The 56,045-nt window shown below is 51.6% G+C and carries 50 protein-coding genes and 1 pseudogene (1 of these 51 only partly in view); 15 read left to right on the top strand and 36 right to left on the bottom strand.

The window, feature by feature from the left end:
* Window positions 1-117: 117 nt before the first annotated feature.
* The 8 genes and pseudogenes from C4F37_RS21795 to C4F37_RS21760 form a co-directional block, all read right to left on the bottom strand.
* Window positions 118-444: pseudogene (locus tag C4F37_RS21795) on the bottom strand (hypothetical protein); the annotation flags it as partial.
* Window positions 441-731, bottom strand: coding sequence for a DUF4752 family protein (locus C4F37_RS21790; protein ID WP_001018057.1), 291 nt, complete (start codon window positions 729-731; stop codon window positions 441-443). The gene C4F37_RS21790 and the pseudogene C4F37_RS21795, both read right to left, overlap by 4 nt.
* Window positions 728-1,291, bottom strand: coding sequence for a hypothetical protein (locus C4F37_RS21785; RefSeq protein ID WP_032153869.1), 564 nt, complete (start codon window positions 1,289-1,291; stop codon window positions 728-730). Before C4F37_RS21785 ends, C4F37_RS21790 begins: the two co-directional genes overlap by 4 nt.
* Window positions 1,292-1,352: 61 nt before the next feature.
* Window positions 1,353-1,697: a DUF1064 domain-containing protein gene (locus C4F37_RS21780; protein ID WP_032153870.1), complete on the bottom strand. Its 345-nt coding sequence runs from the start codon at window positions 1,695-1,697 to the stop codon at window positions 1,353-1,355.
* A gap of 117 nt (window positions 1,698-1,814) precedes the next feature.
* Window positions 1,815-2,591, bottom strand: coding sequence for a replication protein P (locus tag C4F37_RS21775; protein ID WP_000843279.1), 777 nt, complete (start codon window positions 2,589-2,591; stop codon window positions 1,815-1,817).
* A complete protein-coding gene (locus C4F37_RS21770; protein WP_000168729.1) occupies window positions 2,563-3,393 on the bottom strand; it encodes a DnaT-like ssDNA-binding domain-containing protein in 831 nt (276 codons plus the stop codon). The genes C4F37_RS21775 and C4F37_RS21770 overlap by 29 nt, the downstream gene beginning before the upstream one ends.
* A complete protein-coding gene (locus C4F37_RS27945) occupies window positions 3,374-3,586 on the bottom strand; it encodes a hypothetical protein (protein ID WP_000706991.1) in 213 nt (70 codons plus the stop codon). Before C4F37_RS27945 ends, C4F37_RS21770 begins: the two co-directional genes overlap by 20 nt.
* Before the next feature lie 148 nt (window positions 3,587-3,734).
* Window positions 3,735-3,965, bottom strand: a complete 231-nt coding sequence (locus C4F37_RS21760; RefSeq protein ID WP_001282459.1) for a hypothetical protein — start codon at window positions 3,963-3,965, stop codon at window positions 3,735-3,737.
* Window positions 3,966-4,119: 154 nt separating this feature from the next.
* On the opposite strand from C4F37_RS21760, the gene C4F37_RS21755 reads away from it, so the two are divergent.
* The 9 genes from C4F37_RS21755 (at window position 4,120) to C4F37_RS21720 (ending at window position 8,609) form a co-directional block, all read left to right on the top strand.
* A complete protein-coding gene (locus C4F37_RS21755; protein ID WP_000836290.1) occupies window positions 4,120-4,704 on the top strand; it encodes a helix-turn-helix domain-containing protein in 585 nt (194 codons plus the stop codon).
* A 153-nt stretch (window positions 4,705-4,857) separates the two neighbouring features.
* A complete protein-coding gene (locus tag C4F37_RS27585; protein ID WP_001198620.1) occupies window positions 4,858-5,010 on the top strand; it encodes a hypothetical protein in 153 nt (50 codons plus the stop codon).
* 2 nt (window positions 5,011-5,012) lie between these two features.
* Complete coding sequence (locus C4F37_RS21750) at window positions 5,013-5,312, top strand: hypothetical protein (RefSeq protein WP_001102251.1); 300 nt, start codon at window positions 5,013-5,015, stop codon at window positions 5,310-5,312.
* A complete protein-coding gene (locus C4F37_RS21745) occupies window positions 5,309-6,130 on the top strand; it encodes a PD-(D/E)XK nuclease-like domain-containing protein (RefSeq protein ID WP_032153871.1) in 822 nt (273 codons plus the stop codon). Before C4F37_RS21750 ends, C4F37_RS21745 begins: the two co-directional genes overlap by 4 nt.
* A complete protein-coding gene (locus C4F37_RS21740; protein ID WP_001617197.1) occupies window positions 6,127-7,068 on the top strand; it encodes a RecT family recombinase in 942 nt (313 codons plus the stop codon). Before C4F37_RS21745 ends, C4F37_RS21740 begins: the two co-directional genes overlap by 4 nt.
* Window positions 7,069-7,117: 49 nt before the next feature.
* Entirely contained in the window at window positions 7,118-7,366 is a 249-nt protein-coding gene (locus tag C4F37_RS21735; RefSeq protein ID WP_000675390.1) for a helix-turn-helix transcriptional regulator, read from the top strand.
* 157 nt (window positions 7,367-7,523) lie between these two features.
* Window positions 7,524-7,775 (top strand): PerC family transcriptional regulator, encoded by a 252-nt coding sequence (locus C4F37_RS21730; RefSeq protein ID WP_001550170.1) that lies wholly within the window; start codon window positions 7,524-7,526, stop codon window positions 7,773-7,775.
* Window positions 7,768-8,418 carry an MT-A70 family methyltransferase gene (locus C4F37_RS21725; RefSeq protein WP_001617199.1) on the top strand — a complete coding sequence of 217 codons (651 nt, stop codon included), beginning with the start codon at window positions 7,768-7,770 and terminating at the stop codon, window positions 8,416-8,418. Before C4F37_RS21730 ends, C4F37_RS21725 begins: the two co-directional genes overlap by 8 nt.
* The gene (locus C4F37_RS21720) at window positions 8,415-8,609 is read left to right on the top strand and encodes a DUF1382 family protein (protein WP_001617200.1); all 195 of its coding nucleotides are present in this window, start codon (window positions 8,415-8,417) and stop codon (window positions 8,607-8,609) included. Before C4F37_RS21725 ends, C4F37_RS21720 begins: the two co-directional genes overlap by 4 nt.
* Before the next feature lie 3 nt (window positions 8,610-8,612).
* On the opposite strand, the gene C4F37_RS21715 is transcribed toward C4F37_RS21720, so the two are convergent.
* The 3 genes from C4F37_RS21715 to guaB all read right to left on the bottom strand — a co-directional run bounded on the left by C4F37_RS21715 (window position 8,613) and on the right by guaB (window position 13,168).
* Entirely contained in the window at window positions 8,613-9,863 is a 1,251-nt protein-coding gene (locus tag C4F37_RS21715) for a tyrosine-type recombinase/integrase (protein ID WP_001617201.1), read from the bottom strand.
* A 192-nt stretch (window positions 9,864-10,055) separates the two neighbouring features.
* Complete coding sequence (gene guaA / locus C4F37_RS21710; protein WP_000138282.1) at window positions 10,056-11,633, bottom strand: glutamine-hydrolyzing GMP synthase; 1,578 nt, start codon at window positions 11,631-11,633, stop codon at window positions 10,056-10,058.
* Window positions 11,634-11,701: 68 nt separating this feature from the next.
* Window positions 11,702-13,168, bottom strand: coding sequence for an IMP dehydrogenase (gene guaB / locus C4F37_RS21705; RefSeq protein ID WP_001296289.1), 1,467 nt, complete (start codon window positions 13,166-13,168; stop codon window positions 11,702-11,704).
* Window positions 13,169-13,329: 161 nt separating this feature from the next.
* Between guaB and xseA the strand changes: the two genes are divergently transcribed.
* A complete protein-coding gene (xseA, locus tag C4F37_RS21700; protein ID WP_001539338.1) occupies window positions 13,330-14,706 on the top strand; it encodes an exodeoxyribonuclease VII large subunit in 1,377 nt (458 codons plus the stop codon).
* A gap of 68 nt (window positions 14,707-14,774) precedes the next feature.
* Here xseA and C4F37_RS21695 read toward each other — a convergent pair whose 3' ends face one another.
* The 14 genes from C4F37_RS21695 to yfhM all read right to left on the bottom strand — a co-directional run bounded on the left by C4F37_RS21695 (window position 14,775) and on the right by yfhM (window position 43,041).
* On the bottom strand, window positions 14,775-22,826 hold the full coding sequence (locus C4F37_RS21695) for an adhesion domain-containing protein (RefSeq protein WP_001539340.1): 8,052 nt from the start codon (window positions 22,824-22,826) through the stop codon (window positions 14,775-14,777).
* A gap of 120 nt (window positions 22,827-22,946) precedes the next feature.
* A complete protein-coding gene (locus tag C4F37_RS21690; protein ID WP_106106716.1) occupies window positions 22,947-23,924 on the bottom strand; it encodes a SinI family autotransporter-associated protein in 978 nt (325 codons plus the stop codon).
* 54 nt (window positions 23,925-23,978) lie between these two features.
* Entirely contained in the window at window positions 23,979-26,156 is a 2,178-nt protein-coding gene (gene sinH / locus C4F37_RS21685; RefSeq protein ID WP_001539342.1) for an intimin-like inverse autotransporter SinH, read from the bottom strand.
* Between the two features lie 209 nt (window positions 26,157-26,365).
* A complete protein-coding gene (locus C4F37_RS21680) occupies window positions 26,366-26,581 on the bottom strand; it encodes a zinc ribbon domain-containing protein (protein WP_001196898.1) in 216 nt (71 codons plus the stop codon).
* Window positions 26,582-26,643: 62 nt separating this feature from the next.
* Window positions 26,644-28,116 (bottom strand): ribosome biogenesis GTPase Der, encoded by a 1,473-nt coding sequence (gene der, locus C4F37_RS21675; protein ID WP_001296291.1) that lies wholly within the window; start codon window positions 28,114-28,116, stop codon window positions 26,644-26,646.
* A gap of 117 nt (window positions 28,117-28,233) precedes the next feature.
* Entirely contained in the window at window positions 28,234-29,412 is a 1,179-nt protein-coding gene (gene bamB / locus C4F37_RS21670; protein WP_001177034.1) for an outer membrane protein assembly factor BamB, read from the bottom strand.
* 10 nt (window positions 29,413-29,422) lie between these two features.
* Window positions 29,423-30,043: an ancillary SecYEG translocon subunit YfgM gene (yfgM, locus tag C4F37_RS21665; protein WP_000409203.1), complete on the bottom strand. Its 621-nt coding sequence runs from the start codon at window positions 30,041-30,043 to the stop codon at window positions 29,423-29,425.
* A 17-nt stretch (window positions 30,044-30,060) separates the two neighbouring features.
* On the bottom strand, window positions 30,061-31,335 hold the full coding sequence (gene hisS, locus C4F37_RS21660; RefSeq protein ID WP_001539343.1) for a histidine--tRNA ligase: 1,275 nt from the start codon (window positions 31,333-31,335) through the stop codon (window positions 30,061-30,063).
* A gap of 110 nt (window positions 31,336-31,445) precedes the next feature.
* A complete protein-coding gene (gene ispG / locus C4F37_RS21655; RefSeq protein ID WP_000551807.1) occupies window positions 31,446-32,564 on the bottom strand; it encodes a flavodoxin-dependent (E)-4-hydroxy-3-methylbut-2-enyl-diphosphate synthase in 1,119 nt (372 codons plus the stop codon).
* A 26-nt stretch (window positions 32,565-32,590) separates the two neighbouring features.
* Window positions 32,591-33,598, bottom strand: a complete 1,008-nt coding sequence (gene rodZ / locus C4F37_RS21650; RefSeq protein WP_001090835.1) for a cytoskeleton protein RodZ — start codon at window positions 33,596-33,598, stop codon at window positions 32,591-32,593.
* 284 nt (window positions 33,599-33,882) lie between these two features.
* Entirely contained in the window at window positions 33,883-35,037 is a 1,155-nt protein-coding gene (locus tag C4F37_RS21640; RefSeq protein ID WP_000003317.1) for a bifunctional tRNA (adenosine(37)-C2)-methyltransferase TrmG/ribosomal RNA large subunit methyltransferase RlmN, read from the bottom strand.
* Window positions 35,038-35,186: 149 nt separating this feature from the next.
* Window positions 35,187-35,618, bottom strand: coding sequence for a nucleoside-diphosphate kinase (ndk, locus tag C4F37_RS21635; protein ID WP_000963841.1), 432 nt, complete (start codon window positions 35,616-35,618; stop codon window positions 35,187-35,189).
* Between the two features lie 148 nt (window positions 35,619-35,766).
* Complete coding sequence (pbpC, locus tag C4F37_RS21630) at window positions 35,767-38,079, bottom strand: peptidoglycan glycosyltransferase PbpC (protein WP_001137640.1); 2,313 nt, start codon at window positions 38,077-38,079, stop codon at window positions 35,767-35,769.
* Window positions 38,080-43,041 carry an alpha2-macroglobulin gene (yfhM, locus tag C4F37_RS21625; RefSeq protein ID WP_001539346.1) on the bottom strand — a complete coding sequence of 1,654 codons (4,962 nt, stop codon included), beginning with the start codon at window positions 43,039-43,041 and terminating at the stop codon, window positions 38,080-38,082. It lies immediately after the preceding gene.
* A gap of 206 nt (window positions 43,042-43,247) precedes the next feature.
* Between yfhM and sseA the strand changes: the two genes are divergently transcribed.
* Together sseA and timP are read left to right on the top strand one after the other, a co-directional pair.
* Window positions 43,248-44,093, top strand: coding sequence for a 3-mercaptopyruvate sulfurtransferase (gene sseA, locus C4F37_RS21620; protein WP_000108634.1), 846 nt, complete (start codon window positions 43,248-43,250; stop codon window positions 44,091-44,093).
* A gap of 335 nt (window positions 44,094-44,428) precedes the next feature.
* Window positions 44,429-44,554, top strand: a complete 126-nt coding sequence (gene timP, locus C4F37_RS28170; protein WP_001363539.1) for a small toxic inner membrane protein TimP — start codon at window positions 44,429-44,431, stop codon at window positions 44,552-44,554.
* A 31-nt stretch (window positions 44,555-44,585) separates the two neighbouring features.
* Here the strand turns inward: timP and sseB are convergent, their stop codons facing one another.
* The 11 genes from sseB to trmJ form a co-directional block, all read right to left on the bottom strand.
* The gene (sseB, locus tag C4F37_RS21615; RefSeq protein WP_001337650.1) at window positions 44,586-45,362 is read right to left on the bottom strand and encodes an enhanced serine sensitivity protein SseB; all 777 of its coding nucleotides are present in this window, start codon (window positions 45,360-45,362) and stop codon (window positions 44,586-44,588) included.
* 142 nt (window positions 45,363-45,504) lie between these two features.
* On the bottom strand, window positions 45,505-46,788 hold the full coding sequence (gene pepB, locus C4F37_RS21610) for an aminopeptidase PepB (RefSeq protein WP_001539348.1): 1,284 nt from the start codon (window positions 46,786-46,788) through the stop codon (window positions 45,505-45,507).
* A 58-nt stretch (window positions 46,789-46,846) separates the two neighbouring features.
* Window positions 46,847-47,047: a Fe-S cluster assembly protein IscX gene (iscX, locus tag C4F37_RS21605; protein WP_000523612.1), complete on the bottom strand. Its 201-nt coding sequence runs from the start codon at window positions 47,045-47,047 to the stop codon at window positions 46,847-46,849.
* Between the two features lie 11 nt (window positions 47,048-47,058).
* Window positions 47,059-47,394, bottom strand: coding sequence for an ISC system 2Fe-2S type ferredoxin (gene fdx / locus C4F37_RS21600; RefSeq protein ID WP_001124471.1), 336 nt, complete (start codon window positions 47,392-47,394; stop codon window positions 47,059-47,061).
* 1 nt (window position 47,395) lies between these two features.
* On the bottom strand, window positions 47,396-49,246 hold the full coding sequence (gene hscA / locus C4F37_RS21595) for a Fe-S protein assembly chaperone HscA (RefSeq protein ID WP_001196608.1): 1,851 nt from the start codon (window positions 49,244-49,246) through the stop codon (window positions 47,396-47,398).
* Window positions 49,247-49,262: 16 nt separating this feature from the next.
* Window positions 49,263-49,778, bottom strand: a complete 516-nt coding sequence (hscB, locus tag C4F37_RS21590; RefSeq protein ID WP_000384413.1) for a co-chaperone HscB — start codon at window positions 49,776-49,778, stop codon at window positions 49,263-49,265.
* Window positions 49,779-49,873: 95 nt separating this feature from the next.
* Window positions 49,874-50,197 (bottom strand): iron-sulfur cluster assembly protein IscA, encoded by a 324-nt coding sequence (iscA, locus tag C4F37_RS21585; RefSeq protein ID WP_000028953.1) that lies wholly within the window; start codon window positions 50,195-50,197, stop codon window positions 49,874-49,876.
* 16 nt (window positions 50,198-50,213) lie between these two features.
* The gene (iscU, locus tag C4F37_RS21580) at window positions 50,214-50,600 is read right to left on the bottom strand and encodes a Fe-S cluster assembly scaffold IscU (RefSeq protein WP_000331707.1); all 387 of its coding nucleotides are present in this window, start codon (window positions 50,598-50,600) and stop codon (window positions 50,214-50,216) included.
* A 27-nt stretch (window positions 50,601-50,627) separates the two neighbouring features.
* Window positions 50,628-51,842 (bottom strand): cysteine desulfurase, encoded by a 1,215-nt coding sequence (gene iscS, locus C4F37_RS21575; RefSeq protein ID WP_001295373.1) that lies wholly within the window; start codon window positions 51,840-51,842, stop codon window positions 50,628-50,630.
* A 111-nt stretch (window positions 51,843-51,953) separates the two neighbouring features.
* On the bottom strand, window positions 51,954-52,442 hold the full coding sequence (iscR, locus tag C4F37_RS21570; RefSeq protein ID WP_001241357.1) for a Fe-S cluster assembly transcriptional regulator IscR: 489 nt from the start codon (window positions 52,440-52,442) through the stop codon (window positions 51,954-51,956).
* A 270-nt stretch (window positions 52,443-52,712) separates the two neighbouring features.
* The gene (gene trmJ, locus C4F37_RS21565; RefSeq protein WP_000940019.1) at window positions 52,713-53,453 is read right to left on the bottom strand and encodes a tRNA (cytosine(32)/uridine(32)-2'-O)-methyltransferase TrmJ; all 741 of its coding nucleotides are present in this window, start codon (window positions 53,451-53,453) and stop codon (window positions 52,713-52,715) included.
* 118 nt (window positions 53,454-53,571) lie between these two features.
* Here trmJ and suhB point away from each other — a divergent pair, with 118 nt between their 5' ends.
* The 3 genes from suhB to csiE all read left to right on the top strand — a co-directional run.
* A complete protein-coding gene (gene suhB, locus C4F37_RS21560) occupies window positions 53,572-54,375 on the top strand; it encodes an inositol-1-monophosphatase (RefSeq protein WP_000553451.1) in 804 nt (267 codons plus the stop codon).
* Window positions 54,376-54,519: 144 nt separating this feature from the next.
* Complete coding sequence (locus C4F37_RS21555) at window positions 54,520-55,374, top strand: alpha/beta hydrolase (RefSeq protein ID WP_001539354.1); 855 nt, start codon at window positions 54,520-54,522, stop codon at window positions 55,372-55,374.
* Between the two features lie 190 nt (window positions 55,375-55,564).
* Window positions 55,565-56,045, top strand: the start of a protein-coding gene (csiE, locus tag C4F37_RS21550) for a stationary phase inducible protein CsiE (protein ID WP_001539357.1). The gene runs 800 nt beyond the window's last position; 481 of the gene's 1,281 nt are visible here — the first part of the coding sequence; the start codon lies at window positions 55,565-55,567; its stop codon lies beyond the right edge, outside the window.

Below are 56,045 nucleotides of genomic sequence, written 5' to 3'. Positions count from 1 at the left end.
GCTTTCGCGTTACGCTCAATCTAAATTAACTTTTCTATATTTTTCCGCCTTTCCTGTTCCTCCTGGCGCAATAGCCTTACATCATCTGCCAGTCTGGTTTCTCTTTTCGCCACAGAGAGCATCCAGTTCAATCGACAATTTTTCCAACTGCTCTTGATGCTTCTTGTATTCCTGATATGCGTGCCAAGACTGACCTTTGCGCACACTATCAGTGATATCAGTAATCTGTTCTGGTGTTAGCGTGGTCAGTGGCTGTGATGGGAAAATAAGCACTTTCCCGGAATCCCAATCAAAACCAGCGTGAATTGACTGAACCTCAACTGAAGGTGTTGAACCAATGCTGCCAGGCGAATGAACAACGATTGTTACATCCATATCGCGACGATGGCTGTGGTTGTTGGACAAAATACGATTCACCAACTCAGAAAATTTGGAAAATTTCATGCTGATTCCCCTTTCTCTGCTCTCTCCTGTCGGAACATCACTATCATCAGGTCGCCTTTTGTCGCTATCCTGGCTGTTGTACCTGGTTCAATGCGGCTAAGCTCAAATGCGTCATAGAACGCTTCTAATGCCTTCTGGCGTAGTTCCTGTTTGCGCCGTTTTTTCCACTGTTTTAGGAAAATGGAACCCAGCCATCGCCATGTACGGGACATGATGTAAAGCCAACCGAGAAGTGCCAGACCGGTATTTAGGAGCGTATCGATCGTTATTGTCGTGTCGATATTCACTGGCTGCTTCCTTTGCGAATCTGTTCCGCCCATTCTTCAAGGGATTTCTCCGCATATTCACCAGACAGGCCATCAATCGGATGCGCTTCATTAGCCAACTCTTCTTTCGCTGACAAAATCATGCGTGTAACGTCGAAAACTTCACGCAAAGACTTATTGATAAATCCGTGATTGAACGCAGCAGCAAGACGGCTGGCGGTATAGTTAATCCCCTCGTTGCGTGCCTCCGCACGTATTTCAGCCAGGAAAGCATCGGTGGCTGACATATTTCCTGTTGCCTTCATGGCCTTCAAAATAACCAGAACGTCATCTTGCCCAACCAACTCGGAGATAATCTCAGTGTTGTCGCCAACAACCTCACAGAATGCCTGAACAGCTTTACGAGCAAGTGCATTCTCCGCCGCCAGCGCATTAGCACGCACCAGTTGCACTTCCAGTTGCGTTGCCAAATCGCTGATCAGCTTTGCCACACTGCGCATATCAACGGCACCACATTCTGCTTTCAGTTCCGAAGCCATCTCATGCCCGGCGGCAACTAACCCTTTGATATTACTTTCCATCTTTACCCTCGCTTATCCACATAACTTATTGATTACATTGATAACTAAAAAGATCGTCGATTCAGAACTCTTCGATTTTCCATCCGCCACCTGCTTTCTTTGGCTTAACAGTTACCCCGATGATTCGGAACGGATATTGATCTGCGGCGACTTTGGTTTTCACCCTGGCGTCGTCGGTCCAGAAACCTTTCACTTCGTGCAGTTCCATCTCTCCGGTGGCGAGCATCACAGCGAAATCTGGCGTATAGAACGTGTTATCAGCTAACCGCAGCTTGATACCCTCGAATCGATACCAGGCGATTTCCCCTGCACGTTTACGCAGCTCAAGGTGCTGGCAATACACAGATTCTGTTTTGTTCATCTGGCCTGTTTTGAGTCGACCAAGAGCCTGTATCTGTTTTCTCATGATTTACCCCTGAGGTAATTAAAAACCACATAAGACACGAAATCAATAGAGTTTAGAATATTTTATTACCCAACAGGTAATTATCAAGACGTAAAAAAATGCGCTATCGCGCTGGTATTACTTGATAAATCCTGCCGCCTTTCCCCGCCTGTATTCCTCCATCAGCCACTGCGCCGGTGTTATTCCCCCCAGGGTGGCGGCGTTAGGCATACACCCGAAACTTCGCCCTGGTGGATGGTAAACGTCTCTCCCTGTGTCCGGAGGTGTACTCATGGGTTCTGGCTTTGCCTGTATGCTGATCACCGGATCGGGTATCTGCTGTCCGGAAGCCACCTTTTTCGCCCAATCATCGAGCAGCCTGCGCGCGTGTTTCTCAACCTCAATCTCGCTAAGCTGGCGCTGATACATTGCACGGCGGGTATCACATACGACCCAGTACATAACCGGATGTCGCCACGGGAATCTTTCGGGACCACCAGGATATAAACTTTTTTCCTTGCTGTACCGGTGAAACTCCGCCATCACATCGTCAATGGTGACGCCAAGAACCATCTTGCTGTCTTTGCACCACTTGATGAATTGCCCAGGCGACGGCCAGAACGGAGATTCACTGGCGCGGGCGTGGCGCATACCAGCGTTAACCTGTTCCATTGTTGTGATCCCATTCTCCAGAAACGCAAGCATCCATTGCTTACGGAATTCATTAAGTTTGTTCTGCTCCCTTATGGTCGAAACGCTTGCAGGAAATGCAGCCTGTAACTGGACAAATAGTTCATTGAAAATTCTAGCAACCTGCTCCTTTTTGCCATTGCTGTCACGCCGCTCTTCATGCACAGCAACACCATGCTCACGTAAGCGATCGTACTCATTGAGAAGTTCTGGAGTTGATTTCATCCCACACCCCTTCTATCCAGTCAGTGTTATTCCAGTCAAGCTCATCGCTTTTCCCGGCGTTTTTTGATTTTCCCCTGATATGATTTACGTGCCTGGCGAATTTTTGTTCCCACTGAACCTGCGTGAACACTTTGCCCTCAGCCATCCAGTAATCCCGGAATGCAGCAAGTTCAGCAGGTGTAAATTCCGGTTCCGGCAGGGCCGTTCCCCACAGCGCAGCACGCCGTCGAAAATCCGGCGACGGATGCCAGCCATCGGTCATCGGAAATTTCCCGATGGGTTCACTCAGGCCATCCAGAAATTCAGGTTCAGCCACCTGCAACGGCATACCGTTCGCTTCACTGGTCGGAGCACCCTCGCGCACGTGCGCTATGTGTGGGGTTTTATATATATCTTCCTCTTCCTCTTCCTCTGGTAACTCCTTTTGTAACGCTGTTGGCGTTACTTTTTGCGTTACTCGTTTTCGATGCTCTGCCACTCTTCTATTCGTAAGTGCACGTTTTTTCGATGATTCTCCATTATGTCGCTCAAAGTTTGGAAGAATTAGTTTGCCGTCATGATAAGCAAGCCATCCGACGCTAATGAGGGCGTCAGCAAATCCTGTAATAAAAGCGAGTCTATCAAGTACTCCTTTTGTAACGCTGCCAGCGTTACCGTCTATTGTTTGCTGGTCAGCCCATGCCCATATACGAACCAGCTTTCCAAGAACAGCATCTGGATCAATACCCAGAATTTCTGCTATCTGAAAAATTTCAGGTTTATCAGGAGTGATAACTTCAACCTTAATCCAGCTGCTTGCCATAGGTTTCCCCTCTTGCACTCTTTAGTGCACAAGCAAATTCATTACGATGGCGGTTGGCGCTATTCATTGCACATTCAACACATGTTCCGTTCAGAACATACCTTTCAGAGAGATGGCCGTGACGGCACCGCTTTCCTGTGAAATAGCGATTTAACCCGGCTTTTGCGGCCTCCATTCTGGTTACTATCTTCAATTTTTCCGCCCCTTTTTGTTATTGATATTGGCTATTTTGCACAATTGGAAAATTTGATCAACCAGATTTGGTTTTTTATTACCTTTGAGGTACGAATAGATATGAAAAGACCGCCGGGTGGCGGTCTACAGAGGGTTGTAGCTGGATATCATGAGTAGAAGAAGTATGCCAGTTCTGCTTTTGAGCGCAGCCATTGTCTTGTTTTACAGGCTTTAAAAAGCCCATTCATCAATACTTTACCTGGCATTTTGCGCTTACCTGTTAAGTGAGTCTGGATATAGTGACTCGTCGTTCCGGCTTCCTGTGCGAAGGCTTCACGCTCATCCGGAGTAAGTGCAAGCCAGTGCTTTTTGAAATCGAAATGTCCGTTATCGCTCATAGCTATTGCCTGATATTTATTTCAGATAATAAATATTCACCCATAAGGTAACAAAAATCAAGGATAGTTACCCATGAGGTGCATTTACCTGTTGGGTAATATTGCTTTAAATTGAATCATCTACTGATTCATATATGAGGCGATTTTCCAGAAAATGAAAAGTATCCAGGACGTCCGCAGGCAAAATCTCAACGACTTGATCGACCGTGAATTCAATGGTGTTCAGACGCGGATGGCAGAAAAACTTGGAACTCAGGCAAATCTGGTAAACCGCTGGGCTCTTGGCAAGAAGGTTATCGGCGACCAGGTTGCGCGAAAAATTGAAGCTGCCGCCAATAAACCACGTAACTGGCTTGATATCGATCGCTCGCTTTCTCAGGAAGGTTTTCAGCCTGTCGGCCCAAGCGACATTGGTCAGCTGGCGGCTCACAACCTGGAACGCTGGATGAGCGAAAGCCGCGACCTTTCAACTCAGGGAAAACTTCACCGCGCATCCGGCGTCGCCCAGGTGACAATCAGCCGCCTGTTAAACAATGAGGTCAGTGTTTCCATTTCCACCCTGGAGAATGTTGCATCAGCATTCGGGCGTCACGGCTATGAATTACTGATTCACCCGCACGACCCTGCGACCATCAACTATGACCGCTCGCGCTACGCATTGTTACCCGAAACCGAGAAAGCAAAGATCGAAAGTTACATTGAATTTGTCATCAACCAGAACGAAAAAAACAAACAATAAAATCATATTTTTCAGTAAGTAAGCCGCCTTCTGGCGGCTTTTTTATTGCCTATACTATTACCTAATGGGTAATTTTTTTAACTCATATCTATTGACATCAAACCAAATACGCATAATTATTACCTCAACGGTAACAGACCGAGGTAACAAGTTATGCAGTGGAAAATCATCAACGGTTGGTACTGCGTTACTGCATGCGGATTCATGAGCTGGAAGTTCCGCACCTTACAGGAAGGCATTAAGTGGGCTTTCGTCAGCAAAGAAGCTCGCGATGTGGCCAACGATAACGAGATATGGGAGGGCTGATAATGAACGTTAATCAGCAGAAAAATCTTCAAAAAATCATGCTGGCATTCGACAAGGACTACCGCCTGTCAGAACAGCTATATGACCGACAAGTTGAACTGATCGAGAGCATCCGGCTTCATCAACTGGCCTCAACTTTCGACGCTGTAACAGGTAAAGGCGTTCGCCAGGAAGTACTGGAGGCCGCTAAAGACAGTCCAGAGTTCGAAGAACTGATGGATTCCTACCGGCGAGAGGCAATGGCAATTATCGCCCGCTGGGATCTGGCTGATCAGCTTGATGGGCAGAGGGACGCGGCATGAAACCGGGAATTTATTTCGACATCAGCAACGAAGACTACCACGCCGGTGACGGCGTGAGTAAGTCGCAACTGGACATGGTTGCCAAGAATCCGGCGCTTCTTAAATGGGTTCAGGCAGCACCAGAAGACGAAGAGAAAAAGTCTGCACTGGATATGGGAACCGCATTGCACTGTCTGCTTCTGGAGCCTGGAGAGTTCGACAAACGCTTCATTGTTTCACCGAAATTCGAACGTCGGACGAAACAAGGTAAAGCTGACGAAGAGGCATTTCTTCGTGATATTGCGGATATGGGGATTTCGGTACTTGATGCAGAGCAGTGGCGGAAACTGGAGCTGATGCGTGATAGCGCAATGGCTCACCCGGCGGCACGCTGGATGTTGGAAGCACCTGGTTACTGCGAAGCATCAATGTACTGGAACGATGAAGAGACGGGGGAGTTGTGCCGAATTCGTCCAGACAAATGGCTGAACGAGCACAACGTGATCGTCGACGTGAAAAAGGTTGCAGATATGGACCGTTTTGCACGCCACATCGAGGAATTCCGCTACCACGTGCAGGACGCAATGTACCGCGAAGGCGCAATGAGGGTTACTGGTCAGCCGCATGGTTTTTTCTTTCTTGCCGTGAGCGAAAGCATTGATTGTGGTCGGTATCCGGTACGCGTGTTCGAGCTGGATGCGCAGGATGTCGATGCCGGGCACGCTCTGTTCCGCCGGGATCTGAATACCTATCACGAATGCCGCATCAATGATGAATGGGGCGGTGTGGAAATCATTAAACGCCCTGAGTGGGCACGCAAACAGGATATGTACATATGAGCAACGACATCGCAAACATCAACGCACCAGTAGACACAGCAATCGCTGGAACTGCTGCAACTATTTTCAGCCCAGACGGCTTGAACCAACTGATGAAATTCGCCGAGGTAATGGCGCAAAGCCGCGTAACGGTACCGGCGCACCTCGCCGGGAAACCAGCTGATTGCATGGCCGTGGCAATGCAGGCTGCGCAGTGGGGAATGAACCCGTTTGCCGTGGCTCAGAAAACCCATGTTGTGAACGGCACGCTAGGTTATGAAGCCCAATTAGTAAACGCAGTTATCTCAACGATGTCGCCAACAAAAGATCGCATCAACTACGAGTGGTTCGGGCCGTGGGAACGCGTGATCGGTAAGTTTGTTGAGAAAACATCCAAAAACGGCAATCCATATATCGCACCAGGCTGGACTCTAAAAGACGAAGAAGGCTGCGGTGTTCGCGTATGGGCAACCATGAAGGGCGAGGATCAACCTCGAGTGCTTGAGTTAATGCTGTCTCAAGCACAGGTAAGAAACTCCACACTTTGGGCCAGTGATCCGAAACAACAACTCGCATACCTTGCGACAAAACGCTGGTCTCGCTTGCACTGTCCTGACGTAATCATGGGCGTCTACACCCCTGACGAATTACAGGAAACGGCACCGCGCGTTGAGCGAGACATTACTCCGCAAACGACCACTGCTGCGGGAATGAACAGTCTGATCAACGCTAAACCAGTGAAAAAGCCTGATGAGCAAACGCGTAAAGCGGATAGCCGTGATCCAGAAGAAATGCTGATGGCCTTTACCAGCGCAGCGATGAATTACAGCACTGTCTCCGAACTGGATAAGGCTTACAAATACATTGAACAGAAACTTTCAGATGATGACGAACTGCTGGCAAAAGCCACCGACGTTTACAGCGTTCGTCGGGAAGAATTAAACGAAACATCTATGTAACCACCACCGCGGCGCCACGCGCGCCGCACTGCAACCAAGAGAGGTATTTATGAAAGGTGCATTAGGTAAGAAGGAACTCCTGGCGGTGGTGCCACTGTCATGGAGCACTATCGACCGTATGGAGCGCGCAGGGGAATTTCCTAAACGCTGGTATATCACTGACAAACGCTGCGCATGGAACCGTGACGAAGTTGAGCGTTGGCTTGATGAACGTCAGGCAGCAAGCCCGGCAGAGTTCCAGGGTAAAAAGCCTCCTGTTCAGCAACGTGTATATCGTCCTGTGAGCAACGCTGCATGAGTGCGCTGCTAAGGCACTGGAGCAAATGGTCAGGATGGTACTTATTCCTGGCCTCTGTTTCAGCATGGCTTTATCTGCTGGCATTAATTTTCAGAGAGGGTTGGATTAAGTGAGAAAGTTAAGCCGACTTGAAAAATATCACATGAACAAGGTTTCAATGCGCCGTCCTTCAAAGGTTATCGCCGTTACTCCTGCGGCGATAGAGTTCGAAAAACGCGCGATTGAAAGAGAGAAAAAAGGGCAGTTCCGCATTGCCGCCCACCTTTGGCTTCAGTGTATGGATGTTGCTTCTGGTGATGTTGAGCGTGCAAGGATCGCGGTTCGCAGGGACCAATGTATCACAAAAGGTAACGGCCTTCGCCGTGGAGACTATAGCGGTATAGGATGTTGCGGGGTGGTTTATGACTAAGAAATACACGCTAATCTATGCAGATCCACCATGGGTATACCGGGACAAAGCCGCAGATGGTAATCGCGGTGCCGGTTTTAAATATCCAGTTATGAGTGTGCTGGATATCTGCCGCCTTCCTGTGTGGGATTTGGCCGCTGAAAACTGTCTGTTGGCCATGTGGTGGGTGCCAACACAACCACTCGAAGCACTAAAAGTTGTTGAAGCCTGGGGATTTCGTCTTATGACCATGAAGGGCTTCACGTGGATAAAATGTGGTAGTCGACAACCAGATAAACTGGTTATGGGTATGGGACACATGACTCGCGCCAATAGTGAAGATTGCCTGTTTGCGGTAAAGGGAAAACTACCTCCGCGCATTAATGCAGGGATCGTTCAGTCATTTACCGCACCGCGGCTTGAGCACTCAAGAAAACCAGATGTCGTTCGTGAAAAACTTGTGCAATTGTTAGGCGATGTTTCTCGCATTGAACTGTTCGCCCGCCAGTCGTCTCATGGCTTCGATGTTTGGGGTAATCAGTGCGAAGACTCGGCAGTGCAACTACACCCTGGATACGCGTTGGATATTGGCGGATTAACAAATGCATTCAGCAATTCTCCGCTGTCACCAACAGACAACCAGGGGCGGGAGCGTGCTGCATGAACATGGCATCACCAGCAGATTTAAGAAAATGCCTTGAAACTGCAAACATGCTTGCACACAGCGGGATCAGGTTTGTTCCAATTCCCGCTGTCACTGATGCTGAATTTGCAACACTGTCAGCAATATTCGAAAACAAAATTGAATCACTGGCAGCAGAAGCAGAGATGGAAGAAAATCAGCAGAACTATTAAACGTTATTCCCCCGCCATCCACTTCTCAAACTTCGACGGGGAGAACGGAATCAGATCCGTATGCTCCCCGTTAATCCAGGAATCAATCATATCGGCCCACTGCTGCAACATGTAGGCGCGCTGTCTGGCGTATTCCGCTTTGTTATATACGGCGCGCACACCTTTCTGCTCATGTGCCAGAGCCTTTTCAATCCAGTCTGAAGGATAACCAGCCTCATGCAACAACGTACTGGCTGTACGGCGCATATCGTGTACGGTGAAGCCCTGAATATGCTCACCATCTTCATTTATTATTTTCACCGTTCTGTCGATCAGAGAGTTCAGCGCGGCATTAGATAATGGCTTCCGGAAATTGTAACGACCAGGAACCAGATATTCACTTCCACCAGCGCACATCTGCAACCCAACCAATATATCCTGTGCCTGTTTAGGCAGGTAAATAACGTGCGCCCGGCTTCCCTTCATGCGGTCTGAAGGAATTGTCCATGTCCATTTTTTAAAATCTATTTCATCCCACGTTGCATTGGTGAATTCGCCTTTACGAACCATAGTGATAAGCACCAGCTTTAAAGCCATTTTCATAGTGCCCATAGCACCAATGGCATCCAGCGTGCGGAAGAACAGACCAATTTCTTCTGGTGTCAGTGTTCGCTCTCGTGGTTTAAATATGGCGATAGACGAAGGTTTAATGTCAGCCGCAGGATTAAACAAACCATGACCACGGTCATTGGCATGACGGTATACGCTGCTGATGATCTCCCTGGCCTGCACTGCTGTTGCCCGGCCGCCGCGTTCGACAATCCGGTCACACAAATCACGAACCATCGATGTGGTAATTTCAGTCATCATTTTGTTGCCAAGAACCGGAAGTATGTCACGGTCGATCACCACCTGCTTCATTGCGCGGGTACTGTCAGCTAGGATGACATGTTTCATATAACTGTCGGTATGTACCGCAAACGTCTCGGCACCACGAATCTTTTTGATACCGTCACGTTTAGCCGCAGCCGGTGACTGGCCTGCTTTAAGCAGCTTCTTTGCAGCAATCAGTTCTTCTCGCGCTTCTGCCAGGCTGATACCGTCACGCCCATACTGCCCGATTACCAGTGTTTCGCGGCGACCGTTGATACGGTAGTCATAGCGAAACGAGACCGTGCCTGACGTAAGCACAGCTACATACAGCCCGTCACGATCGGAGACCTTGTACAGTTTGTCCTGCGGCTTGAGGTTTTTTAATTTTGTATCGGTAAGCACAATTCACCCGTATAGAAACCATTTTCATGACGGTATGAGAGTATACCTTTAAGGTAATACCGTCACCTGTACCGCCGAAAAATATGGTGTAGAGTGAATAGAAATGAATACATAAAAACAAAAACCCTCTGTAAAAACAGAGGGTTGAGTTAGTATCTGAATAGGAATGACTTGCTATGAGTTAGCTGTTAATCATTCCCACTCAATAGTCGCTGGTGGCTTGCCGCTGATGTCATACACCACGCGGGAAATACCATTCACTTCATTGATAATGCGGTTGGAAACGCGACCGAGGAAATCGTACGGCAGATGTGCCCAGTGTGCGGTCATAAAGTCGATGGTTTCGACAGCACGCAGAGAGACAACCCAGTCATACTTACGACCATCGCCCATTACGCCAACGGAACGTACTGGCAGGAAGACGGTGAACGCCTGGCTGACTTTGTCGTACAGGTCCGCTTTACGCAGTTCTTCAATGAAGATGGCGTCAGCACGGCGCAGCAGGTCACAATACTCTTTCTTCACTTCTCCCAGAACACGAACGCCAAGGCCTGGTCCCGGGAACGGGTGACGGTACAACATGTCATACGGTAGGCCCAGCTCCAGACCAATCTTACGCACTTCGTCTTTGAACAGCTCTTTCAGCGGTTCAACCAGGCCCATCTTCATCTCTTTCGGCAGGCCACCCACGTTGTGGTGAGATTTGATGACGTGTGCTTTACCGGTTGCAGAAGCAGCAGATTCGATAACGTCAGGGTAGATGGTGCCCTGCGCCAGCCACTTCACGTCTTCCAGTTTCAGCGCTTCTTCATCGAATACTTCAACGAAAACGCGCCCGATGATTTTACGTTTTGCTTCCGGATCATTTTCGCCAGCCAGCGCTGACAAGAAGCGATCTTCTGCCGGTACGTGAACAATATTCAGACCAAAGTGATCGCCAAACATATCCAGAACCTGCTCTGCTTCGTTGAGACGCAGCAGGCCGTTGTCGACGAATACGCAAGTCAGGTTTTTACCGATAGCGCGGTGCAACAGCATTGCGGTTACGGAGGAATCCACGCCACCAGAGAGGCCGAGGATGACTTTATCGTCGCCCACTTGCTCGCGGATGCGGGCTACAGCGTCGTCGATAATTTTCGCTGGCGTCCACAGGGCTTCACACTGGCAGATATCACGCACAAAACGCTCCAGCATGCGCATACCCTGGCGGGTGTGAGTCACTTCCGGGTGGAACTGTACGCCATAGAAGCGTTTTTCTTCGTTGGCCATGATGGCAAACGGGCAGCTTTCGGTGCTGGCTACGGTGACGAAGTCGGACGGGATAGCGGTAACTTTATCGCCGTGGCTCATCCAGACGTCCAGCAGCGGTTTACCATCTGCGGTCAGCGCATCTTCGATACCGCGAACCAGTGCGCTGTCGTTTACGACTTCAACCTGCGCGTAGCCAAATTCACGTTCGTTAGAGGCTTCAACGTGACCGCCCAACTGCATTGCCATGGTCTGCATGCCATAGCAAACGCCGAATACCGGTACGCCTGCTTCAAAGACATACTGCGGCGCACGCGGGCTGTTTTCTTCGGTGGTGCTTTCCGGGCCGCCGGAAAGAATAATGCCGCTTGGATTGAAGTCACGAATTTGTGCTTCTGTCACATCCCACGCCCACAGTTCGCAGTAAACACCCAGCTCACGCACGCGGCGCGCAACCAGTTGAGTGTACTGAGAACCGAAGTCCAGAATGAGGATGCGATGCTTATGAATGTTTTCCGTCATTGACGCTTATTCCGAGGCAAGTGAAACAGATAATATAAATCGCCCGACATGAAGTCGGGCGAAGAGAATCAGGAGCCCAGACGGTAGTTCGGGGACTCTTTAGTAATGGTCACGTCGTGAACGTGGCTTTCCTGAATACCCGCACCGCTGATACGTACAAACTCCGCTTTAGTACGCAGTTCGTCGATAGTACCACAGCCGGTCAGGCCCATACAGGAGCGCAGGCCGCCCATCTGCTGGTGAATGATCTCTTTCAGGCGACCTTTATAGGCTACGCGGCCTTCGATACCTTCCGGCACCAGTTTGTCGGCAGCGTTGTCGCTCTGGAAGTAACGGTCAGAAGAACCTTTGGACATCGCGCCCAGGGAACCCATACCACGGTAAGATTTGTAAGAACGGCCCTGGTAGAGTTCGATTTCACCCGGAGATTCTTCAGTACCTGCCAGCATGGAACCTACCATCACCGCGCTTGCGCCAGCGGCGATAGCTTTAGCGATATCGCCTGAGAAACGGATACCGCCGTCAGCGATAACCGGAATGCCGGTACCTTCCAGGGCTTCTACTGCATCAGCAACGGCGGTGATCTGCGGAACACCGACACCAGTCACGATACGCGTCGTACAGATAGAACCAGGGCCGATACCCACTTTAACGGCACTGCAACCGGCTTCTGCCAGCGCGCGGGCACCTGCAGCAGTTGCCACGTTGCCGCCGATGATTTGCAGGTCAGGATATTTAGCGCGAGTTTCACGGATACGCTGCAGAACACCTTCAGAGTGACCGTGAGAGGAGTCGATCAGCAGAACGTCAACGCCTGCGGCAACCAGCGCATCAACACGCTCTTCGTTACCAGCGCCCGCGCCAACCGCTGCACCTACACGCAGACGGCCTTGTTCGTCTTTACAGGCGTTCGGTTTACGTTCCGCTTTCTGGAAGTCCTTCACAGTGATCATGCCGATCAGATGGAATTCATCATCAACCACCAGCGCTTTTTCAACGCGTTTTTCGTGCATTTTTGCCAGCACCACTTCACGGGCTTCGCCTTCACGCACGGTTACCAGACGCTCTTTCGGCGTCATGTAAACACTAACCGGCTGGCTCAAGTCGGTCACAAAACGCACGTCACGACCGGTGATAATGCCGACCAGTTCGTTTTCTTCGGTAACAACCGGGTAGCCAGCAAAGCCGTTACGCTCGGTCAGTTCTTTCACTTCACGCAGCGTCGTGGTTGGCAGTACGGTCTGCGGATCGGTTACCACGCCAGATTCGTGTTTTTTCACACGGCGAACTTCTTCTGCCTGGCGTTCAATGGACATGTTTTTGTGGATAAAGCCGATACCGCCTTCCTGAGCCAGAGCAATAGCCAGGCGCGCTTCCGTTACGGTATCCATTGCTGCGGAAAGCATAGGGATATTCAGACGAATAGTTTTCGTCAGCTGAGTGCTGAGGTCAGCAGTATTCGGCAGAACGGTAGAATGAGCAGGAACGAGGAGAACGTCGTCAAACGTCAGAGCTTCTTTAGCGATACGTAGCATGGGCAATATCTCGACCAGAGTGGTTAATAAATATTGCCGCGGCATTATACAGAGCGTAACCGATTGCATCTACCCCTTTTTGCAAAAAATGCTTGCTATCCCCGGAGGGCGGGTTACTATCGACTGAATAACCTGCTGATTTAGAATTTGATCTCGCTCACATGTTACCTTCTCAATCCCCTGCAATTTTTACCGTTAGCCGCCTGAATCAAACGGTTCGTCTGCTGCTTGAGCATGAGATGGGGCAGGTGTGGATCAGCGGCGAAATCTCTAATTTTACACAACCAGCCTCCGGTCACTGGTACTTTACGCTTAAAGACGATACCGCGCAGGTGCGCTGTGCGATGTTCCGCAACAGCAACCGCCGGGTCACCTTCCGCCCACAGCACGGGCAACAGGTTTTAGTTCGCGCCAATATTACACTCTACGAGCCGCGCGGCGATTATCAAATTATCGTCGAAAGTATGCAGCCGGCCGGTGAAGGATTGCTGCAACAGAAGTACGAACAGCTTAAAGCGAAGTTGCAGGCTGAAGGTTTGTTCGAGCTGCAATACAAAAAATCACTCCCCTCCCCTGCGCATTGCGTTGGTGTGATCACCTCAAAAACCGGTGCTGCGCTACATGATATTTTGCATGTGTTAAAACGTCGCGATCCTTCTCTGCCGGTGATCATCTACCCCACCGCCGTACAGGGGGATGATGCGCCGGGGCAAATCGTTCGTGCCATTGAACTGGCGAATAAGCGCAACGAGTGTGACGTGTTGATCGTTGGCCGTGGCGGCGGTTCGCTGGAAGATTTGTGGAGTTTTAACGACGAACGCGTAGCGCGGGCGATTTTTGCCAGCCTCATTCCGGTAGTAAGTGCCGTCGGGCATGAAACCGATGTGACGATTGCCGATTTTGTTGCTGATTTGCGTGCGCCAACGCCGTCTGCCGCCGCTGAAGTAGTGAGCCGCAATCAACAGGAGTTACTGCGTCAGGTGCAGTCTGCGCAGCAGCGCCTCGAAATGGCAATGGATTATTATCTCGCCAACCGCACGCGTCGTTTTACGCAGATCCATCATCGCTTACAGCAACAGCATCCGCAGCTCCGGCTGGCACGTCAGCAAACTATGCTCGAACGTCTGCAAAAGCGGATGAGCTTTGCGCTGGAGAATCAGCTTAAACGCGCGGGTCAGCAACAGCAGCGATTAACACGGCAACTCGTCCAGCAAAATCCGCAGTCGCGTATTCATCGCGCGCAAACGCGCATTCAGCAACTGGAATATCGTTTAGCAGAAACCCTGCGCGCACAGCTTAGCGCCACGCGTGAACGTTTCGGTAATGCAGTAACACACCTCGAAGCCGTAAGCCCACTGTCAACGCTGGCGCGCGGTTATAGCGTCACCAGCGCCGCTGATGGCGCGGTGTTAAAACAGGTTAAGCAAGTGAAAGTGGGTGAGACACTGACCACACGACTGGGAGATGGTGTGGTGATTAGTGAAGTCAGCGCCGTAACAAAAACCCGCAAATCACGTAAAAAAACGTCTAATCCGTAGACCGGATAAGAGGCGCCAGCATCGCATCCGGCAATAACTCCCAGGCTACTCCAGATCCGCAATGCTGGTTACTGGAAGCAGGTCACCAGACCCGGTTTATTTATTAGCGTGATACTACAATCCTGTGCTCCGGTACCTTCGTCCATCCCACACTGTTGAGAGGACAAATAAGGAAAACTGGGTGAAGACGGCCATCCCAGTGAATTAAAAACAGTATGCAACAACTCTAATTCATTGTATGTCGGTGCATTTTCTATGCTGCCACACTGCCTTGCGATATCCCATTTACTGGCATCAATGATATGTGCAGAAGCCCAGTTTTCGTAGTTAATAATCGGTGAGGATACGGGATTAGCCCCGGACGGCAATTCCGTCGTTAACAACGGTCGATGTAGCGATTTACTATTCACCACTACCGTGTCTGCCATATGTCCCCAAAAGTGCGCCGATGAAACATTTGGGCTGGTTGGCACCGTAAAAATAGCGTCCAGCGTGTCTGTCGCGGAAGCGTAATTAGCCAGAGTAACCGTCAGTGGCATTTTATAACCAGGGGTATTATCCTGGCGGAGCGAAAAACTTGCCGTCCCATCCGCGCCTGTCATGCCACTAATGGTATTACCGCTTTCACTCAGCGTAACAGCCGAACCTGATAACGGCTGAACGACGAGATCGTCCATCGCCACTACATTGCCATACAACGTTGCCCCAGCGTTACGCGGCGATGCCTCACCACGTTTCAAAGTAAATTCAACATTCGGCACCGTATTCCCGGCGCTGTCTTTCACCGTCACGGTAACGGACATGGCTTCGCCTTTTTTCACTTTCGCCGCCTGAGTGGCTGCATCAAACGCTGTTGAGGTCAGTGTGACGCTGGAAACCGTTGAACGCGCGTTAGCCAGGCAAGGCTGAAATGATTTTGTTGAACCCGTATACAGCGTGCCATTTCTCAAATCAACCGACTGGTCTTTACCATCGGCGGATTTATCCTCTGCCCACCAGGTGTAATACGCAGGCCAGCCAGTTTCAGTGACAAACGTGTTATTCGGATAACGCGCAGACAACGAACTTAAATCATTGAATAGTGGCTGCCTTGCTACTTCACAAGGGCTCACACTCGCATCTGATTTCTGTGTTGGGGTAAAGTACGGCCAGTCTTCATTATTGTTATTGATCTTGCCGACGCCAGAAGTCGATGTCAGTTCACTCCACAATTTCGGGCGTTCAAATACCGCACCATTCACTGCCGTCAAGGTTGCTGGCATATGCCCCCAGTAGTTAGCCTTCGCAGAATCCGGGCTGGTCACTACCGTGAATATCAGGTCCTGATTAGCCGTAACCTGCGGATTTCGCGCCAATGAAGCTGTAAACGGCGTTACCAGACCAACGGTGTTATTTTGGGTAACGTTGAACGTTATCGTGCCATCACTGCCGGTGAAGCCGCTCCATGCCGACGTATTCTGGTTGAAGGAGATACGCGCCGATGTCGGGGTGACTTCATCTAAAATGAGATCATCTACGGTATTGGAGGATACAGAGATCCCTGAACGGCTTTTCGCCTGCACGCGCTTGAGCGTAACACCTTCGCCGCCAACAGGATTACCATTGGCATCTTTGATCGTCACCACGATGGGAAGCATCTCACCTTTTTTCACAGATGACGTGGGGGTACCACCATTGCTGGCAGTTCGGCCCTCATCATAGGCAGTCGATGACAGCGTAAGGCTTGCTGGTGCCGAATGTGGCTGCGTCAGACAGAGCATTAAAGCGTATCCATTTATAGTCGTCGTCGATTGTCCCGTTTTCAAATTAATGGCGCCGTAATACCACGTCAACGCGTCAGTGGTGCTCATTTCATAAGTCCACCAATTTCCACTTCCGGCAGTTATAGGCAACCCCAAATCTGTCAGTATTGTCCCGCCTGGATGATCATTATATAGCCCCTGTAACTCATTGAGACGCGGCTGATACTCAACCGGGCAATCCGGCGTAACTTTATTGGTATAAAAAAGGTATGACCACGACTCATTATTATTACTTACCGAGGACCCCAAGGTCGCTTCTGCTGCCAGTAGCGGTCGTTTAAAGGTCACCCCCGCCCTACTGGTAAACGTGTCGGGCATATGACCCCAGTATTTTGCTTTCGGTGAGTTCGGACTGGTTATCACAGTGAAAATAACATCCATCGTGGCACTTTTTGTGGTGTCGCGCATCAATGTTGCAGTGAGCGGAGTTGCCAGCCCATAAGTCTCGTTTTGCGTCACATCAAAAGTCGCTTTACCATCACTTCCTGTCGTCAGAAGTGCCTGTGCCCCATTATTATAGAGTGACATGTTTACTCCGGCAGGGGTGACCGGCACGATAGTAAGATCATCATACGTAGAATCTAGCCTGTTTTTTGCACGATCCAACGCAGTCCCGCGTATGAGATTAAAGTTTGCACCTGGCAACAGATTTCCTGCGCTATCCCGCACAATCACCGTCATCCGGATCGCCGTACCTTTCGCCGCCGTTGCACTAGGGCGACCATCGTTGCTGGCCGTTTTCTCCGCATCCAGTGCCGTGGAGGTCATCTCTATAGAAGCTGCCACTGCATGAGGGTTTACCAGACAGGACACAAATGCCACGGTGTTTGATAATGCCCTGGAGCTTGATCCATTCGATAAATTAATAGACTGATCGTACCAGACGTTCGCGTAGGCAATTTTATCGTAAGCCCACCAGGTATTAGTCAGCGGAAGGCCTAAATCGGTCCCTATCGCACCATTAGGATGTTCACTGTATAACTCTTGAAATTCGCTTAATAACGGTTGATAAGGTTCGCCGCAGTCTGATTTGCTGACATCATTTTTTGCTGCCGTATTCAAAGAAAGCCATGATTCATTATTAGCCATGGTTGACTGCCCCGCTGGATGCTCGGCAGTAAGCAATGGCCGCTTAAAGGCAATTCCCGACCGGGTAGTAAACGTTTCAGGCATATGCCCCCAGTAACTTGCCAGTGGCGTATCCGGGCTGGTTATGACGGTAAACATGACCGGTAATTTGTTGGATTCTATCGTCAGCTGATACAACTGGGCGTACATATTGGTTACCAGGCCCATAGAATCATCTTGTTTTACCGTAAAGGAGGTAGTCCCGTCCGCGCCAGTCACCCCATAAAGCAGGCTTGAAGAACTATTCATCCTCGCAGAAGCGCCTGCCGCGTTAATTACCGTAATCGACTTATTTATCATCTCGGCATTTTGACGGTTCTTCGAGCCTTCACGTCTGAGAATAAAGGGGACATTGGGCACGCTATTTCCCTGCGCATTTTTAGTCACCACGCGAATCACCGCGTCTTCGCCTTTTTTCACTTTCAACGCACTCAAGGTGTCGTCAACTTTGACAAATTGCGCCGTATCATTCGCCTCAACAATGATCTGACTGGCAACGGCGACAGGCGTGGTCCGGCAGCTCAGTAATGCACCACCAGATGAGGGCATCTGCGTTTCATCTCCTGTCTTCAGCGAAACGACATCATACGTAAAGGTTTGAGTGAACGTATCTGCAACGGTATTCGAGATATAGAACCTCGACACTGGCCAGCCAATAGCGTCATGTAATGCGCTACTCCCCTGGTGCGCATAAATGGCCCTAAGTTCATTGTCAGTTGGAACATACTCCGCGCCACAACCATTTATCGAGGTATCGTTAGCCTGGCCCGACGGGAACGTAGACCAGGCCTCCCCCTCTTCCACCAGGGTACCGATACTGGTGGTAGCACTATTCTCGTCCCTCAGCAAAGGCCTTCGATAAATAAGACCGTCATCGCCTGTCGCCGTTTCAGCCATATGCCCCCAGAATTTGGCTTTTGGCGAATCCGGGCTGGTAAGCACCGTAAAGACAACGGGAAGCGTCGATTTAGTGCTGCTGGAGGAATCCAACGCTGCCGTGAGTTCTGTTTTTAGCCCGGTAGTCTGGTCTTGCTTCAATGTGAAAGTGGTGGTGCCATCAGCCCCCGTCACGCCATAAATAACCAGGGTCGTTGAAAGAAAATCATTTTGAGTATTTCCCCAGGCATCCGTTACCGCCAGTGAAGCAATCGACGTCGTAGTTGACACATTGGCCCTGTTCACGCTGGTGTTTCGTTTGAGGGTAAATGCGGTATTTCCCACAGGCTTACCCTGCGCATCTTTAGTGGTCACTCGTAATACGGCTTCTTCACCCTTTTTCACTTTGACAACATTATTCATACGGTCAAATTTTGTGAGGTCTGCAGCTTCAAGAACGATTTGGCTTGCCTTAACAATCGGCGTCGTCTGGCAGGTAAGCAGTTCTTTTGTGGCAGATGGAATTATCGAACTGGTGCCTGAACTGAGATTGACGGCCTTGAAGTCACGCTGTTCCAGGCTACTACTACCTGTCGTGCTGGAAAGGTAACTTGAGGCGACGGGCCAGCCCTGAACCGTTTTCATCGCATTTCCGCGGTTGGCTTCATACAATGACTCCAGCCCGGCCTGAGAGGGAACATATTCACTACCACAACCATTAGAGGATGTGCTTATAGCCTGAGCTTGGGTAAATTGCGCCCAGTCTTCATTATCTTCCGCAATCGCTGTTCGACCCGACGTACTGGATAACTCTTTCAACAATAATGGGCGTTTAAAGACCGCTCCATCTGCAGCCGTCACTGTTTCAGGCATATGCCCCCACATTTTCGCCTTATCGCTGTCCGGACTGGTTACAACGGTAAAAATGGTATCGAGGGTCGCTTTTTTCGTTGTATCTGAATAGAGCCTAGCGGTCAGCGACGTTTTCGTGCCATGGGTATCCGGGCGGGTAATAGTGAGAATTTTAGTTCCGTCGCTGCCGGTCATGGCGCTGTATGCTGCAGCGGTATTATTAAGCGAAGTTTCGTCCGCCAGGCCACCATTGACCACAACCGGCGCAACCAGCGCATCACTGCTACCAGCAACGTGTTTTTCCTCTGAGCGGGTATAACCATCGCCACGTTTCAGGGTAAAGGGTATATCACCCAATGGATTGCCCTGCGCATCTTTTACCGTCACCTTTACCTGTAGCGTTTCGCCTTTTTTCAGCTTCGCCGCATTTGCAGCCGCGTTCCACTGCGCCGGATCCACCACTTCCAGCGTAATGCTACTGGCAGGATTGTTAGCCGTCGTCAGGCAACTGACATAAACCGCCGTGCTACCGCCAACGGTCCGCGCCCCATCGTTGAGGGCTATGGTGTAATAATGCGGTACCTGATCTGCGGGCGAACTGCTCCAGTAGGGCTGACGCTGCGTTGGCCAGCCGTGTACTGTCTGTACACCGTCACCGTTATTGGCATCATAGAGCGCGCTAAGCTGAGAACGGCGTGGGAGCATATTGGCGCCACAGCCACCTTTACTGGTGCTGGAGGCGTTGGCCTGGCTGACTCGCGACCAGACTTCGTTATTTTCCGTTAATGTGCCGTCCGGACTGAACACTTCCGCAGCCAGTCGGGGTCGGGCAAAGGTTAAAGCATCGACGGTAATCGTCTCATCCATATGCCCCCACATCTGCGCGCCAACCGCATCCGGACTGGTGAGCGTAGTGAAAATCACATTGTAATTAACAGTATTGGGAATATAGGAGTTCACAGGCACAATATTTAGCGGCGTCGATAAGCCCACACCTTGCGATTGCTTAATTTCCACAGTCGCAAAACCCTGCGCATCCGTAGTACCGGCATAGACTAAAGACGGTTGCGATGTTCCGTAGAGTGTGCCATTCATCTCGATTGCGCCGCGGGTTGGATCATCAAAACCTGTAGTCTGCCCCTGACGATTTTTCCCCATATCTTTAGTAATGGTGAACGCGGTATACGGCACGGGTGCATTATTCAAGGCATTAAAGGTGCGTACCGTCATGGTGATCGTGTCACCCACTTTGGCCTGCGCTCTGCTGCCTGCGGAAACATCACGATCGGTGGTCGCGGCAATCTGGGCGACCATCTCATTGCCCGAACAAGAGAGATAGTTTTGCTTAAAGCCGGAATAGGTGTCGATGTTGCCCGTGGCCAGGTTTACCGACGCGTGCGACGTCTCTTCCACCGCACTAAGATACGCTTTTTGCAACGTTGGCCAGCCATATTCGGTGCCGATGGCATTGGCTGGATGAGCGGCAAACAAACTGTGCAATGAACTTTGGCTCGGAATATGACCTAAACCACACTCAGCCTGCATACTGCTATTCTGATCAAACAGCGCCCAGTCTTCGTTATTTTCCCGCACCGATCCCTGTTCGTTGTCGGTTTCATCCGCCAGCCGTGGGCGTTTAAAGATATTGTTCGCTTCAATAATGCCCAACATATGGCCCCACATCCGCGCTTTGTCGGTATCGGGGCTGGTGATCACCGTAAAAATAACGTCTTTCTCATCCGAGGCAGTAAAATCACTGCGCATTCTCGCGGTGATGTGAGTTTTCACCCCCACGCCGCCTGGCTGGGTCAGCGTCAGAGTGGCCTCTCCGTTAGCATCAGTGATCCCTTCATAGGTATGGGCGTCAACTTTGCGAACGTTACTGCCGCCATCAATTTGTACCGGATGCGTCTCCCACGCGGCGTCAGTTTGATTCTTACGGTTAATGCCGTCATCCAGATGCAGCGAAAAGTAGTAGTAAGCCAGCGGCTGATCGTTGTTCTTGCTATCGGTAATCGTCAGACGTAAAGAAGCCTCTTCCCCCACCTTTACTTTCATCGCTTTTATCGTCGAATCATAGCTGCCCGGCGTCAGTACCAGCTTCGGTTCAACATCGGGCGCTTCTTTATCGACACAGCTCACAATAAACGTCGTATCGTCCGGTTTTTGCGCTTCGCTGCGGTTCGAAACATCCGCCGCATGGTGCTGGCCGCTCATCCCCGCCAGTGATGACCAGTAGAAATTACCCTGCATCGGCCAACCAGCCACATCCTGCACTGACGTTGGCACCACCGTCGCCAGCGCACCGAACTGACGCATTCCGGGCAAAATGTCGCAATGTTTATCCGCGCCGCTCCAGGTAAAGGTGGACCAGGTTTCATTGTGATCGTTAACCGTACCGCCTTCATTATCGACTTCCGCCGCCAGTTTTGGTCGACTAAAAGTGTAATCACGGGCCTTCAGCGTATCGGGCATATGACCCCACATTGTAGCCTGCGGAACATCCGGGCTGGTGAGGACGGTAAAGATCACTGCCGTTTCACTGGCCTGAGCAATACCCGCGAGGCTCGCGACCAACGGCGTTTTTACACCAGGGCCGTTGGCCTGGGTGACCGTAACCGTGGCAACACCATTCGCATCGGTAGTACCACGATATTCCGTCGCGGTGGTGGTTAATTCGGTCGTGCCCAGTTTTACAGGCGCAGTATTGTTCACCACACCCTGGCGGTTTTCAGCATCTTTGCGTTTGATAACAAAAGGAATATTCCCCACAACATTACCGACGCAATCTTTGGTGGTGACCGTTAACGTGATACTGCCCCCAACCGTCATTTTCGCCGCACCTGAGGATTCGTCATAGCCCGCAGCGCTGACGGAAATAAGGTCACCCTGCGCGGGCGCAATCTTCAGCGTCACTTTCTGATCGGCGAGCATCAGAACACTTTCATAGGGATAGCCCGTCGAGGTGAGTAAATATAACAGCGGCATGGTCTGCTGGGGATCAGGCTGCGCCCAGGCGACCAGCGAACGCCCGGCAAGTCCCTGTGCACAAAACGAGCGATCTGCGACTGGCTGTGGGTCCAGTAAGGTGTCCGGCGTGGCGGCATCCGCCCAAACTAAAGATACAGCCGGTGGCGTTTGGTTTTCCCAACGTGGGGTGGCAATGATATCGCCTTCTCTGTCTTGCGGGTTGGTGACGAGCAATTTAGAGACGCTAACATCCGCGTTGAATTCACTCGGTTTAGCGGTAAACGCTACCTCATGCGTCTTTGTAGGATCGAGAAAGACACTGCCCTGGTAGACGGGTATGCTGGCGCTGTCGGCGGTGGGCACGGTACCGTTAAATTCGCCGACCGTATCTGAAGAGTCTTGCCATGCAGATTCTGCCCATGACCACCCAGGCAGCATTGCGCTTATCAGCAATGCGCATAACACAAGGATTTTATTCAGGGTCAGGGACATGACAGAAACTCCACCGGTTGTTAAACGGACGCTTGTCGCATCAACATATTTTGCTTAATCCGGGATTAAGCAAAATATGCGGAAACAGCATTCCCTTGCGGGAATGCTGCTGAGTACGCGTTATTTGTGTTTGTAAATAATGTGAAGTTTGTAACCCTGTACCCCGTCGCCGTTGGTCGGGATGGAAAGTGCCTCTTTTCCATCGCGCGCAGGGCCGTTAAGGTTGGTTCTGGCTTCGTCGTTGGTCGCAGGGATGACCAAATTGTTATTATCGAAGCTTGAGTTAACGATGCCACCCGAAGTGCCAAGCTGTTGGCTGCTGCCAGAAAGTACCCAACGGAAGTCATAATTGGCGGTGACGTCAGCATCGGTACCCGCATCAAACTTGCCATTTTTGTTCTCATCCGAGTACAGTTTGGCCACGTAGGTTTTGCCAAGTTCGATTGGCGTGCTACCGTTGATAAGGTTGATACTGGTACCATCAACAAAGATGGCGACTTTCAGGTTCTGGTTAACCACCGGCCCCGGTGCAACGTTATCGCTGTCGCTTCCGCCGCCGCTGGCAGTAGAAACGTCATAAAGATGCAGCGCAGTCCCGACGTTTGGCGTACCGGTCTGCATGGTTGGCGTAATTTCAATACCGATATAACGACCACGGTCGGCATCGGTAAGAGTGTAACTGGTCACCTTCGTTACCAGCTCTTTTGGATCACCCCCCTGCGCATCCTTGTAGCTCATCCAGCGGATAGTATCGATAGTTTTCGCGTTATCGCCCAATCCCCCAAGATCCACGTCGCCTTCGGTATCACCAATTTCCCAACTTACGGTTAATTTATCACCCGAGTAAAGACGCTTGTCCGTTTCACTGCCTTGCGGGCGAGCGCCTTTTAGATCAGAAGTCAACGTTACACGGTCGGCATCTGTCGTAGCACTTCCCCCTTCCGAATAGAGCCACGGAATGGTCCCCTGGAAAATATTGGTTTCGCCGCTGTCGACCCAGGCACTGTCTTCAGCCAGCGCCACAGGTGCCACACAATAACCTGCCAGTGCCAGCGCTAATGCGATCCGGGTCAGACCGCGTCTTTTATCCTGCTTCATTGATGCTCTCCTTAATGAACCTTCAGCGACTGGCCGACTGGCCTTACGCCAATCTTATTTTTTGGTATACAGCACGCGTAAACCGTATCCCTGCAAGCCATCTCCCGCTTGTGCGCCATAGGTTTGCGCCGCTTCACGGTTAGTGGCCGGAATCACAATGTCCTCATTGGAAGTGTTCGCCTGTGCACCCACTTCACCATTGATGCTCTTGCCGGTAAATTCCCACTTGTAGTCGTACTGCACCATCTCTTCGTCAGTCAGTTTTTCGACCTGCTGGAAGACACCGTCTTTATTGTTGTCGCGCCATAAAACAAATCGATAAATGTTGTTGAGCGGCAACGGTTCTTTATCTTTACCTATCAGGTTGCTGGGTTTAGCCGCCCCCACACGATAGATAAAAGCATTTAGCCCACCAATTTCTGCCCCGAGGAAAGTGACATCCACATAGTTACTGTCATCGTAGGGCGCGGCTTTTGCTTTCCAGCGATAGGTGCCAGGTAAGGTACTGGAGAGGGTGACAGTGCCCTTTTCTTTATCTTGTTTGGCAATAAAAACGCAGGGGTTATCGGTCGAGCAGGGCTTGTTGGTTAACGTCACTCGTTTGTCCTGCGCGTCGTAAAGCTGAGGCGTAAGGTTATCTTCCGGCAACGCATCGCCGTTGCGGTCGGTGTTATCGCCAAAGCTGTCGGTTACATCGAGATCCATCACTACACCATCAACGCCATCTGCCTGTGCGCTGGCTTCGTGGCTGTGGTTGTTCTCTTCTGGCACGTTCGCGATGTTATTAACAATCAACTCTATTTTACGGTCCTGCTGAACGGTGATTTCCACCACGCCAGAGTTCTGTCGGTTGCCCTTTTCATCTTCCAGCGCCAGACGTACTCGCCAGGTATTGAGTTTTTCTTGTTCGGCTTGATCGGAACTGTACTGCCAGGCAGGCAGCACCAGGTTCCAGTGGTTATTGTTACCCTCTGTCAGAGTATTCTCTTTGATAACCGGCATCACCAGCGTGCGGGCGGCATTGTTTTTCGCCTGCCAGGAGGCCGCAACGATTTTGTAATGATGATTAATGAGTGCGTTAATGGTCCACTTACATTTTTCCAGACCGACGGCCGCTTCGGGAGTGTCCTTAATGACGCACTCAGGGTGCTCGTTGGTGGCATCCGCTTTCAACCACAGGGTGACATCAAGCGGATCTTTTTCTTTGTATTCCAGAACAATAAAGTTGTTACGTTCAACAAAGTCATGACGGCTACCCATGAGCGAGTGAGCCGCGCTCACTTTGTCAGGATCAAGCAGGTCTTTGAGCGGGACGCCAAACTGGTAGTTCAGCGTTGCGTTAACAGAAAGATCGGTATTATCGCCAGTGCCAGCTTTGAAATCTGTACCGACAACAATGAGCGGAACGGGCTGGTATTTCACACCCAGCGTGACAGCGAAGGGATCTTTCTCCAGACTATCGGTACCAAAAAGCGCGACTTCATTCCCATAATATTGTTCGAAGACAATTTTTCCGCCAAGCTGCGGGTAAGCGGGTAGCCAGGCTTCAGCGCGAATATCCCAACCGCGCGCAGGGCGTTCTTCATAAAAGTCGAAATCTTCAGAGTCTTTCCAGTCAGAAAGTGGGTGATAATAGTTGCCTGAGAATTTTAAATAATCCGTCCAGGCTTCGGCGCCTAAACCTAAACGGCGATGTCCACGGGTAAAGTCATAATCATAAAATATATTTCCACCCAATAGATATTTATCAAAATTATACCTTACCCCAAGGCCAATATTCCCGATCGTACGATCTTCTTTTCGTTGCGCAGAAAATTGGCTGAAATAAACAGTGGTTTGATTATCGTACCAGGGAACAAAATAATCGATGGAACTGCCATCCAGATCGCCGCCCTGACCAATGGAGAGGTTCAAACGGACCTTACCGTAGGGAGAGAGTGTGTCTTCAATATAAGATTGTGCGGTTGAGGTGATTTGACTTTGCAGATAGCTTCTGGCCTGAGATTCCAGCGCCTCAGGGGTCAAGTTTTCAAACCCTTGCGTGGCGAAGTTGATGACGTAATCGGCTCCGCGCTCTTTCAGCGATTTACCCTTGTTGGTTTGTTCATCCTGTTGTGCTGCCTGGCTACCTAAATCAGGTAACGATTCGTTTTGCTTAACATTTATCTCTGGCGCCGCGAAAGCAGCACCAGAGATAAATGTTAGAATAATACAGCGTTTCCATCGCAGCATGCACTTTCCCTGTGACAATGATACAGTCAAAAATAAGCTTTAATATTGTATCCCTGATTATTCAGAAAGGCATGTCATAAAGAATAAATATATTCTTAATTGTTTAAATTAGTGATCTCACTCAATTGCATTAGTTATTCCACTAATAACAAATTGTTTTACCATTCATGCATTAAATATAAATGATAAAACAATACATTCACATGATATTAAGCAATAATAAATTCAACGCGTTTTTTAGATATTAAACCGTGCCCATGTTGGCAGAAATAATCCACAGCACCACAAGCTTTTAACACTTGTAACGCCTGATGACACTCAGGGCAAAGTGCCTGGACGGTAAAGTTTTTGTCGCAAGTTGCACAGTGAGCAGTCTCGCCATTGCGTTCGAGAGGGGTTTTGCAGGTTGGACAGTTGAGTGCCATAAATACTCCTCGCGTGTTATTCGGCTTCCCTCTCCGTGTGGAAAGGGAAACCAGATAAGTGATTACTTACTTTTCTTGATATGCTTCATCAGACGCTTACGTTTACGCATCTGGGTTGGCGTCAGGGTGTTACGCTTGTTCGCATACGGGTTTTCCCCTTCTTTGAACTGAATACGAATCGGCGATCCCATTACGTCCAGCGATTTGCGGAAGTAGTTCATCAGGTAACGCTTGTAGGAATCAGGCAGGTCTTTCACCTGATTGCCGTGAATCACCACAATCGGCGGGTTATAACCCCCGGCGTGGGCGTATTTCAGCTTCACACGACGACCGCGTACCAGCGGTGGTTGGTGATCTTCAACAGCCATCGTCATGATGCGCGTCAGCATAGAGGTCCCCACACGACGGGTGGAGCTGTCATACGCTTCACGTACTGATTCAAACAAGTTACCAACACCACTGCCGTGCAAGGCAGAGATAAAGTGCACACGAGCAAAATCGATAAAGCCCAGACGGAAGTCCAGCGTCTCTTTCACCTGCTCTTTCACTTCCTGGCTCAGGCCGTCCCACTTGTTCACTACAATCACAAGTGAGCGCCCACTATTGAGAATAAAGCCCAGCAAGGAGAGATCCTGATCGGAAATACCTTCACGCGCATCAATCACCAACATCACCACGTTGGCATCTTCAATGGCCTGCAACGTTTTGATTACCGAGAATTTCTCTACCGCATCGGTGATTTTGCCGCGTTTACGTACGCCAGCGGTGTCAATGAGCACATACTCACGTCCGTCGCGTTCCATTGGAATGTAGATACTGTCACGCGTCGTGCCAGGCATGTCGTAAACAACAACGCGCTCTTCACCAAGAATACGGTTAGTGAGTGTAGACTTACCTACGTTCGGGCGACCCACAATCGCCAGTTTGATCGGCAGACTTTGCGGGTCGAAGTCGTCTTCCTCTTCTTCTTCGCCGTTCTCTTCCGCTTCAAATTGCGCCCAGTATTCGGCGTCTTCGTCGACTTCTTCTTGCGGTGCGAGATCTTCCATCCACGGCAGCAGCACGTGCTCCAGCAGACTTAATACGCCACGACCGTGAGACGCGGCGATCGGGTAGATTTCACCTAAACCAAGCGCGTAGAAATCAACCACTGCCTGATCGGGATCCAGACCGTCAGTTTTGTTTGCCACCAGGAAGGTCGGTTTTTCACGGGAGCGCAGATGTTTAGCAATCGCTTCATCCGCCGGCATCAGGCCCGCGCGCGCATCCACCATAAACAGTACGACGTCCGCTTCTTCAATCGCCAGCAGCGACTGTTCCGCCATGCGGGTTTCTACACCGTCTTCTGTGCCATCAATCCCGCCGGTATCAATGCAGATAAACTCACGGCCTTCAATTTCCGCACGACCGTACTTACGGTCACGAGTCAGACCCGGGAAATCCGCAACCAGCGCATCTCGGGTGCGAGTTAGACGGTTAAATAACGTGGATTTTCCTACGTTAGGGCGCCCGACAAGCGCGACCACAGGTACCATGTTTAAAGCCTCATTTTTATAAATCATCAGACAACGCACGCTATATTCGTGTCGTTGTTAAAAACAGGAAAACGGCCCCTGTCCAGGAGCCGTTTTCAAAGTGAACGACAGAGACGATTAACGTGTAATAGAGTACACGGTTCCGTCTTTTGCCTGGATCAGCAGTTTGCCGTCAGCGGCAACCGGTTCAGTCTGGAAACCGGAACTATCAACTTTTTGCTGGGCAACGAAACGACCATCTTCGACGTTAATCCAGTGCAGATAACCTTCGCTGTCACCTACCACCAGGTTGCCATTATACAGCACCGGAGAAGTCAGCAGGCGATGCAGCAGATCGCTTTGTGTCCACAGCGTAACGCCGCCATCAATGGTCAACGCCATCACCCGGTCATTTTGATCGACCAGATAGATGCGATTGCCGTCGACGATGAAATCATTCACCGAACCCAGTTCGCGTTTCCACATAATCTGACCGCTGCGCAGATCAAGCGCCGTCAGGTTACCATTATAGGCCAGCGCGAAAACAACGCCGTTAACAACGACGGGAGTCGTGTCAACATCGCTCAGACGGTCAATTTCGGTAGAACCGGTCGCCTGGGAAATACGCTGCTGCCAAATCATCTGGCCCTGTTCCATCAGCACTGCGCTGACGCGACCATTATCGCCACCCACGACGGCCGCACCAAAAGCCGTTGCCGGCGCAGACTCGCCACGCAAAGAGAGCGAAGGCATATCGAGGTTAACTGTCCATTTGACAGCGCCGTCAGCTTCGTTCAGCGCTTGTAACTGACCGTTACTGGTGTGGATTAACACCAGACCGTCGCTGACCACCGGGCGCGAAAGTGCTTCACCCGCGACTTTAGTTTGCCATGCCACAGTACCATCGCTGGTATTCAGCGCGTAAACCTGCGCCTTTTCGGTGCCAATGTAGACATGCCCACCAGACACGGTCACGCCGCCAGAAAGTAATGCAGGATCTTTAGAGAACCAGCCATCTTTCTCGGCCAGGTTGACAGACCAGATTTCTTTGCCGTCATCCGCATTCAGCGCTTTTACTAAACCAGCGCGGTCCGCTGCATAGACAACGTTGTCCGCCAGTGCCGGATGAAGATTGGAATAGAAGTTGCCAATGCCGCTACCAACGGAAGTGCTCCACGCAGTAGTCGGCGTAAACTGGTTTTCAACGGTTGGCAATGGGGACATCTTTACCACATCTTCTTCGCTGTTAAACAGCGAACAGCCGCTTAAAAGGGTAACGGAAAGCAGTCCTGGCAGCAGTAATTTACGCAATTGCATCGGGTCCCTCTCAGATGGACAAATTATTAATTTTCATCTGCATCATTTCGCTCAGTGCCGGGGTAACATCGCTTTTCACGCCTGCTTCCCATGCACTACGCGCACCTTGCTTATCACCTTTGCTCAGCAATGCTTCACCACGCAGGTCGGCAACAATGGCAGCCCACCCTTCACCTTTGATAGCATCAAGGGTTTTTAGCGCGGCATCAGCCTGCTTGAGCTGTACCTGAACGCGAGCAAGACGCAGATTTATCACGGCTTTGAGATTTTCATCGCTCGTGTCTGCCAGCCCCTGTTGTAACTGGGCGGCAGCTTTCTCTAGTTCATTTTTGTCAACAAATTGCTGCGCAAGTTCCAAAGAAGCCAGCGCACCATAAGTATTTTTATTTTCAGCAGCAAATTTTTCCGCCGCTGGGATGCTATCCGGTTTGCCTTCGCTCACTGCGGTAACCGCATTTTGATAGGCAAGAGAAGCGGAGCGTGCAGAATCAACCTGATGGCTATTCCAGTAGCGCCAGCCAATCAGTGCGCCAACGCCCAAAATCACCCCAACAGCCAGTGCTTTGCCATTTTCAGCAAAAAAGCGTTTAACCGCTTCAACCTGGTCGTTTTCGTTCTCGTAAATTTCCACGCTGTCCTTCTCCTTCCTTAACCCAGTAACGTGCGCAAATGCGCGGCTACGCTATCCTGCGCAACTGCAGTTTGCTCACCAGAGCGCAAATCCTTCACTACTGCTGTGCCGTTAGCCACTTCAGACTCACCCAGCACCACAGCAACGCGGGCACCCCATTTATCAGCACGGGCAAACTGTTTCTTAAAGTTGCCGCCGCCGTGGTTGGTCATCAGTTTCACGCCCGGTAATTCATCACGCAGACGCTCTGCTAATGCCATAGCCGCAGATTGTGTGTCAGCACCTGAAGCCACCAGGTATATATCGACAACAGGATCGGCTTTAAATTCCGGATTAACGGCCTGAACTAACAATACAAGACGTTCGAGGCCCATCGCAAAACCGACTGCCGGTGTTGCACGACCACCCAGTTGTTCCACCAGACCGTCATAACGACCACCTGCACACACGGTGCCCTGGGAACCGAGGCTGTTAGTCACCCACTCGAAAACGGTACGGTTATAGTAATCCAGACCGCGCACCAGACGCTGGTTTACGGTGTAAGCGATCCCCGCGCTCTCAAGCAGTTTGCACAGACCGGCAAAGTGCTCACGAGATTCCTCGTCCAGATAATCGCCTAATGCCGGAGCGTCGTTGAGAAGCACCTGCACTTCCGGATTTTTTGAATCGAGTACGCGCAGCGGGTTAGTGTACATGCGGCGTTTGCAGTCTTCGTCCAGCTTTTCTTTATGCTGCTCAAGGAATGCCACCAGCGCATCGCGGTAATTCGCACGAGCTTCCAGCGAACCGATAGAGTTCAGCTCAAGAGTTACGTGCTCGGAAATACCCAGCGCGCGCCACCAGCGGGCAGTGAGCATAATCAGTTCGGCGTCGATATCAGGACCTTGCAGACCGAAAACTTCGCAGCCCAACTGATGGAACTGACGATAACGCCCTTTCTGCGGACGCTCGTGACGGAACATAGGCCCGATATACCACAGACGCTGTTCCTGATTGTACAGAAGACCATGCTCGATGCCGGCGCGTACACAGCCCGCCGTCCCTTCAGGGCGCAGAGTCAGGCTGTCGCCATTGCGATCCTCAAAGGTGTACATCTCTTTTTCAACCACGTCGGTGACTTCACCAATCGCACGTTTGAATAGCGGGGTCTGCTCTACAATCGGCAAGCGGATTTCACTGTAACCGTAGCTGCCGAGCACGTTTTTCAGTGTGCCTTCAATGCGCTGCCAGATGACCGTTTCGCCAGGCAGGTAATCGTTCATGCCGCGAATGGCTTGAATGTTTTTTGCCACGTTTATTCTCTTTCTGAATATAAAAATGAACCCTCAACGCTTCCCTCAATGTTTCGGGAGCCATGCGGGTTCAATCATACACGGGAAGCGAGGCGCTTCCCATCACGTTATTATTTTTCAACCTGCTGAACGTCAATTCGACGCGCTTCGTCCAGCTGACTGGCTTTCGCACGAATGCGCGCTTCCAGCTGATCGATCATATCGTTGTTGTCCAGACGGTCTTTGCGCACGCCATCTTCATAGAGGCCGCTTTTCTTGTTGCCGCCAGTGACGCCGAGTGTAGAAACCAGCGCCTCACCAGGGCCATTCACCACGCAGCCGATAATCGAAACGTCCATCGGAGTGATGATATCTTCCAGGCGTTGCTCCAGCGCGTTAACCGTACCGATAACATCAAATTCCTGACGCGAACAGGTCGGGCAGGCGATGAAGTTGATCCCGCGCGAACGGATACGCAGCGATTTCAAAATATCGAAACCGACTTTGATCTCTTCGACCGGATCGGCCGCCAGCGATACGCGCAGCGTGTCGCCGATGCCTTCAGACAGCAGCAGACCTAAACCAATAGCGGATTTTACTGCCCCGCTACGCGCACCACCGGCTTCGGTGATCCCCAGATGCAGCGGCTGATCGATTTGTTTTGCCAGCAAACGATAAGACTCAACAGCGAGGAAGACGTCAGACGCTTTCACGCTGACTTTGAACTGATCGAAGTTCAGGCGATCGAGATGATCAACATGACGCATGGCAGATTCCAGCAACGCCTGCGGCGTCGGTTCGCCATACTTTTCTTGCAGATCTTTTTCCAACGATCCGGCATTAACGCCAATACGGATCGGAATGTTTTTATCGCGCGCACAGTCAACCACCATGCGAATACGCTCTTCATTACCGATATTGCCAGGGTTAATACGCAGACAATCGACGCCGTATTCCGCTACTTTCAGCGCAATGCGATAGTCGAAGTGGATGTCAGCCACCAGCGGCACGTTAACCTGCTGTTTGATGAGTTTGAACGCTTCTGCCGCGTCCATCGTCGGTACGGAGACACGGACGATATCAGCGCCAACACGTTCCAGCGCCTTGATTTGATTGACCGTTGCTTCGACGTCTGTCGTACGCGTATTGGTCATGGACTGTACGGCGATGGGAGCACCATCGCCAATCGGCACATTCCCAACGTAAATACGTGTTGATTTTCTACGTTGAATTGGAGCCTGGTTATGCATGAAAAATCTCCCGCGTTACCCGTCTGTTACTGCGCCGGTGATTGTTCGGCATTGAGGGTCAGACGCGCAACCTGGTTAGTTCTGATAAAACGACTCAGATCGACAGGTTTCCCTTGATACTGGATCTGTACTGCGGCTGGCGCACCAATTTTCAGTTTGTACGGTGCCTGGCCGGTTAAGTTCAAATTACCGTCTTTACGCTGCATACCGCTAAACAGTTTTTTACCGGTAGCATCGGTGACTTCCAGCCAGCAATCGGCAGTAAAGTTCATCACCAGCGCATTCGGGTCAACCGCCGGCGTGGTCACGCCAGCCTGATCGGTTGGCAACGGCGCAGCGCCATCTGGTGTTGTTGTTGCCGCTGGTGCCGGAGTCGCAGCGGTATCAACATTTGCCTGCGAAGGTGGAACAACCGCATTCTGTTGCGGATCAACAGCTGGTGCTGGCGCAGTTACGGCAGGTGTTTGCGTGTTGGTTGCGGTGGTATCCACAGGTGATGTCGGCGTGGTCGCCATAGCCTGATCTGTGGTTGTCGACGTATCTAACGGTACACTCTGGCTTTGATTATTATTCAGTTCCGCAGAAGATTGATCGGCCATAGTGGTGATCTCTTCCTGCTGAGCTTTGTGGTCTTGCCACCACCAGGCACCGCTCAGGCCAATAACCACAAACAACACCAGCCAGGTGAAGGTCATCAGCCAGCCGTCACGTTTTTTGCGGCGTTTACCGAGGGAAAAACTCTGCATCGGCGCAACTTTTGCAGCCCGTAGTGGAGCCTGCTTTTCCAGCCCTGGCAGCAGTTCTTCTTCTGGAATATGTACCAGACGCGCATAAGAGCGGATATATCCGCGCAGGAATGTTGAAGCAAGATCGGCGGGTGCCTTATCTTCTTCAATGTCGCGTACCGTGGAAACCTTCAGGCAAAGTCGCTCGGCAACGGCCTGTTGACTAAGTCCTAGTTGTTCGCGAGCATTACGCAGGCGAGCGCCGGTAGTAAGTGCTTCATTTTGGTCGTGCGTGGCTTCAGTATTCATTCGCTGCAGGTACGTTTAAATGAGAATTGAGATGCCGGTGAACCATCATGCCCACCCACACCGCGAAACATCCGTTAAGTTAACCGTTATCATACAGTATAAGACCGTCTGTGTGCTCGTGACAAAGCCCACATTCACTAAGGCTAACTTACTGTTGCATCGTTACATACTGCCTTAAAGTCAGCAAAAACGCACCGTTAATATTGACCAGACAATTGCAACTTAATACTTCATTCATAAAAGATTACGCCACGGTACATAAAGTAACCGTGGCGTAATGGCTATCAGACCGCTTTAATGTCGATGGCTTCACCCTGCATCCGTTTACGCAGGGTACGTTTCGTACGGTCGATAACATCGCCCGCCAACTGACCACAAGCAGCATCGATATCATCACCACGAGTTTTACGCACAATAGTGGTGAAACCGTAGCTCATCAGCACTTTTGAGAAACGGTCGATACGGCTGTTCGAACTGCGTCCATACGGCGCGCCCGGGAACGGGTTCCACGGGATCAGGTTGATCTTACACGGCGTATCTTTCAGCAGTTCCGCCAGTTGGTGCGCGTGTTCAGTGCCGTCGTTAACGTGATCAAGCATCACGTATTCAATAGTAACTCGGCCCTGATTGGCGTTGGATTTCTCCAGATAACGGCGCACCGCCGCAAGGAACGTTTCGATATTGTACTTTTTGTTGATCGGCACAATTTCGTCACGAATTTCGTCGTTCGGCGCGTGCAGGGAGATAGCCAGCGCAACGTCGATCATATCGCCCAGTTTATCCAGCGCCGGAACCACACCGGAAGTGGAAAGCGTGACGCGACGTTTTGACAGGCCAAAACCGAAATCATCAAGCATGATTTCCATCGCCGGAACGACGTTGTTCAGGTTGAGCAGCGGCTCGCCCATACCCATCATCACTACGTTAGTGATTGGGCGCTGACCGGTGACTTTTGCTGCGCCGACAATTTTCGCCGCACGCCACACCTGGCCGATAATTTCCGATACCCGCAGGTTGCGGTTAAAGCCCTGCTGGGCGGTGGAACAGAATTTACACTCCAGCGCACACCCCACCTGCGAAGAGACGCAGAGCGTGGCACGGTCGTCTTCCGGGATATACACCGTTTCAACGCGCTGATCGCCAACGGCGATCGCCCATTTAATGGTGCCGTCAGATGAACGCTGTTCTTCAACCACTTCCGGTGCACGGATTTCCGCCACCTCTTTCAGTTTGCCGCGCAACACTTTATTGATGTCGGTCATCTCATCAAAGTTGTCGCAGCAATAGTGATACATCCACTTCATCACCTGATCGGCGCGGAAGGGTTTTTCACCTAAATCTTTAAAAAACTCCCGCATCTGCTGACGGTTGAGATCCAGCAGGTTGATTTTTCCATCTTTCGTGGTGACGTTTTCAGGTGTGACTAATTGTTCAGACATATGCTATTCCGGCCTCGTTATTACACGTTATGGCCCCTGGAGGGTTGAAAAAAGAAACGCCCCGGTGAGCGGCTGCTCGTCCGGGGGCGCTGCATTGTACAAATTCTGGCGCACGGATGCCACGTTTGCACGCGGCATTTACGAAATTATTAACGGGTGCGCGGGCACACTTCGCCTTCGCCGAAGAAATAAGCGATTTCGCGAGCGGCAGACTCGACGGAATCAGAACCGTGGGTACCATTTTCGGTCAGGCTGTCAGCGTAATCAGCACGCAGAGTACCGGCCAGTGCGTTTGCCGGATTGGTCGCGCCCAGCAAATCGCGGTGACGCTGAACAGCATTTTCACCTTCCAGCACGGAAACAACGATCGGGCCAGAAGTCATGAATTCAACCAGACCATCAAAGAACGGTTTTCCATCGTGTTCAGCATAAAAGCCACGAGCCTGTTCAACGGTCAGGTGCAGCATTTTGGTGCCGACAATTTTGAACCCTGCAGCTTCAAAGCGCGCAAAGATACTACCAATCACGTTTTTTGCTACCGCGTTCGGTTTGATGATGGAAAAAGTACGTTCAATAGCCATTTTTACCTCTGTAAATTGTTCTGTTGTTGTCTGTACCAGCGTACGAGATGGCGCGGATTATAATGAGCAACAGGGCCGTTGACTATTGATGAAGGTAACATTTTTTTAAAATAAACCCAGTTTAAGCAACAATCAGGGACAAAACAGACTATTGCATGACAAATTTCACTGTCGCTATTTGCCCCACGTCATCCATCACCAGCAATTGATAATCGCCTTTATCCGTCAAATGCAGGGTCACGTTGCGCCCACGTTCAGTTAACGGTTCGCCGTTCAGAAACCACCAGCGTTCACCTGCCCCTCCACTTGATTGCAACGGCAAAGTCGCTTCCGCTGCGCCCGGTAAACGTTTAATAATCGCGCCATCGCGCACACCTGTTAGCTGCAGCGGGAGTTGTGCATCGTGACCGTATGGCGGGCAAATTGTCGAGGCCGGTGGCAAGCGCACAGCGCGACGTTCTGATGCGGGCAGCCAGGGTTCCAGCGGTAGCGGCCAGACATTTATCATTTCTTGTCGCGCCTGAGGGCAATCAGCGGCAACACGTTTGCCGTTTTCATCCAGCCAGATGGGGAAACGAATGCCATTAATGCCTTCCTGCTCCGGCAGTAATAGAGTTGGCGGCTGGCTCCCGTCCAGCAGCCAGGTTGCCAGGCGGCGGCGACAGTTACCGTCACCTTCCGGCAAAGACTGTCCGCCCGGCCAGCAGATAACGCCACGACTTACAGAGTCAGGACGTGGGTCTTCCGGCAAATTCACACTGCGCGACAGTAAGATATTATTAACCTGATTCAACAGCGGTACGGCACTGGCAAAGCCAAACTGACCAACAACGGGCGTGCCGTCCGGTCTGCCAGTCCAGATCCCAATGACATAGCGAGCGTTAACCCCAATCGCCCAGGCATCACGATAGCCATAGCTGGTGCCCGTTTTCCATGCCAGTGGGGCGACGCGCGGCAAGGCACCATCCGGCAAGGGTTGCGCTTCATCAGCCATAATCCGGCGAATGATCCACGCAGCCCCCGACGACATTAAAGGCCGTTCAAGCAGCGGATCGTCAGGCTGTAAGCGCAATTTACCTGCCTTGCCGTGGCGAGCAAACGCGGTATACGCTGCCGCCATATCTTCCAGTTTTGCGCCAGCGCCGCCGAGAATGAGCGAAAGATTCGGTGCAGCACCGTTGGGCAAATATAACGGCAATCCAACATTGCGTAACTTTGCCGCAAACCGTTTCGGTCCATAGGCTTCCAGCACCTGCACAGCAGGTAAGTTCAGCGATCGCACCAGCGCCTCACTCATGCTGATCGGGCCATGAAAACCGCTGTCAAAGTTGCCAGGTCGGTAATCACCGGTGCGTCTGGGGACGTCTTGCAACAGCGATGCCGGGTGGATCAAGCCTTCATCCAGCGCCAGACCATAAACAAACGGTTTGAGCACCGATCCTGGCGATCGGATCGCATTGACCATATCAACATGACCAAAGCGTGAATCATCGTTGAGATCAACCGATCCCACCCAGCCGCGAACACGCATATCGGTATGATCAACCACGATCATCGCCAGTGAGCTGCGCGGTGGCAATCGTCCTTTCCAGTTTTGCGCCAGTTCTTCCAGACGTCGTTGAAGACCGGCATCCAGCGTAGTAACGATTTTGTCGCTTTTGCTTTTACCGAGCATCATTCGCGAAAACAGCGGTGCCAGTTGCGGCATTTGTCGGGGTGCCAGCCAGATGGGTTCTTCCCTTGACTCTTTTACCCGCTCACGGGACCACACACCTTGCACGGCCATCCGTTCGAGCACTTTATTACGCGCGGCTTCGGCACGCTCCGGCCAACGATCCGGGCGAAGACGGCTGGGCGCTTGCGGCAACACCGCCAGCATTGCCGCCTCGGAATAGCTTAAATTCGCAGGCGATTTCCCGAGGTAAGCCCAACTTGCCGCACCAATCCCCTGCAACGTACCGCCAAACGGGGCACGGTTAAGATACAAGGTCAGAATTTCACGTTTAGACAGATGCCATTCCAGTTGCAACGCGCGCCAGAGCTGGCGAATTTTGCCGCCAAACGTTTTGGGGTGAGGATCAAGCAGGCGCGCCACCTGCATGGTGAGCGTGCTGCCGCCGGAAATGACCCGACCCGACGTGAGATCTTGCCAGGCTGCACGCGCCACCGAGAACGGATTCACCCCCGGATGCTTCCAGAACCAGCGATCTTCATAATTGATCAGCGCTTCAAGGTAACGTGGAGAAACATCTTCGATTGTTACTGGATAACGCCAGATGCCGTCAGCATCGGCGAAACGCCAGAGTGGCGTACCATCCTGCGCCACCACCACGCGTGCAGGATTCACTTCTTGCAATGGCAGAGGCCAGAGTTTATCTGCTGCCCATGCTGCCAGAATGATGATAAAAGGCGCGGCTGCCAGCATTATCCAGCAGCCGCGTTTGGTTAACAGGCGAGGCATTTACGGTCTGACAATCAGCAAATCTTCAGCCGCGCCGGTCGCCCGCCATTGGGGAACATACATTGATTCCACCATCGGTTGCGGTACCTGATACGTTCCCGGCGTCACCGCCCGCGCCAGATACACCAGCGTTACCGGTTGATATTCATCAACGGCAACCGCCGCCACAAAGCGATCGTCACGGAACTCTATGTGCTTAATGCTCGCCTGCTGCATCTGGTTCAGCAAGTTCTGCACTTCACCACCACTTTGCTCCAGGCTGGCGCTGCCGTTCGCCAGATTCTGGTTTTCCAGTTCCAGCCCCGCAGGCAACAGATCCACGACTAACGCATCCGGTACACTGTTACTGGCTTTAACCTGCAACCACACCAGCACCAGATCGCCGCTACGTAACGAGTCCAGCGATTTGCTCTTACCGTCAGTACCCAGAATATGACGCTCAATTTGCAGCACATTGCTCGCCGGTAAAGGTGCGGATTGCGGATAACCGCTGGCATCCACACGCAGCCATAACGGCTGATCGCCACTGTTGGTCACCTGCAAGGTGGCAAGTTGATCGCTATTCAGATTGCTGGTTTGCGCTTTCTCGCCTGTCAACGGCTCAGCAGAGAAAGTGGTTTGCGCCTGCCATTTGCCCGGTAAATCCTGAAGAGTACGGGCAGCCAGGAACAACGCGTTACTTTCCTGCGTCGATAGCCAGCGTTCACCGAACGCCTGCTGCGAAAGTGTGTTTAACAGGGAGTACTGCTCATCGGGTAGCAGTTTGTTCTCTTCCAGCAATGAGAGCATCAACGCGCTGTCTCGCAGTGGACTACCGTAATCACCCAGCCATATCCGCTCATCACTATTACGCGGCGTTTTCAGCGCCAGCGCAATCGCTTCTTCACCACGCGTCGCATCACCCATGATTTTCAGCGCAACGCCAAGTTGCAGCAGCGGTAAACCAGAAGCGGCATCTGCACGATGCTCCCAGATTTCACGCAGCGCACCCAGTGGTGCTTTTTGCTGACGGGCCAACACCAGCGCAGCGTAAGACTGTACGGCGAATTTACTGGCTTTGAGATTATCAGCGTACGGGATCGACATCATGCCCGGATCTTGTAAATAGCGCAGCAGACGCTCATTACCCCGGTTAATGGCGTCTGTCGGCACGCTGTAACCCTGTTCGCCTGCGCGGACCAGGAAATCCATCACGTAAGCCGTCAGCCAGTACTCTTCGTCACCGTTTTTATCCCACAACGCAAAGCCGCCGTTATCACGTTGCATTTGCAGCAAACGGGAAATGCCGATATCGACCGATGCACGGCGTTTCTCATCACTGTCGCCTTTGATGCCCAACGCCTGCAGTTGGGCTGCATTGGTATAAAGTGACGGGAACAGGCCGCTGGCGGTTTGCTCGAGACAGCCGTACGGATACGCTTTTAACTCTTTGATATAACGTGCGATGTTCAGCGGTGGTTTGCCACTCAACAACAATTGCCCTTCCAGCGTAACAGGCGAGAAGTTTTGCAATCCATCAGCCGGGAGCGCCCAGGTTTCACCAGGCTGTAACGCCGTACCGTAATTGACCGTTTGTGCCGGGAATGCCGGACGGACGCCGATTTTCCACTGCTTATGCTGATCGGCAACGGTTTCCCCCGGTAACGCTAACCCGCTAATGGTGGCCTGAATGTCTCCATCGCCATAACCCGGCAATGCACGCACCGGGATAAACAGCGTAGTACGCACCCCTGGCGCTAATTCAACAGGTGCGGGGGAATTACTCACCAGTTCAAGCAAGCCACTGGCGGTCAGAGCAACATTAAGTTTTTGCGGTTTATCGGTAAGATTAGTGATATCCAGCGTCAGGCGCGAGGTATCGCCACTCGCCATAAAGCGTGGCATGTTCAGTTCAGCAATCACCGGTGCAGCAACAATCACTTTGCTTTCGTTGCTTCCGAAGTCATCTGCCGTCCAGGCTTGCGCCATGACGCGCAATTCACCGTTAAAATCGCCAATTGGCAGTGTAACCGAGCCTTCGCCCTGTTCATTGAGCGTTACCGGCAGCGCCTGCTGCGCGACAATATTGACGTGATTGACCGGCGGTTTACCACCACGTTTCAGCTCATCACCATCGCCACCAAAACGCAGAGCTGCCAGACGCCCCTGACCTTCAATGACCTGACCGTAAATATCGTAAATGTCTGCGCCATAGCGTTTCTGACCAAAGAACGCCTGCCACGGATCTGGCGTGACGTAATCAGTAATATTCAGCACACCGCTATCAACGGCAGACACCAGCACATTCACCTGTTTTGGCATCTCACCATTTTTATTGCTGGCTTTAATTTTCACGGTTAATGGCTGATTGGGGCGCATTTTGGTAGGGGTTTCCAGCGCCAGATCGAGGCGACGGTTTTCATCACCAAGCGGCAGATGCAACACCCCAACCGCGCGTTTTGGCGTCGCGGAGCGAGATTTATCGCCAGGACGTACCACCAGCGTACTTAAATACAGATCATGACGATTCCAGGTTTTATCGACCGGAATCGTCAGATCCAGCCCTTGAGCCGGAACATCAATCTCTTGCCACCACAGCGGCCCTTCACTGGACTCGACCATCGCATAACCTTTACCCGCCGTTGGCGCGGCAATATGCAACTTAATGGTATCGCCAGGGCGATAGCTGGCTTTATCCAGTTTCAGCGTGACACGGTCGGGTCGCACTGCACCACCCCCGTCGCTGTTATCCTGCCAGCTATAACCAGCCCAGAAACGCACACTACTGACCGCTTCATTCGGCGCTTTAACTTCCAGACGATAAGCGCCCCACTCTACCGGGAAACTGACCTTACCGGTTTCGTCCGCTTTCAGATCCAGAGTTTGTTCATTTTCGATCAGATCTTTTTGATCAAACTGTGACTGCCAGCCTTCATATTCCGACCAGTTCCAGTAGTAATCGCGGCGTTCGCGAATCAGGCGCACCTGCAAGCCCGACACGGCTTTTTTCACGCCTTGCGCATCGCTATAAACGATGTCAAAAGCGGCGTTACTGCCTTCATCAACAATGGGCTGTTTCACCGTGCTGTCGGTGCGATAATCGTAAACCGATTTCGAGGCGAACTGCGGACGGATCCCCGGCAATGCATCGGCAGGCCAGATAGCCTGCTCAGCACGGCGCGTCACCGGGCGACCGCCCGATTCCAGCAAACTACCCTGGAAAATAACCTGTAATGGGGAATGCGTTTCCTTCCACTGGCTTTCTGTAGAAACTTCGCCGCGCCCTTTATCATCCAGCGTCAACTGAACTTCATCCAGCGTGCGGGAAAGATTTTCGGCAGCTATATCGCCGAATTCAAAACCAGGTAAGGCTGATACAGCTTCACGCAGTGGGCGCAGGAAAAGTTGCCCTTGCAAAGTATTACCATTAGCAGGTGCGCCATACAGGTAGTACCCCACCACGGAGAATTTCACTTCATCTTTCGGCGTTAGCGGGGTTTTCTCACCGGTCAGATTCAGCGCCATACGCTCTGGCATAAAATCTTCGACGTGGAAATCCCACATCCGATACTGGTTATCGCCCGTGTTAGCGCGAATATGCCACATACCGGTTGCCGCATTGCTATCGAGTGGCCAGGTAAAGTGGTAGAGGCCATTCTCCGGCTGACTAACGACGCTCCTGAGTACCTGCCCGTCGGGTTTAATCACGTCCAGCTTGACAGGTTGATCGGGCAACGCTTTACCGTCTGCATCACGCAGCAAACCATTGAGGATGACCGTTTCACCCGGGCGATAAAGATCGCGCGGGCCAAACATGAAAAACTGTTTGCTATAGCCCGGCGCGCCAGCAATGTTAAATTCCGCTAAGTCCAGCGCCGGGAGTTTTAAATCGAGCAGCGTTGTCTGACCGTTTTTACGCGCCAGCAGTAATGCCGCGTTTTTATCATTTTCCAGCTGCACATGCCCCTGAGCGTCACTGCTTGCCTGAGTCAGAGTCTGCCCTTTCTCATTTAATAAAGAGACTTCAATTCCTTGCTGGGCCGCGCCGTTTTCCAGACTTTGGGTAAAGATATCCAGACGATTGTGATAACGGTGAGCTGAAACGCCAATATCACTTAACGTAAACAGCGTCGCGGGATTACTGTAATCGTAACGTCCAGCCTGATTCATCACAGCCAGATACACGCCCGCCTGCTGAAGCGGTTTGATATCGCCCAGCGGCAGCAATAATTTTTCACGGGTGTTACGCGCAGGATTGAGATCAAACCGTCCGGTGTAGACCAGATCCGCCATCTGCAGCAGTTTATCTGACTGCCAGTTCGCCAGCGAATTGCGGTATTCCCACTGGCTAATGAAAGCGGGCAGTGATTCTGGTTTCACACGGAAGAAGTTAACATCGACATTGTTAACGTTAAGCGCCATTACCGGCAGCCCTTCAACGACCTTACCAGGAAGCAACGAACCACGACTGGCAAAACCGACGCTGGGTTGGATATCGCGGGTAGTTATAGTTTTTTCGTCATCTTTACTAAAGGTTGCGTTATTGAGCGCTTTGACCTCCTTGCCAATAGTGACGATCAAATCACGTTTCGGTTCGAGGTGGCGTAAACGCAGCTCTTTAAGATTATGTGACAGCTCCCAGGCACCATCCACTTTGCCGCTTTTTTTATCGACGACATGAATAACGCGTGAGAAATCCTGATCCGGGTCGAGAGGGATGGAGAACGTCAGCACCAGCGTGGCTGCGCCATCGAGTTGAACTTCAGAGAGATCCAGCAATGTCAGCGCCTTACCGGCACTCTGTTGGGCCAGTTTTTGTCGCTCCGGCGCGGAAAGTTTTGCTGAACTCACGTTTTCTGAAGAGGCCGCTTTAGTAACTTCAGAAGGCGCATCTTTTTTCACCGCTGTTGGCGCGTTATCGTTGTTGTCGCACCCTGCCAGCGCCAGCATTAGCATGCAGGCGGCTACGCGTAACTTTTTCATTTTTCATCCCTGCCACAATGGCCCGTTAGCAACGTCGAATAATTATTATGCGTGAGAATTTACGTTATGTAATTCAGTATCACGCCCATACAATCCGAATTTTAGTGAGAATTGTGGCTCAGACAGCCAAATCAGCCTCTTTTGCTTGTCGCTTTTCACTAAACATCCGACAATTTAGCCTAACCCCGGCAAAAATGGAGATGCCTATGTCCACGACATGGTTTGTAGGAGCCGACTGGCTCGCCGAACATATTGATGACCCGGAAATTCAGATTATCGATGCCCGCATGGCGTCGCCTGGACAGGAAGATCGTAACGTTGCTCAGGAGTATCTGAATGGACATATTCCCGGCGCAGTGTTTTTTGATATCGAAGCGCTTTCTGATCACACTTCTCCGCTTCCGCACATGCTGCCGCGCCCGGAAACGTTCGCCGTGGCGATGCGTGAATTAGGCGTTAACCAGGATAAGCACCTGATTGTCTATGACGAAGGTAATCTTTTCTCAGCCCCACGAGCATGGTGGATGCTGCGCACCTTTGGTGTAGAGAAAGTGTCGATTCTGGGTGGTGGACTTGCAGGCTGGCAGCGTGATGATCTGCTATTAGAGGAAGGCGCAGTAGAGCTGCCGGAAGGAGAGTTTAACGCCGCGTTTAATCCTGAAGCCGTGGTGAAAGTAACCGATGTATTATTGGCAAGCCATGAAAATACGGCGCAAATTATTGATGCCCGCCCGGCTACACGTTTTAACGCAGAAGTTGATGAACCTCGCCCAGGTTTACGTCGCGGACATATTCCCGGTGCATTGAACGTTCCGTGGACGGAACTGGTACGTGAAGGCGAACTAAAAACGACCGATGAACTGGATGCGATATTTTTTGGTCGCGGTGTCAGCTACGACAAACCAATTATCGTCAGCTGCGGTTCTGGTGTAACAGCAGCCGTGGTTTTGTTGGCACTTGCGACGCTGGATGTGACAAACGTGAAACTGTACGACGGCGCATGGAGTGAATGGGGCGCACGGGCAGATTTACCGGTTGAGCCCGTAAAATAAGCTTTTTACAGGCAATAAAAAACCGCCGAATTTGGCGGTTTTTTATTGCTGGTCTGGTTCGCGGCCTTTCCAGCAGGTTGTATTACCGTAGTAATGCAAGCGCGTCTCAGCGGACACAATACTCGCCAGTAACTCTCTTTTTGTCAAGTAAAAGAGAGTTATTATTGTTCTGTTAGTGTATTATCCACTGCGGCCCTTTCCGCCGTCTCGCAAGCGGGCGCTGGCTTAAGGAAAGGATGTTCCGCGACCGTTAGGGCAAGCGCGTCTCAGCGCTTGCTATCGCGGCAATATCGCCAGTGGTGCTGTCGTGATGCGGTCTTCGCATGGACCGCACAATGAAGATACGGTGCTTTTGTATCGTACTTATTGTTTCTGGTGCGCTGTTAACCGAGGTAAATAATAACCGGAGTCTCTCCGGCAACAATTTACTGGTGGTTAACAACCTTCAGAACAGCAAGTAAGCCCGAATGCCGCCCTTTGGGGCGGCATGTTTTAAATTATCCGGTTCTGTTTAAAGTCACGCAAAAAACCACCCCAGCGACGTTCATAGAATGGCGCAATATGTTCGGTAATAAAGTGGCTAATACCTTTTTCCCCTTTTTTCACCTGACAAATATCGATGGGTTCATCGCCAGGTAATGTATCGGTCGCTACACTTCCCGCCGCCTGAATAATTTCTTCGATATCACCATCGGCTTCAATGCCAATAAGTAAATTAGGCTGTGCCTCTTCGTTCTCTTTAATTGAACAAATAAAAGCACGCTTCACCGGCTTAATGGTTTTAAATAAGGTGGTAAGTGAATCAATCATTTGCGCTGGCGGCTCTGCGACCTCCGATAATATCAGCGATTCACCGCCTTCCAGTACTTCCTGACTGCTAAGCGGATTCCCTTCTTCACCAATCAGCAAACTGATTTCACGCGGCATAAATTCTTTACCGGTTGGCAGTTTGGCATTAAGGAAGAGCGTTTCGCCAAGGGTCATCTCAAACAATGTGCGAACTGGCATTACGACAAATGCCTGTTCGCCTTCAACCGCCTGTTGAAGTGCTTCTAACGAGGTGAAAAAAGGAATGACGCTGGTGCCGTCTTCTTTTTCCCAGTGCTGTAAATCAAGTGCGCTATCTTCAACCACAGCCTCGCCCTGTGCCGCCGTACCAGGCACCCAGACGGTGGATTCCAGTAGAGTACGGAAAAAGGCCGGGCGGTGCGCCGGTTCGGTTGCTGCTTTTTCCAGCAGGTCTTCAAGTTCGTTTTTTGTTTCGGACATAAGAACCATAATTCATTCAACGTTCGGGGCGTAAGTGCCTGATGCGCTACGCTTATCAGGCCTACAAGGGAACCGCAATATATTGAATTTGCAATACTTTGTAGGCCGGATAAGGCGTTTACGCCGCATCCGGCATATTAGTTTACGCCGTTAACAGATTAGCAATCGTGCGCACACCAAGTCCCGTAGCACCCGCAGACCACTGTTCAACCGGCGCTTTACGGTAAGTCGCCGAGCAGTCGATATGCAGCCAACCTTGCTGATAGTTCTCAACAAAGTGCGACAGGAAGCCCGCCGCCGTGCTCGCGCCTGCCGGATACGCCGCGCTTCCGGTATTGTTCAGTTCCGCAAAGTTAGACGGCAGCTGGCTGCGGTGGAACTCCGCCAGCGGCAGACGCCAGAACGGTTCATTCTCCTGCGCGGCACTCGCCAGCAAGCGCCCTGCCAGCGCATCATCAAAACTGAACAGCGCGTGATAATCATTACCCAGCGCGGTTTTCGCCGCCCCGGTGAGGGTCGCCGCATCAATGATCAGTTCCGGTTTCTGCGCACTGGCATCAATCAGGCCATCGGCCAGCACCAGACGCCCTTCGGCATCAGTGTTCATCACTTCAACTTTTTTACCGTTGCGATAGGTAATAATATCGCCCAGTTTGAACGCGTTGCCGCTGATCAGGTTATCCGCACAACAGAGGAACAGCTTCACGCGCTTGTTCAGTCCGCGCGTAATGGCAAATGCCAGCGCCCCGGTAACCGTTGCCGCGCCGCCCATGTCCGACTTCATCGAGTCCATAAACGCGGTCTGTTTGATGCTGTAGCCGCCGGAATCAAAAGTGATGCCTTTACCAACCAGGCACGCGTACACTGGCGCTTCTTTATCGCCAGTTGGGTTGTAATCCAGCGCCAGCAATACCGGAGAACGTTCTGAACCGCGCCCGACAGTGTGCAGCCCCATATAACCTTGCTCACGCAGATCTTCGCCTTTGGTGATCCGGTAAGTCACACGATCCCCTGCGACGTTGCTGATCAGATCAACAGCACGCTGTGCCAGTTGCGATGGCCCCAGCTCTTCTGCCGGTGCGTTGATGGTGTCACGCACCCAGTCGATGATCATCAGGCGGTTATCCAGTTCCTGACGCTGGGCATCGTCCAGATCCGGCCACTCCACTTTACGTATGCCTTTCGGGGCTTTGTAACCTTGCCAGAATGCCCAGCAGCGATCCGCATCCCAACCTTCACCGCTTAACTGAACATGCTTAATGCCCAGACCGTCAACCTTGCGCGCCGCACGCTGGATCAACCCCAGATCGTCTGTCCCGTTCAAATGCAGGGTAATGCCATCATTATTAATGCTGTAAGTCGCTTTTTCTCCCCAACGTGCGTCGGCAGGTTGGGGAGAGAGGGTAATCTTCATCGCTTCTGTCATTTTAGTTATCCTTATTCGTTTAACAGCAAAACGGGCTACCCCCAGGCAGCCCGTTCATTCACTCGGCTTCGTCCAGCCAGACCAACAAAATCGCTTCGAGGATTTTCTCGTTCGATGCCTGCGGGTCGTCGTCGAAATCTTCCAGAGCGCAAATCCACTGATGCATATCGGTGAATCGAACCGTTTTCGGATCAATATCAGGATACGCATCGTACAGTGCTTCGCCAATTTCGCGGCTATCGGTCCACTTAAGTCCCATACTAACCTCTGTTAATGCTCACGCGCATGGTTGATAGTGTAACGCGGGATTTCAACCACTAAATCTTCGTCGGTGACGCGCGCCTGGCAGCTTAAACGGCTTTCCGGCTCCAGTCCCCAGGCTTTGTCCAGCATGTCGTCTTCCTGCTCTGAGCTTTCCGGCAGCGAGTCAAAACCTTCACGAACGATGCAGTGGCAGGTGGTGCAAGCACAGGATTTTTCACAGGCGTGTTCAATCTCGATACCGTTACGCAGCGCAACGTCGAGAATGGTTTCACCGCTATTCGCTTCCAGAACAGCGCCATCAGGGCAGAGATCCTGATGAGGCAAAATAACAATCTTTGGCATATTAAACCTCGTCCACGGAATGGCCTTTCAGCGCACGACGAACCGACTGGTCCATGCGGCGAGCGGCGAAATCCTGGGTTTGTTTGTCTACGTTTTTAATCGCTTGTTCGATGGCGTCAACATCATCGCCCTGCGCCACTTCACTCAGGTGAGCAGCAGCATCGTCGATAGCCTGACGTTCTGCGGCGCTTAACAGCGCGGCATCAGCAGCCAGCGCACCGTGCAGACTTTCCAGCACACGCGCCGCTTCTACTTTTTGTTCTGCCAGCATTCGGGCTTTTACGTCCTGCTCGGCATAGCTCATTGAGTCTTTGATCATCGAGGCGATTTCGCTATCGGTCAGGCCATAAGACGGTTTGACCTGAATAGACGCCTCAACGCCGGTGGATTTCTCCATCGCCGTCACGCTCAAAAGACCGTCGGCATCGACCTGGAACGTCACGCGAATATGCGCACCGCCAGCCGGTAGCGCCGGAATACCTCGCAGCGCAAAACGCGCCAGCGAGCGGCAGTCCTGCACCAGTTCGCGCTCACCCTGCATCACATGGATAGACATCGCCGTCTGACCATCTTTAAAGGTGGTGAAATCCTGGGCGCGGGCCACCGGAATCGTGGTATTACGCGGGATCACTTTCTCCACCAGGCCGCCCATCGTTTCGAGGCCCAGCGACAGCGGGATCACATCCAGCAACAGCATTTCGCTGTCCGGCTTGTTACCCACCAGAATATCCGCCTGAATCGCCGCGCCAATAGCGACGACTTTATCCGGGTCGATAGAAGTCAGCGGTGGACGACCGAAAAATTCGCCTACTCGTTCACGCACCAGCGGCACGCGAGTAGAACCGCCCACCATCACCACTTCCAGCACTTCATCAGCTTCTACGCCCGCATCTTTCAGCGCGCGACGACAAGCCAGTAAGGTTCGTTTTACCAGTGGCGCGATCAGTTCATTGAATTGTTCACGGCTGATTTCGCCCTGCCAGCCCGCAACGTTAACGGTCACGGAGTCCGCATCGCTCAGCGCGATTTTGGCCGCAATGGCAGCATCGAGCAGTTCACGCTGAACGCGGTTATCGCTACGATCAGGAATGCCCGCCTGCTCGCGAATGTAATCCGCCAGCAGATGGTCGAAATCATCGCCGCCGAGCGCGGAATCACCGCCGGTCGCCAGCACTTCAAACACGCCGCGACTTAAGCGCAGAATGGAAATATCAAACGTCCCGCCGCCGAGGTCATAAACAGCGATCACGCCTTCCTGGCCGGAATCCAGCCCGTAGGCAATAGCCGCAGCGGTCGGTTCATTAAGTAAGCGCAGAACATGCAGCCCCGCCAGACGCGCCGCGTCTTTGGTGCCCTGACGCTGGGCATCGTCAAAGTACGCTGGAACGGTGATAACGACACCATCCAGCTCGCCTGCCAGGGCTTCAGTTGCCCGCGCCGCCAGTGCTTTGAGGATGTCCGCAGAAACGCGCACCGGGTTCAGCAGCCCCGCCGCCGTTTCAATCATCGGCAGGCCATTTTCGCTGGCCTGGAATTGATAAGGCAGATGCGGATAGCGTTGCTGGATATCAGCCAGCGAGCGCCCCATCAGGCGTTTAACAGAACTAATGGTGTTGGCGGTGTCGAGCGCTGCGTTAGTACGCGCGTCATAACCCACCGAATGCCCTTGCTGTTGATAGTGAACAACAGATGGCAGCAGGTGACGGCCTTCATGGTCAGCTAACGTTTCGGCCTGACCGCTGCGCACTGTTGCCACCAGCGAGTTGGTTGTGCCCAGGTCAATACCGGCCGCCAGGCGACGCTGATGCGGCGCAGCACTCAAACCAGGTTCACTAATTTGTAATAAGGCCATGTTTAGCTTCCAGAAATTAAAAATCGAGCAGTTTTTCTTCGAGTTGTTCGGCACTGCTCCGCAGTTTATCGAGAAAACGCAGCTTACGCACGGTATCCGCCGCCGCGTCCCACGTCTCGTTGTCTAACTGTTCAACCATCAACTGATGGCGGGTATCAAACATCTTTTTCACACGTTTGATAAAGCTTTCCAGCCGCGCTTCATCTTTCGCCTGTTCGATCTCGTCCAGTTCTTCGCGCAGTTCCAGCTGTTCCATCAGGAACGCGGTGTCGCGCACAGTATGCTGCTCGCTGGCGAGATCAAAACCGTGCAAAGAAAGCAAATATTCCGCGCGCATTAACGGATGACGCAGCGTTTGCCAGGCCTGGTTAATGGTCGCGGATTGCTGTACGGCGGCGAGTTGTTCCGCCTGGCTTCCGCTGGCGAATTTATCAGGATGATACTGACGTTGTAGATCCTGAAAACGCAGGCTCAGCGCCTGGGTATCGAGTTGATAACGGGCAGGCAAGCCAAAGAGGGTGAAGTAATCCATAACATTCTCAGGGCTGCGATCCGCCGCGATAACGGCGAATCAGGTAAAACAAACCCCACGCGCAGGCGACCACGGTGGGGTTATCGGTATGCGCATCAAACGTGGAAGCTTTCGCCGCAACCACACTCATCTTTGACGTTCGGGTTGGTGAATTTAAACCCTTCGTTAAGGCCTTCTTTGACGAAGTCCAGCTGCGTACCGTCCAGAAATTGCAGGCTTTTGCCATCGACCACGACTTTCACGCCTTTGTCTTCAAACACGATGTCTTCCGGCGTCGGTTCGTCAACAAATTCCAGTACATAAGCCATACCTGAACACCCGGAGGTTCTCACGCCCAGACGCAGGCCAAACCCTTTACCGCGGTTAGCCAGAAAGGTATTTACTCGCGCTGCTGCACTGTCGCTCAGTGTAATCGACATAACCAAACCTCAACTCTTATTTTGCTTCACGTTTGCTTTTATAGTCCGCAATGGCGGCTTTGATCGCGTCTTCTGCCAGAATAGAACAGTGAATTTTCACCGGCGGCAGTTCAAGTTCTTCAGCAATATCGGTGTTTTTTATCGCCTGTGCTTCGTCGAGAGACTTCCCTTTCACCCATTCGGTGACCAGGGAGCTGGAAGCGATAGCGGAACCGCAGCCGTAAGTTTTAAAACGCGCGTCTTCAATGATACCTTCATCGTTGACTTTAATCTGCAACTTCATCACGTCGCCACAGGCCGGTGCACCCACCATGCCGCTGCCGACGTTCTCGTCGTTGTTGTCAAAGGAACCCACGTTACGCGGATTCTCGTAATGGTCGATAACTTTTTCGCTGTAAGCCATTATAAATTCTCCTGATTCCGATACCGATTAATGATGAGCCCATTCGATGCTGTTCAGATCCACGCCCTGCTTGTACATTTCCCACAGCGGAGAAAGGTCACGCAGACGACCGATGGATTTACGAACTAACTCGATGGTGTAGTCGATCTCTTCTTCAGTAGTAAAACGACCTAAAGAGAAACGGATAGAGCTATGTGCCAGCTCGTCGTTCAGCCCCAGCGCGCGCAGCACGTAGGACGGTTCGAGGCTTGCTGACGTACAGGCGGAACCTGAAGAAACCGCGAGGTCTTTCAGCGCCATAATCAGCGACTCACCTTCAACGTAGTTGAAGCTGACGTTGAGAATGTTCGGCGCACCGTGTTCCAGGTCACCGTTCAGGTAAACTTCTTCGATATCTTTGATGCCGTTCCACAGACGGTTACGCAGGCCGCGCAGACGTTCCATCTCGGTCGCCATCTCTTCTTTTGCGATGCGATAGGCTTCGCCCATACCGACGATCTGGTGAACAGGCAGAGTGCCGGAACGCATACCGCGCTCGTGACCGCCGCCATGCATTTGTGCTTCGATACGTACGCGCGGTTTACGACGCACATACAGCGCACCAATACCTTTCGGGCCATAGATTTTGTGACCGGAGAAAGACATCAGGTCAACTTTCAACTGGCTCAGATCGATCGGCAGTTTGCCCACGCTCTGGGTTGCATCAACGTGATAGATAATGCCACGAGCACGGCACATTTCGCCGATAGCCGCGATATCCTGCACCACGCCGATTTCGTTATTTACGTGCATGATGGAAACAAGGATGGTGTCATCACGCATCGCTGCTTCCAGTTCTTTCAGGTCGATAATGCCGTTACGCTGCGGTGCCAGGTAAGTGACTTCAAAACCTTCGCGCTCCAGCTGACGGCAGGTATCCAGTACCGCTTTATGTTCGGTTTTACTGGTGATGATGTGCTTGCCTTTTTTCTGATAAAAGTTGGCTGCACCTTTGATCGCCAGGTTGTCAGATTCGGTTGCACCAGAGGTAAAGACGATTTCACGCGGATCAGCGCCGACCAGATCGGCAATCTGATTACGGGCGATATCTACCGCTTCTTCAGCCTGCCAGCCGAAACGGTGAGAACGGGAGGCCGGGTTACCAAAGGTTCCGTCCATCGTCATAAACTGCATCATTTTCTCGGCAACACGCGGGTCCACCGGCGTGGTTGCGGAGTAGTCGAGATAAATCGGTAATTTCATTGCTCTATAAACTCCGTACATCACTCAATGCAAGGAACCAGGCTACCGGCTGGATGTACGACCGTGTTTACGGAGTGTTTAGCACTCCGGCCTGATTCTGAATTCTTTTTATTAAGCGCGTAACTTAACGTCGATCGCGTCTTGTGTGCGGGTGCGTGGCGCGTCGTGAGTATGCTGACGACCAGACACATCCAGCACTTCCTGGTTATTAACCAGTTCGCCTAAAGTAATGTTATTGAGAAAACCGGTAAGACGGTCGCTCAAATCACGCCACAGCGCGTGGGTCAGGCATTTATCGCCGCCCTGGCAGCCGCCTTTACCCTGACAACGGGTGGCATCTACAGATTCGTCAACGGCGCTAATCACTTCGCCAACGGCGATGCTGCTGGCATCTTTGCCTAACAGATAACCACCGCCTGGTCCACGTACGCTGGAAACCAGACCATTTTTACGCAGACGGGAAAACAGTTGTTCCAGATAAGAAAGGGAAATTCCCTGACGTTCGGAAATATCAGCCAACGGTACCGGGCCCGCTTCAGAGTTGAGCGCAACGTCAAGCATTGCGGTCACGGCATAGCGCCCTTTAGATGTCAGTCTCATGTCTTACTTCACCTCAAACTCGCCCCTGCCCGGGGTTTTTTATTGTAAAATTGGGGGTATTGCATAGCAGGGTCAAGTCTGACATTCCCGAGTAAATTGGTCAACTATTTACTTGACTGATTTAGTCGGGTATTTAACCTTCAGTGCCATTTTTTTATCGTGGCGTTTGTACCTGTTGTCGGATGCGGTGTGAACACCTTATCCGACCTTGGATTCCGTGCACTTACAGGCCTGATAAGACGCGTTAAGCATCGCATCAGGCAACCACTGTTATTCGGCCTTGTTACCTTTATTCTGCTGCTCAATAGAAGCCAGAATCCCGCGCAGGATATTCAATTCCTGGCTTTCCGGGCGTGCACGGGTAAACAGACGGCGCAATTTATTCATCACCTGCCCCGGATGGTTTTCACGGATAAAACCGGTTGCCAGCAGCGTTTGCTCCAGATGACCATAAAAACGCTCCAGATCATCGACCAGCGGATACGGCGTCTCTTCATGCTCGACCTGCTCGCCATTTTCCTGAGTTGCCAGCCAGGCCATGCGCACTTCATAGGCAATAACCTGAACCGCCATCGCCAGGTTCAGCGAACTGTATTCCGGGTTAGCCGCAATCGCGACATGATAATGGCATTTCTGCAACTCTTCATTGGTCAAGCCGACGCGCTCGCGACCAAACACCAGCGCCACCGGGGTATTTGCCGCTTCAGCGACGCTTTTCAGACCGCATTCGCGCGGGTCGAGCATCGGCCACGGCAGCGTGCGGGAGCGAGCGCTGGTGCCCACCACCAGACTACAACCGGCTAACGCTTCGTCGAGCGTATCGACGATGTGAGCATTACCAATCACATCGCTGGCCCCTGCTGCCAGGGCAATCGCCTGGGAGTCTGGTTTCACTAGTGGATTAACCAGCCACAGATTGGTTAATCCCATTGTTTTCATGGCACGGGCAACAGAACCCATATTGCCGGTGTGTGACGTCTCCACCAGCACAATTCGAATATTTTGCAGCATTGTCTTTCTTCATCTAAAGATTATTCACGCATCTTATCATAAAACGAAGACAGATGCCGATCTCGCTGCTATACTCTGCGCCGTTTTCCCGTTCTTTAACATCCAGTGAGAGAGACCGATGCATCCGATGCTGAACATCGCCGTGCGCGCAGCGCGCAAGGCGGGTAATTTAATTGCCAAAAACTATGAAACCCCGGACGCTGTAGAAGCGAGCCAGAAAGGCAGTAACGATTTCGTGACCAACGTAGATAAAGCTGCCGAAGCGGTGATTATCGACACGATTCGTAAATCTTACCCACAGCACACCATCATCACCGAAGAAAGCGGTGAACTTGAAGGTACTGATCAGGATGTTCAATGGGTTATCGATCCACTGGATGGCACTACCAACTTTATCAAACGTCTGCCGCACTTCGCGGTATCTATCGCCGTTCGTATCAAAGGCCGCACCGAAGTTGCTGTGGTATACGATCCTATGCGTAACGAACTGTTCACCGCCACTCGCGGTCAGGGCGCACAGCTGAACGGCTACCGTCTGCGCGGCAGCACCGCTCGCGATCTCGACGGTACTATTCTGGCGACCGGCTTCCCGTTCAAAGCAAAACAGTACGCCACTACCTACATCAACATCGTCGGCAAACTGTTCAACGAATGTGCAGACTTCCGTCGTACCGGTTCTGCGGCGCTGGATCTGGCTTACGTCGCTGCGGGTCGTGTTGACGGTTTCTTTGAAATCGGTCTGCGCCCGTGGGATTTCGCGGCAGGCGAGCTGCTGGTTCGTGAAGCAGGCGGCATCGTCAGCGACTTCACCGGTGGTCATAACTATATGCTGACCGGTAACATCGTTGCTGGTAACCCGCGCGTTGTTAAAGCCATGCTGGCGAACATGCGTGACGAGTTAAGCGACGCTCTGAAGCGTTAATGACTCAGGCGGGTGATATCACTCACCCGCCCTCGCCTTTCAGGCGCTATTCCGAAATACTTCCTCACCGCTTTACTTTCTTTCGTCACTCTCCCACCATCTTTCCCCGATTAATGGATGATAAAGAAGTCGCAAGGAAAGATTATGGCGCTGCCAGTGAACAAACGCGTTCTCAAAATTCTGTTTATTCTCTTTGTTGTTGCCTTCTGCGTTTATTTAGTGCCGCGCGTCGCCATCAACTTCTTCTATTATCCTGACGATAAAATATACGGTCCCGACCCCTGGTCGGCGGAATCCGTCGAATTTACGGCTAAGGACGGTACTCGTCTGCAAGGCTGGTTTATTCCTTCTTCGACGGGCCCTGCTGACAACGCCATCGCAACCATCATTCATGCTCACGGCAATGCCGGAAATATGTCCGCCCACTGGCCGCTGGTCAGTTGGTTACCCGAGCGTAATTTCAACGTTTTTATGTTTGATTATCGCGGGTTTGGTAAATCAAAAGGCACGCCGTCCCAGGCCGGATTGCTGGACGATACGAAAAGTGCCATCAATGTGGTGCGCCATCGCAGCGATGTAAACCCACAACGGCTGGTGCTGTTCGGGCAGAGTATTGGCGGGGCGAATATTCTGGATGTTATTGGTCAGGATGATCGTGAAGGCATACGTGCGGTGATCCTCGACTCCACATTTGCCTCTTATGCGACCATTGCCAACCAGATGATCCCCGGCAGTGGCTACTTACTTGATGAGAGTTACAGCGGCGAAAATTACATCGCCAGCGTCAGCCCGATCCCGCTTTTACTCATTCACGGTAAAGCTGATCACGTTATCCCGTGGCAGCACAGTGAAAAGTTGTATAGCCTGGCAAAAGAACCAAAACGGTTGATCCTAATCCCGGATGGCGAACACATTGATGCTTTTTCCGATCGTCACGGCGATGTTTATCGCGAACAGATGGTGGATTTTATTCTTAGCGCGTTGAATCCGCAGAACTAACCCATGATCGCTAGCACGATAATCATTCACAAAACCACCTTAAGACATGCTAATCCACTGGTCAGAACAGTTTAAAATGAGAAAAATTCTGTGATGCTTGCCAACATTTCTGATGATTAGCATTCCCTTCGCCATTTCCCTAAGCAAACTTTAGCTATTCTTATCAATTATGCTTATGGGAGATCTACAGATGATGCCTACGCTTGCTCCACCATCTGTCCTTTCGGCTCCCCAGCGCCGCTGCCAGATCTTGCTGACGCTCTTTCAGCCGGGGTTGACCGCCAACACGGCAACTTTCAGCGAGCTTAATGGTGTGGATGATGATATTGCCAGTCTTGATATCAGCGAAACAGGACGGGAGATCCTGCGCTATCATCAACTCACACTGACTACTGGTTATGACGGCAGCTACCGGGTTGAAGGTACAGTGCTTAACCAACGTTTGTGTTTATTTCACTGGCTACGACGTGGTTTCCGTCTGTGTCCGTCATTTATTACCAGCCGATTCACCCCCGCCCTGAAGAGTGAACTGAAGCGGCGCGGAATTGCGCGTAACTTTTACGACGATACCAATCTACAAGCGTTAGTGAATCTCTGCTCTCGACGGCTGCAAAAACGTTTTGAAACGCGCGATATTCATTTCCTGTGTCTGTATCTGCAATATTGTTTGC

The organism is Escherichia sp. R1, assembly GCF_003000935.1.
Lineage (GTDB): Bacteria > Pseudomonadota > Gammaproteobacteria > Enterobacterales > Enterobacteriaceae > Escherichia > Escherichia coli.
This window is presented reverse-complemented; position numbering and strand designations above follow the sequence as displayed.

Bases quoted from the DNA above. Each gene is read 5' to 3' on its own strand.
- C4F37_RS21785 (WP_032153869.1), bottom strand. From the start codon at position 1,291: ATGGAAAGTAATATCAAAGGGTTAGTTGCCGCCGGGCATGAGATGGCT.
- C4F37_RS21780 (WP_032153870.1), bottom strand. From the start codon at position 1,697: ATGAGAAAACAGATACAGGCTCTTGGTCGACTCAAAACAGGCCAGATG.
- C4F37_RS21775 (WP_000843279.1), bottom strand. From the start codon at position 2,591: ATGAAATCAACTCCAGAACTTCTCAATGAGTACGATCGCTTACGTGAG.
- C4F37_RS21770 (WP_000168729.1), bottom strand. From the start codon at position 3,393: ATGGCAAGCAGCTGGATTAAGGTTGAAGTTATCACTCCTGATAAACCT.
- C4F37_RS21760 (WP_001282459.1), bottom strand. From the start codon at position 3,965: ATGAGCGATAACGGACATTTCGATTTCAAAAAGCACTGGCTTGCACTT.
- C4F37_RS21755 (WP_000836290.1), top strand. From the start codon at position 4,120: ATGAAAAGTATCCAGGACGTCCGCAGGCAAAATCTCAACGACTTGATC.
- C4F37_RS27585 (WP_001198620.1), top strand. From the start codon at position 4,858: ATGCAGTGGAAAATCATCAACGGTTGGTACTGCGTTACTGCATGCGGA.
- C4F37_RS21750 (WP_001102251.1), top strand. From the start codon at position 5,013: ATGAACGTTAATCAGCAGAAAAATCTTCAAAAAATCATGCTGGCATTC.
- C4F37_RS21745 (WP_032153871.1), top strand. From the start codon at position 5,309: ATGAAACCGGGAATTTATTTCGACATCAGCAACGAAGACTACCACGCC.
- C4F37_RS21740 (WP_001617197.1), top strand. From the start codon at position 6,127: ATGAGCAACGACATCGCAAACATCAACGCACCAGTAGACACAGCAATC.
- C4F37_RS21735 (WP_000675390.1), top strand. From the start codon at position 7,118: ATGAAAGGTGCATTAGGTAAGAAGGAACTCCTGGCGGTGGTGCCACTG.
- C4F37_RS21730 (WP_001550170.1), top strand. From the start codon at position 7,524: ATGCGCCGTCCTTCAAAGGTTATCGCCGTTACTCCTGCGGCGATAGAG.
- C4F37_RS21725 (WP_001617199.1), top strand. From the start codon at position 7,768: ATGACTAAGAAATACACGCTAATCTATGCAGATCCACCATGGGTATAC.
- C4F37_RS21720 (WP_001617200.1), top strand. From the start codon at position 8,415: ATGAACATGGCATCACCAGCAGATTTAAGAAAATGCCTTGAAACTGCA.
- guaA (WP_000138282.1), bottom strand. From the start codon at position 11,633: ATGACGGAAAACATTCATAAGCATCGCATCCTCATTCTGGACTTCGGT.
- guaB (WP_001296289.1), bottom strand. From the start codon at position 13,168: ATGCTACGTATCGCTAAAGAAGCTCTGACGTTTGACGACGTTCTCCTC.
- xseA (WP_001539338.1), top strand. From the start codon at position 13,330: ATGTTACCTTCTCAATCCCCTGCAATTTTTACCGTTAGCCGCCTGAAT.
- C4F37_RS21695 (WP_001539340.1), bottom strand. From the start codon at position 22,826: ATGTCCCTGACCCTGAATAAAATCCTTGTGTTATGCGCATTGCTGATA.
- C4F37_RS21690 (WP_106106716.1), bottom strand. From the start codon at position 23,924: ATGAAGCAGGATAAAAGACGCGGTCTGACCCGGATCGCATTAGCGCTG.
- sinH (WP_001539342.1), bottom strand. From the start codon at position 26,156: ATGCTGCGATGGAAACGCTGTATTATTCTAACATTTATCTCTGGTGCT.
- C4F37_RS21680 (WP_001196898.1), bottom strand. From the start codon at position 26,581: ATGGCACTCAACTGTCCAACCTGCAAAACCCCTCTCGAACGCAATGGC.
- der (WP_001296291.1), bottom strand. From the start codon at position 28,116: ATGGTACCTGTGGTCGCGCTTGTCGGGCGCCCTAACGTAGGAAAATCC.
- bamB (WP_001177034.1), bottom strand. From the start codon at position 29,412: ATGCAATTGCGTAAATTACTGCTGCCAGGACTGCTTTCCGTTACCCTT.
- ispG (WP_000551807.1), bottom strand. From the start codon at position 32,564: ATGCATAACCAGGCTCCAATTCAACGTAGAAAATCAACACGTATTTAC.
- rodZ (WP_001090835.1), bottom strand. From the start codon at position 33,598: ATGAATACTGAAGCCACGCACGACCAAAATGAAGCACTTACTACCGGC.
- C4F37_RS21640 (WP_000003317.1), bottom strand. From the start codon at position 35,037: ATGTCTGAACAATTAGTCACACCTGAAAACGTCACCACGAAAGATGGA.
- ndk (WP_000963841.1), bottom strand. From the start codon at position 35,618: ATGGCTATTGAACGTACTTTTTCCATCATCAAACCGAACGCGGTAGCA.
- pbpC (WP_001137640.1), bottom strand. From the start codon at position 38,079: ATGCCTCGCCTGTTAACCAAACGCGGCTGCTGGATAATGCTGGCAGCC.
- yfhM (WP_001539346.1), bottom strand. From the start codon at position 43,041: ATGAAAAAGTTACGCGTAGCCGCCTGCATGCTAATGCTGGCGCTGGCA.
- sseA (WP_000108634.1), top strand. From the start codon at position 43,248: ATGTCCACGACATGGTTTGTAGGAGCCGACTGGCTCGCCGAACATATT.
- timP (WP_001363539.1), top strand. From the start codon at position 44,429: ATGAAGATACGGTGCTTTTGTATCGTACTTATTGTTTCTGGTGCGCTG.
- sseB (WP_001337650.1), bottom strand. From the start codon at position 45,362: ATGTCCGAAACAAAAAACGAACTTGAAGACCTGCTGGAAAAAGCAGCA.
- pepB (WP_001539348.1), bottom strand. From the start codon at position 46,788: ATGACAGAAGCGATGAAGATTACCCTCTCTCCCCAACCTGCCGACGCA.
- iscX (WP_000523612.1), bottom strand. From the start codon at position 47,047: ATGGGACTTAAGTGGACCGATAGCCGCGAAATTGGCGAAGCACTGTAC.
- fdx (WP_001124471.1), bottom strand. From the start codon at position 47,394: ATGCCAAAGATTGTTATTTTGCCTCATCAGGATCTCTGCCCTGATGGC.
- hscA (WP_001196608.1), bottom strand. From the start codon at position 49,246: ATGGCCTTATTACAAATTAGTGAACCTGGTTTGAGTGCTGCGCCGCAT.
- hscB (WP_000384413.1), bottom strand. From the start codon at position 49,778: ATGGATTACTTCACCCTCTTTGGCTTGCCTGCCCGTTATCAACTCGAT.
- iscA (WP_000028953.1), bottom strand. From the start codon at position 50,197: ATGTCGATTACACTGAGCGACAGTGCAGCAGCGCGAGTAAATACCTTT.
- iscU (WP_000331707.1), bottom strand. From the start codon at position 50,600: ATGGCTTACAGCGAAAAAGTTATCGACCATTACGAGAATCCGCGTAAC.
- iscS (WP_001295373.1), bottom strand. From the start codon at position 51,842: ATGAAATTACCGATTTATCTCGACTACTCCGCAACCACGCCGGTGGAC.
- iscR (WP_001241357.1), bottom strand. From the start codon at position 52,442: ATGAGACTGACATCTAAAGGGCGCTATGCCGTGACCGCAATGCTTGAC.
- trmJ (WP_000940019.1), bottom strand. From the start codon at position 53,453: ATGCTGCAAAATATTCGAATTGTGCTGGTGGAGACGTCACACACCGGC.
- suhB (WP_000553451.1), top strand. From the start codon at position 53,572: ATGCATCCGATGCTGAACATCGCCGTGCGCGCAGCGCGCAAGGCGGGT.
- C4F37_RS21555 (WP_001539354.1), top strand. From the start codon at position 54,520: ATGGCGCTGCCAGTGAACAAACGCGTTCTCAAAATTCTGTTTATTCTC.